The sequence below is a fragment of the Nocardiopsis sp. NPDC055879 genome, assembly GCF_053615935.1.
The window spans coordinates 1-48291 of the sequence record NZ_JBSHCT010000035.1 but is presented as its reverse complement, the minus strand read 5'-3'; the positions used below and the strand labels follow the sequence as shown (position 1 = coordinate 48291).

40 protein-coding genes are annotated in these 48291 nt (G+C 69.9%); 4 read left to right on the top strand and 36 right to left on the bottom strand.

Annotated elements, in window-relative coordinates:
- Nucleotides 1–388: 388 nt before the first annotated feature.
- Entirely contained in the window at nt 389–1687 is a 1299-nt protein-coding gene (tyrS, locus tag ACWGKS_RS27755; protein WP_358508109.1) for a tyrosine--tRNA ligase, read from the bottom strand.
- Between the two features lie 231 nt (nt 1688–1918).
- Between tyrS and ACWGKS_RS27750 the strand changes: the two genes are divergently transcribed.
- From ACWGKS_RS27750 to ACWGKS_RS27740, 3 genes are all read left to right on the top strand, one after another.
- Nucleotides 1919–2734, top strand: coding sequence for an alpha/beta fold hydrolase (locus tag ACWGKS_RS27750; protein ID WP_358508111.1), 816 nt, complete (start codon nt 1919–1921; stop codon nt 2732–2734).
- Nucleotides 2727–3308, top strand: a complete 582-nt coding sequence (locus ACWGKS_RS27745; protein WP_358508113.1) for a TetR/AcrR family transcriptional regulator — start codon at nt 2727–2729, stop codon at nt 3306–3308. The genes ACWGKS_RS27750 and ACWGKS_RS27745 overlap by 8 nt, the downstream gene beginning before the upstream one ends.
- 178 nt (nt 3309–3486) lie before the next feature.
- A complete protein-coding gene (locus ACWGKS_RS27740; RefSeq protein WP_452524636.1) occupies nt 3487–4197 on the top strand; it encodes an HNH endonuclease family protein in 711 nt (236 codons plus the stop codon).
- A 4-nt stretch (nt 4198–4201) separates the two neighbouring features.
- Here the strand turns inward: ACWGKS_RS27740 and ACWGKS_RS27735 are convergent, their stop codons facing one another.
- The 33 genes from ACWGKS_RS27735 to ACWGKS_RS27575 all read right to left on the bottom strand — a co-directional run bounded on the left by ACWGKS_RS27735 (nt 4202) and on the right by ACWGKS_RS27575 (nt 41827).
- Complete coding sequence (locus tag ACWGKS_RS27735) at nt 4202–4711, bottom strand: hypothetical protein (protein ID WP_358508117.1); 510 nt, start codon at nt 4709–4711, stop codon at nt 4202–4204.
- Between the two features lie 116 nt (nt 4712–4827).
- Nucleotides 4828–6060: an L-2-hydroxyglutarate oxidase gene (gene lhgO, locus ACWGKS_RS27730; RefSeq protein WP_452524634.1), complete on the bottom strand. Its 1233-nt coding sequence runs from the start codon at nt 6058–6060 to the stop codon at nt 4828–4830.
- Between the two features lie 27 nt (nt 6061–6087).
- On the bottom strand, nt 6088–6537 hold the full coding sequence (locus ACWGKS_RS27725) for a DUF742 domain-containing protein (protein WP_452455691.1): 450 nt from the start codon (nt 6535–6537) through the stop codon (nt 6088–6090).
- Complete coding sequence (locus ACWGKS_RS27720) at nt 6527–8638, bottom strand: sensor histidine kinase (RefSeq protein WP_452524632.1); 2112 nt, start codon at nt 8636–8638, stop codon at nt 6527–6529. The genes ACWGKS_RS27725 and ACWGKS_RS27720 overlap by 11 nt, the downstream gene beginning before the upstream one ends.
- A 275-nt stretch (nt 8639–8913) precedes the next feature.
- Nucleotides 8914–9831, bottom strand: coding sequence for a sirohydrochlorin chelatase (locus tag ACWGKS_RS27715; RefSeq protein ID WP_452524630.1), 918 nt, complete (start codon nt 9829–9831; stop codon nt 8914–8916).
- A 149-nt stretch (nt 9832–9980) separates the two neighbouring features.
- Nucleotides 9981–10583 carry a GTP-binding protein gene (locus ACWGKS_RS27710; protein WP_358508127.1) on the bottom strand — a complete coding sequence of 201 codons (603 nt, stop codon included), beginning with the start codon at nt 10581–10583 and terminating at the stop codon, nt 9981–9983.
- Nucleotides 10564–11037 carry a DUF742 domain-containing protein gene (locus tag ACWGKS_RS27705; RefSeq protein ID WP_358508129.1) on the bottom strand — a complete coding sequence of 158 codons (474 nt, stop codon included), beginning with the start codon at nt 11035–11037 and terminating at the stop codon, nt 10564–10566. The genes ACWGKS_RS27710 and ACWGKS_RS27705 overlap by 20 nt, the downstream gene beginning before the upstream one ends.
- A complete protein-coding gene (locus tag ACWGKS_RS27700) occupies nt 11034–11468 on the bottom strand; it encodes a roadblock/LC7 domain-containing protein (RefSeq protein WP_304073430.1) in 435 nt (144 codons plus the stop codon). Before ACWGKS_RS27700 ends, ACWGKS_RS27705 begins: the two co-directional genes overlap by 4 nt.
- 1 nt (nt 11469) lies before the next feature.
- On the bottom strand, nt 11470–13938 hold the full coding sequence (locus ACWGKS_RS27695; protein WP_358508131.1) for a sensor histidine kinase: 2469 nt from the start codon (nt 13936–13938) through the stop codon (nt 11470–11472).
- Between the two features lie 265 nt (nt 13939–14203).
- Nucleotides 14204–15622, bottom strand: coding sequence for an argininosuccinate lyase (gene argH, locus ACWGKS_RS27690; RefSeq protein WP_358508133.1), 1419 nt, complete (start codon nt 15620–15622; stop codon nt 14204–14206).
- A 51-nt stretch (nt 15623–15673) separates the two neighbouring features.
- A complete protein-coding gene (locus tag ACWGKS_RS27685; RefSeq protein ID WP_358508135.1) occupies nt 15674–16210 on the bottom strand; it encodes an arginine repressor in 537 nt (178 codons plus the stop codon).
- Nucleotides 16207–17151 (bottom strand): ornithine carbamoyltransferase, encoded by a 945-nt coding sequence (argF, locus tag ACWGKS_RS27680; protein WP_358508137.1) that lies wholly within the window; start codon nt 17149–17151, stop codon nt 16207–16209. The genes ACWGKS_RS27685 and argF overlap by 4 nt, the downstream gene beginning before the upstream one ends.
- Nucleotides 17148–18356 (bottom strand): acetylornithine transaminase, encoded by a 1209-nt coding sequence (locus tag ACWGKS_RS27675; RefSeq protein WP_358508139.1) that lies wholly within the window; start codon nt 18354–18356, stop codon nt 17148–17150. Before ACWGKS_RS27675 ends, argF begins: the two co-directional genes overlap by 4 nt.
- A complete protein-coding gene (gene argB, locus ACWGKS_RS27670) occupies nt 18353–19339 on the bottom strand; it encodes an acetylglutamate kinase (RefSeq protein WP_358508141.1) in 987 nt (328 codons plus the stop codon). The genes ACWGKS_RS27675 and argB overlap by 4 nt, the downstream gene beginning before the upstream one ends.
- The gene (locus tag ACWGKS_RS27665) at nt 19336–20118 is read right to left on the bottom strand and encodes a bifunctional ornithine acetyltransferase/N-acetylglutamate synthase (RefSeq protein ID WP_358508143.1); all 783 of its coding nucleotides are present in this window, start codon (nt 20116–20118) and stop codon (nt 19336–19338) included. The genes argB and ACWGKS_RS27665 overlap by 4 nt, the downstream gene beginning before the upstream one ends.
- 16 nt (nt 20119–20134) lie before the next feature.
- Nucleotides 20135–21163, bottom strand: coding sequence for an N-acetyl-gamma-glutamyl-phosphate reductase (argC, locus tag ACWGKS_RS27660; protein WP_358508145.1), 1029 nt, complete (start codon nt 21161–21163; stop codon nt 20135–20137).
- Between the two features lie 137 nt (nt 21164–21300).
- A complete protein-coding gene (locus ACWGKS_RS27655; protein ID WP_358508147.1) occupies nt 21301–22749 on the bottom strand; it encodes an NAD(P)/FAD-dependent oxidoreductase in 1449 nt (482 codons plus the stop codon).
- A 161-nt stretch (nt 22750–22910) separates the two neighbouring features.
- Nucleotides 22911–23402 (bottom strand): MarR family winged helix-turn-helix transcriptional regulator, encoded by a 492-nt coding sequence (locus ACWGKS_RS27650; RefSeq protein WP_358508149.1) that lies wholly within the window; start codon nt 23400–23402, stop codon nt 22911–22913.
- Nucleotides 23403–23592: 190 nt separating this feature from the next.
- On the bottom strand, nt 23593–24819 hold the full coding sequence (locus ACWGKS_RS27645; RefSeq protein WP_358508249.1) for an aminotransferase family protein: 1227 nt from the start codon (nt 24817–24819) through the stop codon (nt 23593–23595).
- Nucleotides 24820–25299: 480 nt separating this feature from the next.
- A complete protein-coding gene (pheT, locus tag ACWGKS_RS27640) occupies nt 25300–27789 on the bottom strand; it encodes a phenylalanine--tRNA ligase subunit beta (RefSeq protein WP_358508151.1) in 2490 nt (829 codons plus the stop codon).
- Nucleotides 27789–28907: a phenylalanine--tRNA ligase subunit alpha gene (pheS, locus tag ACWGKS_RS27635; RefSeq protein WP_358508153.1), complete on the bottom strand. Its 1119-nt coding sequence runs from the start codon at nt 28905–28907 to the stop codon at nt 27789–27791. The genes pheT and pheS overlap by 1 nt, the downstream gene beginning before the upstream one ends.
- Nucleotides 28908–29141: 234 nt before the next feature.
- Complete coding sequence (locus tag ACWGKS_RS27630) at nt 29142–30278, bottom strand: PAS domain-containing sensor histidine kinase (protein WP_358508155.1); 1137 nt, start codon at nt 30276–30278, stop codon at nt 29142–29144.
- A 518-nt stretch (nt 30279–30796) separates the two neighbouring features.
- Nucleotides 30797–31618 (bottom strand): TrmH family RNA methyltransferase, encoded by an 822-nt coding sequence (locus ACWGKS_RS27625; RefSeq protein WP_358508157.1) that lies wholly within the window; start codon nt 31616–31618, stop codon nt 30797–30799.
- A gap of 25 nt (nt 31619–31643) precedes the next feature.
- A complete protein-coding gene (gene rplT / locus ACWGKS_RS27620; protein WP_358508159.1) occupies nt 31644–32015 on the bottom strand; it encodes a 50S ribosomal protein L20 in 372 nt (123 codons plus the stop codon).
- 169 nt (nt 32016–32184) lie between these two features.
- Nucleotides 32185–32379, bottom strand: coding sequence for a 50S ribosomal protein L35 (gene rpmI / locus ACWGKS_RS27615; protein WP_067607638.1), 195 nt, complete (start codon nt 32377–32379; stop codon nt 32185–32187).
- 166 nt (nt 32380–32545) lie between these two features.
- A complete protein-coding gene (gene infC, locus ACWGKS_RS27610; protein ID WP_067607641.1) occupies nt 32546–33094 on the bottom strand; it encodes a translation initiation factor IF-3 in 549 nt (182 codons plus the stop codon).
- Between the two features lie 407 nt (nt 33095–33501).
- Nucleotides 33502–34329 (bottom strand): shikimate dehydrogenase, encoded by an 828-nt coding sequence (locus tag ACWGKS_RS27605; RefSeq protein WP_358508161.1) that lies wholly within the window; start codon nt 34327–34329, stop codon nt 33502–33504.
- Nucleotides 34329–36530, bottom strand: a complete 2202-nt coding sequence (gene mltG / locus ACWGKS_RS27600) for an endolytic transglycosylase MltG (protein ID WP_358508163.1) — start codon at nt 36528–36530, stop codon at nt 34329–34331. Before mltG ends, ACWGKS_RS27605 begins: the two co-directional genes overlap by 1 nt.
- Complete coding sequence (gene ruvX / locus ACWGKS_RS27595) at nt 36527–37015, bottom strand: Holliday junction resolvase RuvX (RefSeq protein ID WP_358508165.1); 489 nt, start codon at nt 37013–37015, stop codon at nt 36527–36529. The genes mltG and ruvX overlap by 4 nt, the downstream gene beginning before the upstream one ends.
- Before the next feature lie 495 nt (nt 37016–37510).
- Nucleotides 37511–40177 carry an alanine--tRNA ligase gene (gene alaS, locus ACWGKS_RS27590; RefSeq protein ID WP_358508167.1) on the bottom strand — a complete coding sequence of 889 codons (2667 nt, stop codon included), beginning with the start codon at nt 40175–40177 and terminating at the stop codon, nt 37511–37513.
- A gap of 315 nt (nt 40178–40492) precedes the next feature.
- Nucleotides 40493–41035: a hypothetical protein gene (locus tag ACWGKS_RS27585; RefSeq protein WP_452524620.1), complete on the bottom strand. Its 543-nt coding sequence runs from the start codon at nt 41033–41035 to the stop codon at nt 40493–40495.
- A gap of 127 nt (nt 41036–41162) precedes the next feature.
- Nucleotides 41163–41438, bottom strand: a complete 276-nt coding sequence (locus tag ACWGKS_RS27580) for a hypothetical protein (protein ID WP_358508171.1) — start codon at nt 41436–41438, stop codon at nt 41163–41165.
- Nucleotides 41435–41827, bottom strand: coding sequence for a DUF948 domain-containing protein (locus ACWGKS_RS27575; RefSeq protein ID WP_304072502.1), 393 nt, complete (start codon nt 41825–41827; stop codon nt 41435–41437). The genes ACWGKS_RS27580 and ACWGKS_RS27575 overlap by 4 nt, the downstream gene beginning before the upstream one ends.
- Before the next feature lie 393 nt (nt 41828–42220).
- Between ACWGKS_RS27575 and ACWGKS_RS27570 the strand changes: the two genes are divergently transcribed.
- Complete coding sequence (locus tag ACWGKS_RS27570; RefSeq protein WP_358508173.1) at nt 42221–43789, top strand: serine/threonine-protein kinase; 1569 nt, start codon at nt 42221–42223, stop codon at nt 43787–43789.
- Here ACWGKS_RS27570 and ACWGKS_RS27565 read toward each other — a convergent pair.
- Both ACWGKS_RS27565 and ACWGKS_RS27560 read right to left on the bottom strand, forming a co-directional pair.
- Nucleotides 43786–45174: a replication-associated recombination protein A gene (locus tag ACWGKS_RS27565; protein WP_358508175.1), complete on the bottom strand. Its 1389-nt coding sequence runs from the start codon at nt 45172–45174 to the stop codon at nt 43786–43788. The two genes, ACWGKS_RS27570 and ACWGKS_RS27565, sit on opposite strands and share 4 nt — an antisense overlap.
- A gap of 42 nt (nt 45175–45216) precedes the next feature.
- On the bottom strand, nt 45217–47208 hold the full coding sequence (locus ACWGKS_RS27560; RefSeq protein ID WP_358508177.1) for a SpoIIE family protein phosphatase: 1992 nt from the start codon (nt 47206–47208) through the stop codon (nt 45217–45219).
- Between the last annotated feature and the right edge of the window lie 1083 nt (nt 47209–48291).

The following is a 48291-nucleotide window of genomic DNA, read 5'->3' as shown; positions in this document are numbered from 1 at the left end:
TCGAGTTTACATGCTCCGAGCACCGCTCGAACCAGGCTGCTTTGAAGAGGATGTCTGTGATCGCGGTCCGGTGCCGAGCGCGAACCAGAAGGTTCGTGCGCTCTCCGTCCCGCAGCGACTCTTTCGAGTGTAGGGGTGTCGGGGGCAGACGTCAACTCAGGACCCGGATCCGGTGCCGTTACGGCGATCCGGGCCTCGATCGCCCCGGTTCGGGCGGCTTCTCAAGGCCCCTGACGTGCGCGGTCCTCACACCAGGCCCACGCGTCACATCGGCTGTTGTCAGACATGGGCTTCTTGCCCTCTTCGCTCCGCGACCAAACCCGGGCTTTCCCCGAACGCGCGAGGGGCCGATCTCCACGAGATCGGCCCCTCTACAAGCTGCTCGACGTCAGCCGCGAAGCACGACACCGCCGACGTTGCGCTTGCCCTTGCGCAGGACGACGAAGCGGTCCTGGAGCACATCCTCGGTGGACAGCTTGGCCTCGACGTCGGTGACCTTCACGTTGTTCACGTACGCGCCACCCTCCTGGATCGCGCGGCGGGCCGCGGACTTGCTCGGGGTCAGCCCGCTCTGCGCGAACAGGTCGGTGACGAGCAGGTCGGTGACCGGGCCCTCCACCTCGGCCTTGGGCACCTCGGACAGAGCGGACTCCAGGGTGCGCGCGTCCAGCTCGCGCAGGTCCGCGCGACCGAAGAGAGCCAGGCTGGCCTCCTTGACTTTGCGGGTCTCCTCCTCACCATGGACCAGCGTGGTGAGCTGCTCGGCGAGGGCGCGCTGGGCGGCGCGGGCCTGGGGACGCTCCTCCGTCTGGCGCTCCAGGTCGGCGATCTCCTCCTGGGACAGGAAGGTGAACACCTTGAGGTAGCGGGCGACGTCGCGGTCGTCGGCGTTGAACCAGAACTGGTAGAAGGCGTACGGCGAGGTGAGTTCGGGGTCGAGCCAGATGGTGCCGGACTCGGTCTTGCCGAACTTGGTGCCGTCGGCCTTGGTCAGCAGGTTCGTGGTGAGGCCGTGCGCGGACCCGTGCGGTTCGTTGCCCTCGATCCGGCGGACCAGGTCCAGGCCGGCGGTGATGTTGCCCCACTGGTCGGAACCACCGGTCTGCAGGACGCAGCCGTAGCGGCGGTAGAGCTGCACGTAGTCGTAGGACTGGAGCAACACGTAGCTGAACTCGGTGTAGCTCATGCCCTCACCGTCGAGGCGGCTCTTGACCGTCTCTCGGGCCAGCATCTGGTTGATGCTGAAGTGCTTGCCGACGTCGCGGAGCAACTCGATGGCGTTGATCTCGCCGAGCCAGTCGCCGTTGTTGGCCAGGATCGCGTCGGTGGGACCGGCCTGCTCCCCTTCCGGGGTGAAGCGCAGGAAGGCCGACAGTTGACCGGCGAGGTTGCCGACCCACTCCTGGACCGTCTCCACGGAGTTCATCTGTCGCTCGGCATTGGGCTTGGGGTCCCCGATGAGGCCGGTGCCGCCGCCGACGAGGGCGATGGGACGGTGGCCGGCCTGCTGGAAGCGGGCCAGGGTGAGCGCCTGGGTGAGGTGGCCGACGTGCAGGCTCCCCGCGGTCGGGTCGAAACCGCAATAGAGGGTGATCGGACCATCGGCCAGCGCCTTGCGGAGTGCGTCAAGGTCGGTCGTCTGCGCGATGAGCCCGCGCCACTGGAGTTCGTCGATGATGTCGATCACTGTGTAGCTCTCTGTCGGATAGGCGGGCCCACGGCCCGATCTGCCTAGCAGTCTAGGTCGGCTCACCGGGTGCCTCACCCGGTTTTCCGTCATGGGTCACGCTAGCGGGCCGCGCCCCGACCGCCCCATCGTGCCCCGCCCGAAACCCGATCGAGGCACCCCTTGACCATCGAAGCTAATGCCATTAGCTTTTAGGGTAATAGCAATAGCCAAAGCGAGGGAGAATCGACCATGCATCTTCTGGAGCGCCCCGAGGGGCGCATCGCCTACGACCTGTACGACGGGGACGGGGACCACGACGGGGCCCTCGTGGTCTGTGTCCCCGGCATGTTCGACCACCGGGCGTCCTTCCGCTTCGTGGGCCGAGCCCTGGCCGCCGCCGAGTACCGGGTCGCCGTCATGGACCTGCGCGGCCACGGGGACAGCGACACCACCTTCACCGCCCACGACAGCCGCGCCGCCTCGACCGACGCGATCGCCCTGGCCGAGGAACTGGGCGGGGAACGGGTGATCATGGTCGGCAACTCCATGGGCGCCGCCGCGGTGACCATCGCCGCCATCGACCGGCCGGACCTGGTCGCCGGCATCGCCCTGCTCGGCCCGTTCCTGCGACAACCGGCTCTCGACCCGGCGACCCGCGCCATGATGCGGCTCCTGCTCACCCGACCGTGGGCACCCCGCGCGCTCACCCTCTGGTACGACCGGCTGCACGTCGGACGCACCCCCGAGGACCACGCCGAACAGAAGGAGCGGGTCCTGCAAATGCTGCGACCCAAGGAGCGGTTCCGGGCGATCGCGGCGACCATCAACGCGCGCAACGAGACGATCGACACGACGGAGGGGATGGCGGCCGAGGCGGTCGTCATCATGGGCGAGTCGGACCCCGACTGGAAGGACCCGCGAGCCGAGGCTCGATGGGTGTCCTCGGTGGTGGGCGGCCGGTCGGTGATGGTGCCCGACTGCGGTCACTACGCCCAGGCACAGCGACCCGACGTGGTCACCCCGGTCCTTGTCGACCTGATCGAGAAGGTGGCCGCCGATGCCTAGGGCCGGTCTGACCCCGGAGGTGGTCGTCACCGAGGCCTCCCGGTTGTGCGACCAACAGGGGTACGGGGCTCTCTCCCTGGCGGCGGTGGCCAAGCGCCTGGGCGTGGCCACGCCCAGCCTCTACAAACACGTGCCGGGGTTGGACGAACTGCGCCGCCGGGTGGCGTTGGCCGCCGTGTCCGACCTGTCCGAACGGCTGCGCGCGGCCGCGGTCGGTCTCTCGCGTGGCGCGGCCGTACGCGCGCTCTTCGCGGCGTTCCGGACCTACGCGCACGAGCATCCCGGGCGTTACACCGCGTTGCAGCGGGAGGCCCCGCCGCCGGAGGAGGCCGAGACCTACGCGGCGTTCGCCCGCCCGGTCGAGGTCATCGCCTCGGTCCTGCGGGGGTTCGACATCCCCGAGGACCGCCTGGTGCACGTCATCCGGGCGCTGCGCAGTGCTCTGCACGGGTTCATCGACCTGGAGACGCACGGCGGGTTCCAGATGCCGGAGAACCTCGACGAGAGTTACACGTTGCTGGTGGACGGTTTCGTTCGGATCCTCGAACAGTGGCCCGAGGCGGAGGGGACCTGATGCTCGCCGAACATCCAGTTGCCGCCGGTGTGGCACTCCTCCTGGTGGGTTCGTTGGCCTTCGACCTCCTCGGTTGAGTCCGCCTTCGAGTTCTCCGGGGCGCCTCGATGGTCCAAGCTTGGAGTGGTCGTGACCTTCTCCCCGCCGGTCGGGGTGCACAGATGTTGGAGTCTCCCGCATGTCGAAGCAGTCCTCCCCCAAGGGTCGAAAGCCGAAGTCCAAACTGGCGGCCGTCGTCAGCACTCTGGTCGGCGTGGTCGTGGTCGCCGTCATCGTGTTGCAGCAGCTGGGGGTGATCGACCTCGAAACCGGAGGGTCCCCCAGCGAGCCGCAGGGCGCACCCGGCGACGTCTCGGCCTCCGATGTCGACCAGGCCCGCGAGCGTATCGAGGAGATCCGTGTCGAGGAGGAGAACGACCCGGGCGGCTACGACCGGTCGCTGTTCCCGCACTGGAGCGAAGAGGACGGCTGCTCGACTCGCGAGACCGTGCTGAAGCGCGACGGCGAGGGCGTGGAGATCGACGAGGACTGCCGCTCGACCTCCGGCAGTTGGTACAGCGCCTATGACGGCGAGACGTTCGACGACGCGCAGGATCTCGACATCGACCACATGGTCGCCTTGAAGGAGGGGTGGCGGTCGGGCGCCCACGAGTGGTCGACCGAGGACCGCGGACGGTTCGCCAACGATCTGGACACCACCCAGTTGTGGGCCGTGAGCGCCTCGACCAACCGTTCCAAGGGCGACGCCGACCCGTCGGACTGGCTGCCCCCGCTGGAGTCCTCGCACTGCGACTACGTGGTCTCGTGGATCGAGGTCAAGCACGAGTGGGACTTGAGCATGGACCCGGACGAGGAGACCGCGGTGCGCGAGGTGTTGGAGGGTTGCTAGGACGTCAGGCGGGGTTCTCCTCGACCACTCCCCTGGCGGTGGCGAGGAGTTCATCCCGGCCCAGCAGCCCCGAGGTGTCGCGGACCTCCACCGCGACACCTTCGCCCGGGGTCCAGAAGGCCTCCCGCTCACCGTGCAGGGCGGGGGCACCGTCGTCCCTGCTCAGGTCGGTGAGCTCCCAGGTTTCGGGGTCGCGTTCGTGGTAGCGGGTGAGGAAGGACCGGACGGCGTCCAGGTCGACGAACTCGTCGCCGCGCATCACCAGGACCTGGAGCACCACCTGGAATCCGCCGCCCTCCTTGGCCTGTTCCCAGGCCCGTGAGGTGAAGGCGACGTCCTCCCATTCGTAGGTGAAGTCGGCGGCCGAGGCCTGCGCCCCGACCTGTTCGGGCAGGTGCGTGACGGCGAATCCGTCCAAGGGTCCTCCTCGGGTTCCTGCGGCCGGCGTGGCCGCGGTGAGCACGAGCGCGAGTACGACGGCCAGGGCCGCCGGGGCCCACCTGGTCAGGGACATTGCGCCTCCACCGGTGGCCACGGGACCGTCCCGCGCCACCCTTTCCATGGTCGGCGCGGCGGCGGCCCGGTACCAGGGTGTCCTCGAACCTGTGGATAACTCCGGTCCGACACACCTTAGGTCCGGGTGGGACGGTGCCCGTCCAGGTGCGAGTCGTAGAGGAACTCGGCGATCGCGAGCGAGGAGGTCGCCGCCGGTGAGGGCGCGTTGCGCACGCACACCACCCGCCCCTGCGTGTCCACGTGGAAGTCGTCCAGCAGGGAGCCGTCCCGTCCGAGTGCCTGGGCCCGCACCCCCGCGGGGGCGGGACGCAGGTCGGCGGTGGTGATCTCGGGCAGCAGTCGACGCGCCTGGGCCGCGAACACCGCCCGGGACGCCGAGACGACCGTCTCCCGTGCGCCCACCGTCCAGTGTCGGCGGGCCAGGCGCCAAAAACCGGGCCAGGTCAGGGTATGGCCGAGTTCGCGTGGGCGCAGGTCCCGGGCGCGGTATCCCTCCAGGGCGGTGGCCAGGATCGCGTTGGGGCCGGCCATGACCTCACCGTGGACGTGGCGGGTCAGGTGGACCCCGAGGAAGGGGTAGCGGGGGTCGGGCACCGGGTACAGCAGGCCACGGACCAGGTCACGGCGCTCGGGGACGATCTCGTGGTAGTGCCCGCGGAAGGGGACCACGCGCGGGTCGGGGTCGGCGCCGGCCATGCGCGCGAGTCGATCGCTCTGTAGGCCACCGCAGAGCACGACCTGATCGAAGCGGTGTATGACCCGCTCGCCCTTGGGGTCTCCGGTGAGGACCTCGGCGCCGTCGGAGTCCTGACGCAGGTCCAGGACGGGGGTGTTGAGCAGGACCCGGCCCCCGCCTCGGCGCACGTCGTCGGCGAGCTGTTCGGCCACGGCGACGAAGTCCGTGATGGCGGTGGTGGGCGAGTGGAGTCCGGCCAGGCCCACGGCGTGGGGTTCGACGTCGCGGATACCGTCGGGACCCAGGCGGGTGACGCCGGGAACGCCGTTCTCGCGCGCCGTGCGTTCGATGTCGTCGAGGCGGTCCTCATCCGCCGCGTCGACGGCGACCAGGAGCTTGCCCGCCTCGCGGTAGGGCAGGTCGTGCTCGGCGCAGTACTCGCGGAGCATGCCGACGCCGCGACGGCAGAGGGTGGCCTTCAGGGAGCCGGGCCGGTAGTAGAGACCGGCGTGCACGACACCGCTGTTGTGTCCGGTCTGGTGCGCGGCGACCCGGTCCTCCTTCTCCAGGACGGTGACACGGGTGCCGGGGCGGTGGAGGGTGATGTGGCGGGCCAGAGCCAGGCCGACGATCCCCGCTCCGATGACGCCGATGTGTTCGGTGCTGCGCATGGGCGCACGCTAGCAACACCCGGGGTCCTAGAGGGAACGCAGCCCGACGAGAACGGCGTGCAGGATGTCCTGACGTTCCAGCGGTCGCGAGGGACCGCAGCGTTGGAGAGCCCCTTCGTCGATCATCGCGGCGACCATGCCGCGGACCTGACCGACCGGCAGGCGGATCTCGGCCGCGATCTCGGCGACGGTGCGGGCGTGCAGGGCGTGGGCGAGGATGGCCTCACGTTCGGGTCTGAGCCATTCCGCCGGGCCCGGGGTTCTGGCGGCCACGACCAGGGAGAGCAGGTCGAGGTCGACCGGCCCGCGTCCATGCCCGGGCACGATGTCCGGTTCCGCCGCGCCCGCGTCAATGGCGTAGGGGCGCAGGAACCGTTCGTTCTCCGCGGCCTCTTCGATGGCCCGGCCCTTGGAGGCGCCGGTTCGGTCACGGGTGTCTCGTTGCGGACGGCGGGCGTGCCGGCCCTCAGCGTTCACGGTGTCCTCCTGGTGGCGTCTGGGTCGGGAGCGGCGCGATCCCTTGGGGGCCCGACGGACCGAGGTGGGTTTGTGGGCCCGAAGCTCCCACGGTCCACTGCGGCCCGGAGTGGCCGACCCCGTTCTGGACGGGGTGGCCGTTGACGGCGCCGGAGACGGTGAGCGGGTTGTCGACCGGTTCGAGCAGGCCGTCGGGGATCAGGGCGGTGGCTCGGGTGCCCCCGTAGGGTGAGGGGTGGAGCCAGACCCTGACGCCGTGACGTTCGGCGAGGCGGGCCACCACGAACAGACCCAGACGCGGGTCGTCGGGCAGCGCCATCACGTCGAACTCCGGGGGTTGGGTGAGGGTCCGCTCGGCGGCGGCGTACCCCTGTTCGGACATGCCCAGGCCCCGGTCCTCGATCTCCACCAGCAAGCCTTCGGCCGTCGGGGCGCAGCCGACGTCCACCGGTGTGCCCGCCGGGGAGAACTGGGCGGCGTTCTCGACGAGTTCGGCGAGCAGGTGGACGACGTCGGCGACGGCCTGTCCGTGCATCAGCACCCGGGGTGCGGAGGTGAGTCGGACCCGTTCGAAGTCCTCGGTCTCGGCGATGGCCGCGCGCAGCACGTCCACCAGGGGGCGGGGCTGACGCCAGCGTCGGGCGGATTGGCCGCCGCCGAGGATGATGAGGTTGTCGGCGTAGCGGCGCGCCCGCGTGGCCAGGTGGTCCAGGCGGAAGAGTCGGCGCAGGGCCTGGGGGTCCTGTTCGTTGTACTCGATCTCGTCGAGCAGGCGCAGTTGGCGCTGGACGAGGGTCTGGTTGCGAAAGGCGATGCCGAGGAAGGCGCGGTTGGCGCCGCGACGGATCTCCGCTTGGCGGACGGCGGCCTCCACCGCGGTGATCTGGGCGCTGTCGAAGGCCTCGGCGACCTGACCGACCTCGTCGTCGCCCTGTTCGTCCAGGGGCGGCAGTTCGTCGATGACGTCGACCTTGTGGCCCTGCTGGGCGCGCTCGACGATGTCGGGCAGGTCCGCGTCCCGTTCCATGATCTGCTCGCGCAGCGCGGAGAGACGTTCGCTGAGGCGGCGGGAGGAGCGGCCGACCAGCGCGATGGCGATCACGCCACCGAGGAGGAGGATGGCGGCTCCGGCCGAATGTATCCAGATCTCCAGGACGGCGGCGTTCCACGCCAGGTCGACGGTGCGCGCGGTCTGGGCGCGGGTCGACTCGCCCAAGGCCTCGACGGAGACGGGAGAGGAGGCGTCCCACTCGGCGGCGCCCACCTCCACCGCGGAGTTCCACTCGCTCAACGGTCCCCCGTCGACCCCGTCGACGCCTTCGGCGACCGGGGGGCGGGTGACCACGCGCCGGCTGAGCCTTTCGGTCTCGGTCCAGGCGGCGTCTTCGGTGATGGTCTCGTGGTCGGTGCCGTCCAGGGTGGCCCGGTAGGAGGCGGTGAGATAGGTGAAGTGGGCCGTCTCCTCGTAGCTCATCCGACCTGCCGCGATGACCCCGGCCAGGAGCGCGTCGGCGGTCGCGTAGTCCTCGTGGGCGTTGAGGAGTTCGCGAGTGAGGACGGCGTCGCCGAGGTTCTCCCCCGCCCCGGTGGAGTGGACCAGTGCGACGGAGGTGGCCTGGACGGATTCGATGAGGCCGCCGTATCCGGCCAGGACCTTCGGGCGATCTGCGGACCGGTCGTCGATCGACGCGCGCAACGCGGTGAGGTCCTCGGTGGCCCCGGCGACCTCGGCGGCGCCGCGACGTACCTCCTTGTCCCGGTCCTCGAAGCCCGCGGCCAGGTCGATCGCGCTCGCCAGGGCCTCGTCGGTGCGTTCGCGCTGCCCTTCGAGCTCCTCCTGGACGGTGGAGGTCCTTCCCGCGTCCTGGGCGCCAAGGTGCACGACCGACAGACGACGTTCGGCGCGCAGCTCCTCGGCCGCCTCGGACAGGGTCAGGGTGCCCTGGCGCGTCTGGCCGATGTCGCCCACGAGTTGTGCGGCCTGGACCGTGCCGACGGCGGCGATGATCAACCAGAGCGCGAGGAAACACAGACTCGGAATCAGGACGATGCGGGTGAGTTGCCCGCGGATCGTCCTGGTGGACGCGTGGTTTCTGCGCATGGCCCCCTCCAGCCCGTGCGGGTGCCGAGGCTTCCCTGGAGTGGTGCCACGGCGGCTTTGGGTCCTGCCGAGGCTATCGAAAAATCATTGCCTTAAGTTGTCGAATAATCACAAACAGTTATCCGCGCAGGCGCGAAAACCGGGCCGAAACGTGTTAGGTGGACCGGAACCCCCGGATGAACATCCAGGTCACAGCGGATGAGAACAGAACAGGACCGCCCGGGTCCCCGGACGGTCCTGTTCTGAAACCCTCAAGCCATGGGCGTGTCGCGCCCTCAGTCGTCGGGACGGTGCCGCGAACCCACCGGTGCGGGCAGCTCCTCGGCGGTCGGCGGCTGCTCCACGCCCAGGGAGTTGAGCACCTCCGCGTAACGCAGGGCGGCGATCTTGCCGAGCAGGCTGTCGGAGCCCATCGGCGCGCTCGGTCTGGCGCCGAAGCGCTCCGCGAGATCCGCCAGGCGCTCGGCCGGGAACTCCGGTCCCAGGGCGCTGGGCGCGATGACCGGGCGGCGGCTGCCGCCCTGGCGCATCTGGCCCATGACCTGTTCGAGCGAGGCCTCGTCCTCCAGGTCGGCGGGCAGGACGGTCAGGCCCAGGCGGGCGGCGAGCAGGACCGCGGTCACACCGGCGGCGCCCACCGCGCCCTCACCACCGACGGCACCGACGACGACGCCGTCGGCCATCGTGGTGTTGCGGGCGGTGACGCTGATGAGTCGCATTCGGTCGGCGCGGACGAACCCGGCCTCGGCCAGGCGAAGGTGGAGGACCTCGGCGAGCATCGGGTGCGGGCCGAGCCCCTCGGTCACCCGGACGTTGGCGTCGACCTCGGAGACGGCGGCCTCGATCGCGTGGTTGGTGGCCGCGTGCGGGGCGGTGACCAGCGGGACCACCACACCGTCCAGCGGACGGTCATCGCCGTCGTCCAGCTCGGCGAGGGCCTCGGTCAGGGTCTGATCATCGCCCTCGATGTGTCCGTAGCGGATGGTGACCTCGGGGCGGTAGGCCCGAACGAGGTCGGCCATCCGGGCGCCGATCGACTCGCCGTCGGCCCCCCGGGCCTGTTCGGCCGTGCCCGGCACCGCCATGATCAGAGCCGGGGTTCCGAACCAGTTGTCGAAGGACAACGGGTTGCGGTGACGTCCAGAGCGCCGCTTGGGCAGTTCACGTGGGGGAAGTCGGTCAGAGTTTCGCATACCAGGATTCAGACGAGAGGGCGGATGGGTGCGCATGAACAAATCAGGGGTCGCTGCGGCGACATTGTAGCGTTCAACACCACATTCAGGGGTGTATGTCCTGAACGTATACCGGTTCGGCCCCCTCTCGTCGCCCGGGGGCGCCCCGGTCAGCCGCTCAATGCGGGCCTGCGGCCATCGATGACGTGGGTCACCAAGCGGACGAGGACATCCTTCGCCGATCCTCGTTCGCGCGCGTCCGCCATCAGTACAGGTACATGCGCCGGGATGTCCAGGGCCTCCCGCACCTCCTCGGTCTCGTAGGCGGTGGCGCCGTCGAAGCGGTTGACCGCCACCACGAAGGGGACCTGACGACGTTCGAAGAAGTCGACGGCGTGGAAGCAGGTGTCGAGTCTGCGGGTGTCGGCCAGGACCACCGCGCCCAACGCGCCCTCGGCGAGTTCGTCCCACATGAACCAGAAGCGGTCCTGGCCGGGGGTGCCGAAGAGGTAGAGAACGATGTCCTGGTTGATGGTGATACGGCCGAAGTCGAGGGCGACCGTGGTGGTGGACTTGGCCTCCACCCCCGACAGGTCGTCGACGCCGTAACCCGCCTCGGTCATCACCTCCTCGGTGCTGAGCGGGGTGATCTCGCTGACCGCCCCCACCAGGGTGGTCTTTCCGGCGCCGAACCCTCCGGCGACGATGATCTTGACTGCCTGCGGGATCGCCTCTTGGGCGCCCGGCCGGTTCTCAGAGTCTGCGGATGCCATCGAGTACCGCCTGAAGCACTTTCTTCTCGGGGAGCTGGGTCATGGGCGTGGCCGCCCGAGTCCGGACCTCGCCCTGGGCGATCAGGTCGCCCAGCAGGATCCTGACGACGGTCAGGGGGATGTCCAGGCGCGCGGAGATCTCCGCGACCGAGATGGGGCGACGGCAGAGATCGAGGATCTCCTGTCGTTCGGGGTCCTGGGGGCGTCCTTCGTGATCGCCCGTCACCATCACGATGGTGATCATGTCCAGCCGTCCGCCCGCGGTGGGCGGGCGGGTGCGGCCCTTGGTGATGGTGTAGGGACGCACCAACGGACCGGTGGGCGCGTCGCCGGTGCGCACACCCGGGGCGGGTCCTTCGGAGGTCGGATGGCCTCTCCCCCAGTGCCGGGTGCGGTCCCGTCCGTGGAACGGCTCCCGCCCCCGCGCCCCTCGCCGATCGTACGCGGCGCTCATGATCCGACACCTCCCGTGGGAGTGAGCTGTCCGGGGCGGCGGGGCGCGGCGGTGAGGAACTGGCCCACCCGCTTGACCCGCAGGTTCATCTCGTAGGCGACCAGTCCGACGTCGGCGTCCTCGGAGGCCAACACCGCCAGGCAGGCGCCCTCGCCCGCGGCGGTCACGAACAGGTAGGAGTGCTCCATCTCCACCACGGTCTGTCGGACGTCACCGCCGCCGAAGTGCCGTCCGGTGCCCCGTGCCAGGCTCTGGAAGGCCGAGGCCAGGGCCGACAGGTGTTCGGCGTCCTCGGCTCCGAGGCCTCGGGATCGGCCGAGCAGCAGCCCGTCGGCCGATAGCACGATCGCGTGACCGGCGCCGACGACGCGGTCGACCAGATCGTCGAGAAGCCAGTCCAGGTTGTCCGCGGCCTTGCTCTTGCCCACCATCTCAGTCGTTCTCTCCCCTGTGGTCGTCGGCAGCTGCACCGACCTGGTCTTCACTTCCGTGTCCGAGCCCGTCGGCACCGATCTCCTCGGCCCGACCGCGCCGGGTTCCGGCGCTGAAGGCGTTCATCATGCGGCGTGCTTGGTCCGGGCTGCGTTGTGCCACCGATGCGGACTCGGTGGGGGCGCCGTCCCGGAGGCGGGGCGCCAGGCTGGCCTGTTTACGGCGTCGGGGCAGTCCCTCCCGACCGGGGCCCGCGCCGACCCGCGCGGGTTCGATCTCCGACACCCGGTCGTCGGTGCCGCGTCCTCGCCCGCGGCGGGGCAGCGGCGCGGGCGCGGTGATGGTCCCCGGATCGGTGTCGGCCCGGGGTTCGTTCGTGCCCTGTGGATCGGGCACCGGGCGCAGGATCGGGCGTCCGGGCCTGGTCCCCGCCTCGGCGGCGAGCAGGTCGGTGGCGTCGGCCTCCGCCTCGGGGCCCTCTGATCCGTTCGTGCCGGACCGGCCCAGGGTGGTGATCCCGACCAGGTCGTGCGAGGGGCCGGAGGCCACCAGGTCGCCGGGGACCAGCACGACGGCCCTGGTCCCGCCGTAGGGCGAGGGGCGCAACTGCACCCCGATGTCGTGCTTGCGCGCCAGACGGGCCACCACGAACAGTCCCAGGCGTCCGTCGGTCCCGGGGGTCATCATGTCGAACTCGTGGCCGTCGGTGAGGGTCCGCTGGGCCTCGCGCTGCACTTCCTCCGTCATGCCCAGGCCACGGTCCTCGATCTCGATCGCCACGCCCTTGGGGACGGTGCCGGTGTCGATGGTGACGTCGGTGTGCGGCGGAGAGTAGGCGGTGGCGTTCTCCACCAGTTCGGCGAGCAGGTGGATGACGTCGGCGACGACGGATCCCACCAGGGACAGGTCGGGTACGGAGGTGAGTTCGACGCGGGCGTACTCGTCGGTCTCGGAGATGGCGCCGCGCAGGATGTCGACCAGGGGCACGGGGTGGCGCCAGCGTCGACCCGGTCGTCCCCCGCCCAGGATGATGAGGTTCTCGGCGTGCCGGCGGCCGCGGGTGGCCAGGTGGTCGAGTTGGAAGAGGCTTTCGAGCAGGTCGGGGTCCTCCTCCTCGCGTTCGACCCGGTCCAGGAGCTGGAGTTGGCGTTGGACCAGCGACTGGTTGCGATGGGCGATGCCGAGGAAGACCCGGTTGGCCCCGGCTCGGATGTCGGCCTGTTTGACGGCCGCGGCCACGGCCGTGCGTTGGGCGGTGTTGAACGCGTCGGCGACCTGGCCGACCTCGTCGTTGCCGTGGTCGAGCTGTTTCATCTCGGTGTCCAGGTCCACCGACTCCCCCGCCTCCAGGCGGCGCACGATCCTGGGCAGGTCGGTGCGGGCCATGGCCAGGGACTGGGCCCGCAGGGTGGCCAGACGGTGGGTGAGCCGACCGGCCGAGCGGGACGCCACACCGTAGGCGACGGTGCCGGCGAACAGCGAGATGATGCCGCCGCCCACGGCCAGGGTGAACATCCAGGAACTGGAGGACTCGGTGGCCGCGACCACGGCGACCGTGCGGTCCGCGACCGTGGCGGACAAGGCCTCTTCGGTCCGGTCGGCCACGTCACGCCAGTCGTCCAGCCCGCCGGGGACGGAACGGTCACTCGTCTGTTCGCCGGTGAGGGGGTCGACGCCGACCGTGGCCTCGTGGTGGGCCAAGGCGTCGGTGATCTCCCTCGCCCGTGCCCAGTGCTCGGAGTCCAGGAGCCCGGCGATGTCGGCGGAGGCCTCGCCCTCGGAGGTGGCCAGGGATTCCAGGCGTCCGGAGACCTCCCCGTTCAGGGAGGCGAGGTCGGCACGGCGGCGCGGATCCAGTTCGCCTTCGGCCAGCGCGCCGCTGACGACGGCGTCGGCGTGGGCGAAGCCCTCCTGGGCCCAGAGCAGGTCACCGGTGGTGGCGGCTTCGAGCGCGGCGGGACCGTCGTCGAACCCTCCAACGGTGTGCTCGTAGAGGCGCACTCCCAGTCGCGCGGCCTCCGTGTAGACCCGCATGGTCTCCGTGGCCTCACCCGGTTCGACGAGGTCGGCGGCGCGCCTGGCCTCGACCGCGGAAAGGGCCTCTCGGAAGGCGCTCGCGCGCGGGTCGGGGTCGTCGGGATCGACCGCGAGGGTGTCCCAGACCTCGCGGACCCCTTCCAGGGCGGTGTCGGTCTCCCCCGCCGCCGCGGCCCACTCGCCACGGCGCTCCGCGTCGGGGGCGGCCAGGTACTCGGCGCTCACGCGTCGCTCGTGCTGGAGCGCGGTGAGCACGGAGGTGAGTTCGGCCGCGGCCCGACCGTCGGTGACCGAGGAGCGCAGGGAGACCGCCTGTGCGAGGGTCGCCGAGCTGAGCACGACGAACAGCACGAGGAAGGTGATGCCGGGAATCAACACGATGCGATTGAGCTGTGTTCTGATCCCGGACCTCGGGCCTGCGGACTGTCCCACTGCGCTCCTCCCCCGGCCATGGCCGCGGGCACCGAACGACGCCTGACGACGTGGCCGCCCCCACGCGAGCGATGACGGCGCGTGCAGAGGGGAACACGTGTGGTGCCCGCAGTGTCAGGACGCTATCGCACAGCCCTCGGTGCTGTACGGGGAATTCCACATCGGTCGTGGAAACCGCGTCACCTCGGGTGATGCGGACGCGCTACCGCTGAGCGCCTCCGCTAGCGCTTCGGTGTGTTCGGGCACCGTGGTCACCGAACGGCGTCTACGCGGTGAAGCCCTTGCGGTGTTCCTCGACGGCGGAGCGCAGCCGCTCCAACTGTTCGGCGACCCGGACCGGGGCGGTACCGCCCTTGCCCGAACGGGAGGCGAGGGAGCCGGGGACGGTGAGGACCTCGCGGACGGCCGGGGTGAGGTGCCCGGAGATCGCGGCGAAGTCGGCGTCGGTCAGGTCGGGCAGGTCGATGCCGCGTTCCTCGCACACGCGCACGCAACCACCGGCGATCTCGTGGGCGTCCCGGAAGGGCACCCCTTCGCGGACCAGCCATTCGGCGATGTCGGTGGCCAGGGAGAAGCCTTGGGGGGCGAGCTCGGCCATCCGGTCGGTGTGGAAGGTCAGGGTGGCGACCATCCCGGTCATGGCGGGCAGCAGCAGGTGGAGGCTGTCCACGGCGTCGAAGACGGGTTCCTTGTCCTCCTGCAGGTCCCGGTTGTAGGCCAACGGCAGACCCTTGAGGGTGGTGAGCAGGCCGGTGAGGTCGCCGACCAGGCGACCGGCCTTGCCTCGGGCCAGTTCGGCCACGTCGGGGTTCTTCTTCTGCGGCATGATCGACGAACCGGTGGAGAAGGCGTCGTCGAGCGTGACGAAGGAGAACTCCTTGGTCGCCCAGAGGATGATCTCCTCGGACAACCGGGACAGGTCCACGCCGATCATCGCGGTGACGAACGCGAACTCGGCGACGACGTCGCGCGAGGCGGTGCCGTCGATGGAGTTCTCCACCGAGTCGGGGAACCCGAGTTCGGTGGCGACCTCCTCCGGGTCCAGCCCGAGGGAGGAACCGGCCAGGGCACCGGACCCGTAGGCGGAGACGGCGGCGCGGCGGTCCCAGTCCCGGATCCGTTCGACGTCGCGGATCAGCGGCCAGGCGTGGGCCATCAGTTGGTGGCCGAGCAGGATCGGTTGGGCGTGCTGCAGGTGTGTGCGGCCGGGCATGGCGGCGTCGGGGTGGGCCCCGGCCTGGTCCGCGAGGGCGCGCACCAGGTCGAGCAGCCCGTCGGTGATGGTGCGGGCCTCCTCGCGCAGGTACATGCGGACCAGGGTGGCGATCTGGTCGTTGCGGGAGCGTCCCGCGCGCAGCCGACCGCCGAGTTCGGCGCCGACCCGCTCGATGAAGCCGCGTTCGAGCGCGGTGTGCACGTCCTCGTCCGCCAGGACGGGGGTGAACTCGCCCGAGGCCACGTCGACCTCCAGCCGGTCGAGTCCCTCGATCATGCGGTCGAGTTCGTCGGCGTCGAGCAGCCCGGCACGGTGCAGGGCGCGGGCGTGGGCGCGCGAGCCCGCGATGTCGTGGCGGGCCAGCCGCCAGTCGAAGTGGGTGCTCAGCGACAGGCGGGCCAGGGCCTGGTCCGGTCCGCCCTCGAAGCGGCCGCCCCACAGGCGCAGGGCCTCGGGCTGGTCGGCCATGGTGTTCTCCTTGAGTGTTTCGGTCGGTGTGGACGGTGCGGGTGCGTGCCGTCAGGGTCTGCGGTCGGCCAGTCGGAGGAGTGCGGCGGCCAGGTCCTCCCCGCCCTGGGGGTCGCGGGAGATCACCAGGATGGTGTCGTCGCCGGCGATGGTGCCCAGGATCGCGTGGAAGTCGGTGTGGTCGATGGCCGACGCCAGGAACTGCGCGGCCCCGGGCGGGGTGCGCACTATGACCATGTTGGCGGAGGCCTCGGCGGAGACGAGGAGGTCCTCGGCGAGTCGGTTCAGGCGTGCGCCGGAGACCTGTTCGAGGTCGAGGCTGTCGGGGCGGGTGCGTTGCAGGCGCTCGCCGCCCTCCCCGGGCAGGACGTAGGCCAGGTTGCCGTCGGCGGTGCGGAGTTTGACCGCGCCGAGCTCGTCCAGGTCCCGGGAGAGGGTGGCCTGGGTGACCTGTACGCCGCCCTCGGAGAGGCGTTTGGCCAGTTCGCCCTGGGAGCGGACGTCCTCGCGGGTGAGGACGTCCGTGATTCTCGCGTGTCTGGCGGCCTTGGTCATGGGTGCGGTGGCGCCGCCGTCGTTGTTCGTCATCCCTGGGTCGGCAGCTTGTCGTTCTCGTCCAGGAGGAAGGCCAGGAGGGCCTTCTGGGCGTGGCGGCGGTTCTCCGCCTCGTCCCAGACCACGCTCCGGGGGCCGTCGATGACCCCGGCGGTGATCTCCTTGCCGCGGTAGGCGGGCAGGCAGTGCAGGACGATCGACTCGGGGTGGGTGACCTCCATGAGCGCCTCGTCGACGATGTAGGGGCGGAAGGGCGCCTCGCGGGACTCCTTCTCACCTTCCTGGCCCATGGAGACCCAGGTGTCGGTGGCGACCACGTCCGCGTTCTCGGCGGCCTCACGGGCGTCGGTGGTGACGGTGATCGAACCCCCGGTGGTGGCGGCGAGCTCCTGGGCGCGGGTGAGGACGACCGGGTCGGGGTGGAATCCGTCCGGCGCTCCGATCCGTACGTGCATGCCGGCGGTGGCGCAGCCCAGCAGGTAGGAGTGGGACATGTTGTTGGCGCCGTCACCCAGGTAGGCGAGGGTGAGGCCGGCCAGGGCGCCCTTGTGCTCCCGGATGGTCTGCAGGTCGGCGAGGATCTGGCAGGGGTGGAACTCGTCGGTGAGGGAGTTGACCACCGGCACGTTGATGTGGCGGGCCAGGTTCTCCAGGTCGGCCTGGGCGAAGGTGCGCCAGACCACGGCGGCGACCTGGCGTTCCAGGACCCTGGCGGTGTCCTCCAGGGGTTCGCCGCGGCCCATCTGGGTGCTGCCGGAGTCCAGGACGAGCGGGCTGCCGCCCAGGTCGGCCACGCCCACCGAGAAGGACAGGCGGGTCCGGGTGGAGGGCTTGTCGAAGATGAGGGCGACGGTGCGCGGGCCGGACAGGGGCCGGTGGCCGAAACGGTCCCTCTTCATCTCGTCGGCCAGGTCCAGGACTCGCGCCTGTTCCTGAGGGTCGAGGTCGTCGTCGCGCAGGAAGTGACGGGTCATGACTGCGGCTCCTTCGTCGCGGCGGCCTCGGCGGCGTCCAGGATGGTCGGCAGGGCCTCGATGAACACCCCGATCTCCTCGGGGGTGATGACCAGGGGCGGGGCGATGCGGATGGTGTCGGGGGTCACCGCGTTGATCAGGAACCCGCGGACCGCGGCCTGTTCCTGGACGTGGGCGGCGTGCGGGCCGGTGAGTTCGAGGGCGCGCCACAATCCGCTGCCGCGTTGGCCGGCCAGCAGGGGGTGGTCGATGCCTTCGATGTGTTCGGCGAGCACCCCGCCCATCACCTGAACGTGCTCCAGCAGGTTCTCTTCCTCGATGGTGTCGATGACCGCGAGCGCCGCGGCGCAGGCCACCGGGTTACCGCCGAAGGTGGAGCCGTGGTCGCCCTTGTGGAAGGCGTCGGCGAAGCGGCCGAAACCGATGGTGGCGCCGATGGGCAGGCCGCCGCCCAGGCCCTTGGCGAGGGTGAGCACGTCGGGGCGCACGTCCTCGGCCTGGTGGGCGAACCACGCGCCGGTGCGGCCGATGCCGCTCTGGATCTCGTCGAGGACGAAGGCGGCTCCGGTGCGATCGCACAGGGCGCGTACGCCGGTGAGGTAGCCCTCCGGCGCGGGGACGACCCCGGCCTCTCCCTGGGTGGGTTCGAGGAACACGGCGACGCAGTGCTCGTCCACGGCCTCGGTGAGCGCGTCCAGGTCACCGTGCGGGACAAAGCGCACGTCCATGCCGAAGGGACCGAAGGGTTCACGGATGGCGTCCTTGCCGGTGAGGGCGAGCGCGCCGGAGCTACGGCCGTGGAAGCCCTTGTCGGTGGCGACGAAGTAGTGCCGAGCGGGGCCGGCCGCACGCTTGACCAGCTTCAGGGCGGCCTCGTTGGCCTCGGTGCCGGAGTTGGCGAGGAAGACCTTGGCGTCCCCGCCGACCAGGCCGATGAGGCGTTCGGCGAGTTGGACCTCACGTTCGTGCACGAACAGGTTGCTGGTGTGGGCCAGGGTGGCCGCCTGACGGGCGACCGCCTGGACCAGGGCGGGGTGGCCGTGTCCCAGGGCGGACACGGCGATGCCCGCGATGAGGTCGAGGTATTGGCGGCCGTCGGCGTCGTAGACCTCGCAGCCGCGCCCGAGGGTGAGGGCGATCGGGGGGACCCCGTAGTTGGGCATGAGCGAGGCTTCGAAGCGCTCCCTCAGTTCGCTGCTGGTCACTTTGTCTCTCCCGGGTTCGTAGCGTCGGTGTGGGTCGGGCGCCAGGGGCGCGGGTAGTGGCCGTGGCCGCCGAGCAGCTCGGCTTCGAGTACTTCGTCGGCGACCATGGTGCCCACGCCCCGGTCGGTGAAGACCTCCAGGAGCAGGGAGTGCGGGACCCGGCCGTCGATGATGTGGGCTTGGGGGACGCCGCCCTCGACCGCGTTCAGGCACGCCTCCATCTTGGGGAGCATGCCGGAGGACAGGGAGGGCAGCACGGCACGCAGCTCGTCCACGTTCAGTCGGCTGATGAGGTCGGTGTTGGCCGGATAGTCGGCGAACAGACCCTCGACGTCGGTGAGCATGATGAGTTTGCTGGCGCCGAGCGCGACCGCGAGGGCGGAGGCGGCGGTGTCGGCGTTGATGTTGTAGACACCGCCGTCGTCGGCGCGGGCGACGCTGGAGACGACGGGGATGCGCCCGTCCGCGATGAGCGCGGAGATCGCGCCGGGGTCGACCTCGCGGACCTCGCCGACGCGGCCGATGTCGACCCTCTCTCCGTCGACCTCCACGTTCTTGCGTTCGGCGTACAGGAGGTTGGCGTCCTCACCGGACATGCCCACGGCGAAGGGGCCGTGCTGGTTGATCAGGCCGACGATCTCACGGTTGACCTGGCCGGTGAGCACCATGCGGACGATGTCCATGGCCTCGTCGGTGGTGACGCGCAGACCGGCGGTGAAGGTGGACTCCACTCCGGAGCGTTCGAGCATGGCGCTGATCTGGGGGCCGCCGCCATGGACGACGACGGGACGCAGTCCGGCGTAGTGCAGGAAGACGATGGATTCGGCGAAGCGGACCCGCAACTCCTCGCTGATCATGGCGTTGCCGCCGTACTTGACCACGACGGTGCGTCCGTGGAAGCGCGAGAGCCAGGGCAGCGCCTCGATGAGGTTGGCCGCCTTGTCCAGGGCCCGGGCCTGGTCCTGTGCGGAGCGGGAGTTCATGCGGTGACCTGCCTGTCTTCGGTTGTGGGGGGATCGGCGTCGAGCTGGGCGGCGAGTTCGGTGCATACCCGGGCCAGGAGGTCCCGGACGACGTTCTCGTCGGTGGGGCCCTCGGCGGCTCCGCCGGCCATGAACAGCACCATGTCGTTGGTGCCGGTCAGCGGCGCGAAGGCCTCGGCTGCGGCCTCCTCGACCATGGCCTGACACTGGTGGTGTTCCAGGGCGGCGTCGGTGGTGAGCACGCACAGGACCGATCCCAGGGAGGGGTCGGGGCCCTTGGCCATGCCACCGACGGTGATCCCCCCTCCGCGTCGGAAGGCGATCTTGGCGACGGTGTCGTTGGTGCGGATGGCGTCGGCGGCGGCCAGGCCCCCGCCTCGTCCGGCCTCGGCGACGGCCTTGGTCAGGCCTTTCCCAAGGGTGTCCAGGGGTGGTCTGGTCCCGACGGGGCCGGCCGCGCCCAACACGATCTCGGCGGCGGAGTCGGAGAGCAGTTCGGCGGCGCGTTCGGCTTGGGAGTGGGCGTCCTGGAAGCCGAGCGGTCCGGTGCCGGCGTTGGCGCAGCCGGAGTCGAGGACCACGGCGCGCACGCGTCCGCCCGCGACGACCTGGCGGGACCACAGGGTCGGCGCGGCCGGGTCCGGGTGGTCTGCGAAGACCGCTCCGGCGGCCGGGGAGGGCCCGTCGTTGACCACGATGGCGACGTCACGGCGGTTACCGGAGGTGGTGCCGGCGTGGACGCCCGCGGCGCGGAATCCCTGGGGCGCGGTGACACTCATCGGGTGTCTCCTTTCCTCAGGGGGCGACCGCGGCGAGCGGCAGTCCGGTGGTCTCGGGGAGGCCGAGGGCGAGGTTGGTGCTCTGGATCGCGCCACCGGCGGTGCCCTTGGTGAGGTTGTCCAGGGCCGCGACGGCGACCAGGCGGCCGGCCTCCGCGTCCGTGGTGACCTGTACGAGGGTGGTGTTGGCGGCCAGGGTCATGGCGGTGTTGGGCCAAGTGCCCTCGGGCAGCAGGTGGACGAAGGGTTCGTCGGCGTAGGCGGTCTCGTAGGCCGCACGGACCTGGTCGGCGGTGGCGCCGGGCTTGAGGGGCGCGGTGCAGGTGGCGAGGATGCCGCGGGGCAACGGGGCCAGGACCGGGGTGAAGGACAGGCGGACCGGCTCTCCGGTGACGGAGGTGAGGTTCTGGATGATCTCGGGGTTGTGCCGGTGGGCGCCGCCGACCCCGTAGGGGCTGAGCGCGCCCATGATCTCGCTGCCGACCAGGTTGGGCTTGGGCGCCTTTCCCGCGCCGGAGGTGCCGGTGACGGCGACCACGGTCAGGTCGGGTTCGACGAGCTGTTCGGCCAGACCGGGGAAGAGTCCGAGGGTGGCGACGGTGACGTGGCAGCCCGGGACGGCGACCCGGCGGGCGTCGGTGAGCTGTTCGCGCCGACCGGGGAGTTCGGGCAGACCGTAGGGCCAGGTTCCGGCGTGGGGGGTGCCGTAGAAGCGTTCCCAGGCGGCGGCGTCGTCGAGGCGGAAGTCGGCGCCGCAGTCGACCACGAGGACGTCGTCGCCGAGTTCTCGGGCGATGTCGGCGGATTGGCCGTGTGGCAGGGCGAGGTAGACGACGTCGTGACCGCGCAGTTCCTCGATCGTCGTAGGGGCCAGGATCCGGTCCGCGAGCGGAAACAGGTGGGGCTGGTGCTGGATGAGGGGGGTGCCCGCGTTGCCGCCGGCGGTGACGGTTCCGATCTCGATCTCGGGGTGCCCCAGGAGCAGACGCAGCAGCTCACCTCCGGCGTAGCCGCTGGCCCCGGCGATCGCCGCTGTGTATCCCATGGTGAGACCCCCTCTTCGAAATGGATTGGACCATCATGCATGCCCTTGCAAGTTTATGCAACCAAGTTCGAAGGTGGCCACCATCGCTCACGTGACATGGGCGACACGGTCACTCCGCGTCGCCCAGGGCTCGATGTTCAGCGGCCGGGCATGCGGGTGGCGATACCGGCCAGGCGTGAGGTGTTGCCCTTGCCGCTGGAACGGAACTCGCGGCGGTCGGCGGTGCGGTACAGGCCGTTCACGACCTGGGTGCCGACCCAGCGCAGCGGCTCGGGCTCCCAACCGCCGGCCTCGTGGCCGACCCAGGGCAGCCGGGTCAGGTCGGTGCGGCGGCCCAGCACGAGGTCGCGCAGGGTTCGCCCGGCCAGGTTGCTGATCGAGACGCCGCTGTGGGCGTAGCCGCCGGCCCAGGCCAGGCCGGACTCCGCGTCCAGCTGCACGGTGGGCGACCAGTCCTTGGGCACCCCCAGCACCCCGGACCAGGCGTGCTCGATCGGAACGTCGGAGACCTCGGGGAACATGCGGGTCAGGGCGCGCCAGAGTTCGACGATGGCCTGCGGTTGGGTGGCGCCCTCGTCCACCGGGGAGGCTCCGGGCCGCTTGGACTCGCCTCGACCGCCGACGGCGATGCGCCCGTCGGGGGTGCGCTGAGCGTAGACGTAGAAGTGCGCCGCGTCGCCCAGGACCTCGCCGCCCTCCCAACCGATCCCCTTCCACAATGTGTCCGGGATGGGTTCGGTGACGATCATCGACGAGTGCATGGGGCGCCACTTGCGGCTCTGACCGCGCAGGGTTCCGGTGAAGCCCTCGGTGGCGCGGACGACGTGGTCGGCGCGCACGGTGCCGTGGTCGGTGACCACGGCGGGGCGTTCGGATCCCTGGCGAGGGCGGATCTCCTCGACCGTGGTGCCCTCGAACAGGTCCACGCCCAGGTCCTCCACCACGCGGGCCAGCCCGGTGACCAGCTTGGCCGGGTGCAGGCGGGCGGCGTGCGGTGTGTAGCCGGCGGCGACGGCGTCGCGCACGGCGATGCGGGGGGTCTGGTCGGGGTCCACCATGTGGAAGTCGTCGGGCCAGTAGCCCCAGTCCTGGAGGTACTCGATGTGACCCTGGAGGCGGGTGCGCTGGGCCTCGTTGCCGGCGACCAGGTACATACCGCCTTTGACCTGGTCGGCGTCGATGCCCTCGGCCTCCAGGACCGAGAGCACCTCGTCGACGGTGGTCATCAGGCCGCGTTGGAGGGCGACCATGGACGACTTGCCATGTGACTGTGCGTAGCTCTCCCGTGAACCGGCGAACTCGGCCGAAAGCCACCCTCCGTTACGGCCCGACGCACCGAAGCCGGCGAACTCGCGTTCAACCACGCAAACGCGCAGGTCGGGCTGGTCCTTCTTCAGGTAGTAGGCGGTCCACAGACCGGTATAACCGGCTCCGACCACGCAAACGTCGTAGTCGGTGTCGCCCGAGAGGGGGTCACGACGTTGGGGCAATCCGATGTCACGGAACCAGTGGGAGACGCCGCCGTTGGCGAAGCGTGTGGACCGGGGAATCGGCCTCAGCTGGGCAGCAGTGGTGAAAAGCCTCATGATTCCCCCCGGAACATCCGTGTCACCGACCCACCCCGCTCTGGGCCCCGACCTCTGGACAACCTACATGGGCAACGACCATGCGTGGGATGATTTCTGCACATTCGAGAGGGTTCCGAGCCAATTGAACGGGGATTCGACTACGTAGGGTTCCGAGACCCTCAGCTCGAACTGTCACGGAGCGTACGCGCGATGGCGGCGAGTTGTCGAACGCCCTCGCTCCCCAGTGGGGCGAGCACGTGTTCGTGCAGTCGTTGGACGTGCTTGTCGCGCGCGGCGCTGATGAAGGCCAACCCGCTCTCGCTCAGGGTCGCGTAGACGACCCGTCGGTCCTCGGCACAATTGTTCCGTACCAGGTAACCCTCCTTCTCCAGCCGGTCGGCGAGCTTGGTGAAGCCGCCGGTGCTGAGGCTGACCTCGCGGGCCAGGCGACTCATCGGCAACCGGTGTTCGGGGGTGCGCTGGAGCCGGATGAGCACTTCGAACCAGGGACCGGCCATGTCCTTGCCGTCGGGGGTTATTCCCTTCAGGAGCTTGGGCTCGATGGAGTGCATCGCCTCGGAGACCAGCCCCCAGGCGGTGATCAGGTCGTCGTCGTCGGGACGGTTCTCGGCGTGCGTATTCTCGACACCGTCGATCGGTTGCGCGGTCATATGTCCCCCTGTTCGTAGCCCAGGGCGCACGAACCAGGCCACACCCCAGAGAAGTATCTTCCGAGTAAATATTACTCGAATATAGCAGTCAGGGACAGTAGTTTCCTAGAAAAATAAATATCCCGTCGGCGCGCTCGCGCCGACGGGTGGGTGCCGGACCTGTGGACGGGAGCCCACCCGGGCTCCCGTCTCAGTGTCGGGCCATCACGGCGTCCAGTGACGCCGCCAAGGTGTTGGCCATGTGGTCGATCTGTTCCCAGGTGATCACCAGTGGTGGCGAGACCAGCAGGGCCCTTGGGATCGGGCGTACGATCACCCCTCGGGTACGGGCCTCCGCGAAGACCTCCGCCGTGGTGATCCCCCGTTCGGTGAGCGCCTCCTCGGTGAGTTCCACCGCGCCCATCACCCCGACACCGGAGCGGACCTCGGCCACCAGCGGGTGGTCGGCCAGTCCGCGCAGCGCCGAGTCCAGGTGCGTCTCCACCTCGCGAGAGACCGTGAACAGGTCCTCCCGCTCCAGGATGTCCAGGTTGGCCAGGGCCGCCGCGCAGGCGGACGGGTGGCCGGCGTAGGTGGTGCCGTGCAGGAAGGGGTTGCCCTCCTGGTTCCAGAACGGGTCGGCCACCCTGCCGTTGACCATGACCCCGCCCAGCGGCAGGTAACCGCTGGATACACCCTTGGCGAAGACGATCATGTCCGGGCTCACGCCGAAGCGCTCGATCCCGAACCAGTTGCCCATGCGCGCGAACCCACAGATGACGCTGTCCACCACGAACAACACACCGTACTTGCGACAGATCCGCGCGACCTCGGTGAAGTATCCGTCCGTCGGCAGGAACACTCCGCCGGCCCCGATGACGGGTTCGGCGAAGAAGGCGGCGACCCGGTCGGCCCCCACCCGAAGGATCTCCGCCTCCAGCGCGGCCGCGGAGTCGTGCGGGATCACGGAGGTGTCCTCGATGAGGCGACCGTGCCCGCTGCGGAACCGCTCCATCCCGATGATGCTGGTACCGAAGCCGTTGAGGCCGTGGTAACCGCCGGTGCGGCTGATCAGGTGTTGCCGGTCGGGTTGTCCCAGCGCCGCCCAGTAGCTGCGTGCGAGCTTGGCGGCGGTGTCGATCGACTCCCCTCCCCCACAGGTGAGGATGGTGCGCGGGTCCTCGATCGGGGCGTGCGCGGCCAGGCGTTCGCTCAGCTCAAGTGCGGGTTCGTTGGCGAAGTCCCCGTAGACGGTGTAGGCGTCCAGCGTGTTCATCTGGCGGTGGACCGCGTCCGCGATCTCGGTGCGACCGTGCCCGACGTTGCAGTACCAGAGGCTGGCCGTGCCATCGAGGTAGCGGTCTCCGGACCGGTCCCACAGCCACACGCCCTCGGCGCGGGCCACCACGAACTCCGGGCCCTTGGCCACGGTGTTCATATCGCAGAAGGTATGCCAGAGACGGCTGGGCTCCCGGTGTTCCTTGGGAGTGAGCGCGGACGAGACAACCGTTTCGGTCATATGGCGACCTCCGAGCCGTGACGTGCGCGAAAACGCGCAGTGGAAAACGGATCCGACCCCTTACCCGGGCGCCCAGGTTGTGTCAGGTGATTGCAGGCTAAGTTGTCGACCCGCTTCTCAGCAAGAGCCAAAACGAAGGCTCATGCCCCGAAACACAAACTTCATGCCGGCTACCCCCGGCCATGATCCCCAAAACCCTTGCTGTGCAGGAAAAACAGGCCGAAAAAATCTTGGAATCCGGGGTCACTCATCGGACGTTTCGCAAACCTACCGGGGGTTTCGAGCGACGCCGAGAACCCCCGTCGAAGGTCGTGTCACCGTCCTGACGCAAAGGGCGGGGCGGGGTCTCCCTTCCGAGAGAACCCGCCCCGCCCACGCGTGAACGGCGTGTCGCCGAGGTCAGCCGCGCAGGACCGCCCCGGTGCGTTCGGTCGCCAGGGCCACGGCCGCGTCGCGGGCCGCTCCGGCCTCCTCCGCGGTCAGGGTCCGGTCACCGGCGCGGAAGCGCAGCGCGAAGGCCACGGACTTACGCCCCTCCTCCACCTGCTCACCGGTGTAGACGTCGAACAGACGCACGCTCTCAAGGAGTTCACCGGCACCCTCCGCCAGGGCGGAGCCGATGTCGCCGACCGGGACGGACTCGTCCACGACCATGGCCACGTCCTGGGTCGCCACCGGGTAGGTGCGGACCTCGGGCGCGAAGACCTTGGCGCGGGCGCTCTCGACCCGGTCGAGGTCGAGCTCCATGGCGGCGGTGCGCTCGGGCAGGGAGAACGCCTTGACCGTACGCGGGTGCAGCTCACCGGCGTGTCCGACGAGCACCCGCTCGCCGCCCACCCTCACGTACAAGGCCGCGCAACGCCCCGGGTGCCAGGGCGCCCGGGTGTCGGCCTCGATCTCCAACCCCACACCCGCCACGCGAGCGACGTCACGGGCGGCCTGGATCGCGTCGGCCCAGGAGGCCTGTCGCCCCGGACCCCACCAGCCGGTGCGCTCCGCGGCCCCGGTGAGCACCACGCCCACCCGGCGCGGCTGCTCTGGAAGGGCCGCGTCGATGCGGGCCAGTTCCTCGTCGCTCGGACGACGGTCCACCGGGGGCAGCGGGGCGCGTCCGGCCCCGGGCCTTGGCCGGTAGACCAGGCCCATCTCGAACAGGGCGACGTCGGTCAGGCCGCGACCCACGTTGCGCGCCAAGGCCTTGAACAGCCCCGGCAGCAGCGTGGTGCGCAGCAGCGGTTCCTCGTCGTTGAGCGGGTTGGCCAGGCGCACGTTGTCACGACGGGGGTCGTCGGCGGCCAACTGGAGCCCGTCGAGGTCGCGCTCGCCGACGAACGGGTAGGCCAGCACCTCGTTGTATCCGACGGCGGCCAGGGTACGGCCCACCGCCCGACGCAGCCGCTGGCTCTCGGTGAGTCCACGACCGGAGCCCTTGAAACCGATCGAGGGGATGTTCTCGTACCCCTCGAAGCGGATGACCTCTTCGGCGATGTCGTTGGGGTCGGTCAGGTCCGGCCGCCAGGACGGCGGGGTCACCGTGAGCACGTCGCCGTCGGCCTCGAAGGAACACCCGATGGCGCGCAGCCACTTCTCGGTGGTGCCCTCGGGGTAGTCGATCCCGGCCACGGATCCGGCGTGCCCGGTGCTCACCGTGATGGTGGTGGGCTCGGACGCGTGGTGGACGTGGGTGTAGGCCGACTCCACCGTGGCGCCGCCCAGTTCGGCCAGCAACCGGACCGCGCGGGTGGCGGCGGCGAGCTGCACCTGGGAGTCGATGCCACGCTCGAAGCGACGTGAGGCCTCCGAGGAGAGCTGGTGTCGACGCGAGGCACGGGCGATGTGGCGCGGTTCGAAGTGCGCGGACTCCACCAGCACCGAGCTGGAGGTCGAGCCGATCTCGGTGTCCACCCCGCCCATGACGCCGGCCACCGCCTGGGCGGCGGACTCGTCGGCGATGACGATGTCGTCGACGTCCAGGGAACGCTGGACGTGGTCCAGGGTCTCCAGCTTCTCGCCCGCCTCCGCGGCGCGCACGGTGACGGTGCCGTCGAGCCGGTCACGGTCCCAGGCGTGCAGCGGCTGACCGAGTTCGAGCATCACGTAGTTGGTGACGTCCACGGCCAGGGAGACGGGGCGCATCCCGCTCTGGTGCAGGCGGCGCTTCATCCACAGCGGGGTGGGCGCCTCGGGATCGAAGCCGGTGGCACCGCGCAGCACGAGGCGGTCGGCCAGGGCCGGGTCGGCGATGGCACCGGGGTGGCCCTCGCCGGTGGGCTCGTCGACGCTCATCTCGGCGGGGTCGTGGAAGTCGACCCCGTACAGGGCCGCCACGTCACGGGCCACGCCGCGCATCGACAGGGCGTAGCCGCGGTCCGGGGTGACGGCGATGTCGAGGACGTCCTCGCGCAGGCCGAGGACGGCGATGGCGTCGTCGCCCACCGCACCGAATCCCTCGGGCAGCACGACGATGCCGGTGTGGTCCTCCCACAGGCCGAGTTCGGTGGCCGAGCAGATCATGCCGGCGGACATCTTGCCGTAGGTCTTGCGGGCACCGATCTTGAACCCGCCGGGCAGTTCGGAGCCGGGCAGGGAGACGACGACCAGGTCGCCCTCGGAGAAGTTGCGGGCACCGCAGACGATCTCCTGGGGCTCACCGGTGCCGTTGGCCTCGCCGACGTCCACCTTGCAGTGGCGGATGGGCTTCTTGAAGCCGGTGAGCTCCTCGATCTCCAGCACGCGACCGAAGACGATGGGGCCGGTCAGGTCGGTGCCGAGCTCGTCGACGGTCTCGACCTCCAGACCCGCGAGGGTCAGGCGGGAGGCCAGCTCGCGGGCGGTGACGTCGGCGGGAAGCTCGACGTACTCGCGCAGCCAGGTCAGGGGAACACGCATCAGATCTCACTCCCGAACGCCGAGGTGAAACGCATGTCACCCTCGACCATGTCGCGCATATCGCGCACACCGTGCGCGAACATCAGTGTTCGTTCCACTCCCAGGCCGAAGGCCCATCCGCTGTAGACCTCGGGATCCACCCCGGCGGCGGTCAGCACGCGCGGGTTGACCACGCCGCAGCCGCCGATCTCGATCCAGCCCTCGCTGGAGCAGGTGCGGCACGGTGCGTCGGGGTCTCCCACCGACGCGCCCCGGCACACGAAGCACTCCATGTCGACCTCGGCGGAGGGCTCGGTGAAGGGGAAGTAGGAGGCACGGAAGCGGGTCCGCAACGCCTCACCGAAGAAGGACTCGACGAAGGTGTCGATGGCGCCGCGCAGGTGCGCCATCGTGATGCCCTTGTCGACCACCAGGCCTTCGAGTTGGTGGAAGACCGGGGTGTGGGTGGCGTCGAGCTCGTCGGTGCGGAAGGTCTTGCCCGGCGCGACGACGTAGACCGGAAGCTCACGGGTGAGCAGGGAGCGCACCTGCACCGGGGAGGTGTGGGTGCGCAGGACCATGCCGGACTCCCCGCCGTCGGGACCCTCCACGAAGAAGGTGTCCTGCATGGTGCGCGCGGGGTGGTCGGGCTGGAAGTTGAGGGCGTCGAAGTTGAACCACTCGGCCTCGATCTCGGGGCCCTCGGCGATCTCGAAGCCCATGCCGACGAACACGTCGGCCATGCGTTCGGCGACCGTGGTCAGCGGGTGCCGGGCGCCGCGGGGGGCACGGTCCCAGGGCAGGGTGACGTCGACGCGTTCCTCCACGAGGACGCGTTCGTCGCGCTCGGCCTCCAGGACGGCCTGACGGGCCTTGACGGCCTGTCCGACGTCGCGGCGGGCGCCGCCCACGCGTTTGCCGGCCTCGGCCTTGGCGGCCGGCGGCAGGGCACCGATCTCACGGTTGGCCAGGGCCAGTGGGGAACGGTCGCCGGCGTGGGCGAGCCGGACCTCCTTGAGTTCGGCGAGGTCGGCGGCGGCCTCGATGGCGGCCAGCGCCTCCTCGCGCATGCGGGCGACCTCGTCGGGGTGCAGGGGGGTCACCTCGACCGGGTCGAAGGAATTGTTCGGTGCAGACATGTGGTTGCCTCGCCGTCACCGCGTCCGCGCGAGGCGGAGGCGGGCGGTGGTCACGGGTCCGCGCGGGGGCGGACCAAGCCGACAGGAAGAAGCACGGGGTTACCGCGGGCCGGGTGCGAAGTCGACCCAGGTGTCACAGCAAGCCCAGGGTTGACGGGCCGCGCCGGACGGAATCCACGAAGGGATGACGGGACGGGACCGCGTGCGCCCACCGGGGCCGAAGAGTCTGAGGGATCAGACGAACTCGGGTGTCCCGGCGGGCATGGTAAATCGGAACTCTGCGCCACCGTTGGGGGCGCGGCCGACGGTGATCGTGCCGCCGTGGGCCTCGACGAGACCCTTGACGATGAACAGTCCGAGTCCTGTGCCACCACGGCGCTTGCTGCGCCAGAACTGGCGGAAGACGCGCGGAATGGTCTCGGGCGCTATGCCCTGGCCTTCGTCGCGCACCGACACCGCTGCTCCTCCTTCACACGGCTCGATCACGATACTGACAGTACCAGCGCCGTGCCGCACCCCGTTTTCCACGAGGTTGGCGAGGATCTGTTCGAGTTTGTCGGGGTCCAGCCACATCTGGGGCAGGTCCCCGTGCGTTTCGACCCGGAAACGCTCCTCCGACTCACCGGAGGCGACCCGTCCGGAGACCACTCGACGGACGGCCTCGGGCAGGTCGACGACCTGCCGGCGCACCTCCAGGCGTCCCGACTCGATACGGGAGACGTCAAGGAGGTCGTGGATGAGGCGGGTGACGCGGTCGGCGTCGGCGTTCACGGTCTCCAGCATGAACAGCTTCTGTTTGTCGGTGAGCCGTTCCCACTTGGTCAGGAGCGTGGAGGTGAAGCCCTTGACGCTGGTGAGGGGCGACCTGAGTTCGTGGGCGACCTCGGAGACCAGGTCGGCACGGGAGCGCTCGGCCCGCGCGGAGGCGTCCCTGAGGCTGACCACGAGACGGACGAGGTCACCTCCGGGGCGGGCCCGCACGTAGCGGGCCGCGACGAGGACCTCGCGTTCGTCGGGCAGGCAAAGGACCCGTTCGATCTGGCGGGTGCGGTCGCGGTCCCCACCGTAGGGGTCGCTGGCCTCCCACCAGTCGTGTCCGTCCAGGCCTCGTAGGGGCACGGCGGTGCGGAAGTCGCGGCCGAGCGCGGAGGTGATGGGAACGCCGACGAGTTGGGCGGCCTGGGTGTTGAACAGGACGACACGACCCCGGGCGTCGGCGACGACGATGCCGTCGGGCAGGTCGTCCGCGTGCAACGGGATGCCGCCGGTGGCGACGATGTCGAGGTCGGAGGTGACGGGTTCGTCCGTCGGCTGCGCCGCCGCGCCGTCGGAGTCCTCCGCCGGTCGATCCACCTGCCGGCCGCTGCCCACGCCTGCCCCAGCTCCCCTCCGAAGGTCCGCGGCTCAGGCGTCCTGGGCCGCGGATCTGTGTTCGGTGGTGTCCGTCCTCAGCGGACTCTCCCTGGACACCACCGCAGGTCTACCCTGCTCTCCCACCTGGTACGCCTCACTCGTCCAGGCGTACCCGGATGGGAGTCCGAGCGTACGGGCACCGATGCCCGTCCACCGGTCGCGGACGGGCACCTCCCTCGGACGCGGTCCTCGTCCGAACGCTCACACCGTGTGGCCGAGCCTGCCGTGTGGGCCGGGCGGGCGCACCCTTCTACCCGTGACACGGGTCGTGTGAGGGTGGCCACGCGGAATCCGCATGGCCACCGTGGTGCCGGTCCGACCCTATCGACACTCAAGGCTCGTGCACGTGCATTCGGCGAGGTTGCCACGACCTGTTACCGAGTGTGTACACCGAGGGAACTCCGAGCGCCCCAGGAGGACTCTTTGAACACGGGGAGTAGTCACCCGTGGAGTCGTTCGCCCGTGGCCGGGATGCTTCAGGAGCGCCGCTGTTGGCGCGCGGTCGTGTACAGACACACCGCTGCCGCCGTGGCCAGATTCAGGCTTTCGGCCCCGCCGTAGATCGGAACGCTGACCGCGCCGTCGGTCAGACGGACGGTCTCCTCCGGCAGTCCCCAGGCCTCGTTGCCGAAGACCCAGCCGACCGGACCATCGAGGTCACCGTCGTCGGCGACCTGGTGCAGGTCCTTGTCGCCCCCGCCGTCGGCGGCCCACACCTTGGCGCCCGCCTCGTTCAGGAAGTCGATCGCCCGGGCGACCGGCACGCCCACGACCACGGGCAGGTGGAACAGGCTTCCGGCGGAGGCGCGCACGCACTTGCCGTTGTAGGGATCCACGGACGCGTCCGTGAAGACGACGACGTCCGCCCCCGCGGCGTCGGCGGTGCGCAGTACCGTTCCGGCGTTGCCGGGGTCGCGCACGTGGGAGAGGATGACGGCCAGCCGCACGTCGGTGACCTGCTCCAAGGGGACGTCGACGAACTCGCAGACCGCGATGACCCCTTGCGGGGTGATGGTCTGCGCCAGTTCGGACATCACGTCCAGACTGACCTGATGGGTGGGGACGCCGGCCGTGTGGGCGGCGTCCATCAGGTCGATGTGACGTTGCATGGCCTCCGCCGTGGCGTAGACCTCCAGCACGCCGTGCCCGTCGCCGCTCGCCGCGGCGAGCGCCTCCCGCACAGCCTGAGGGCCCTCCGCGAGGAAGCGCCTCTCACGCTGGCGGAAGGTGCGTTTGGCGAGCCGCCGAACCCCCTTGATCCTGGGTGACCGGACGCTCGTGAACTCGTGGCTCGCCATAGCTACCCGTCTCGTCTCGCCGTGACTAGGCCGCGACGGAGGCCGGCAGGGCCTGCTTGGCCTTCTCCACCAGGACGGCGAAGGCGGCGGCGTCGTTGACGGCCAGGTCGGCCAGGATGCGACGGTCGACCTCGATCTCGGCCAGCTTCAGACCCTGGATGAGACGGTTGTAGGTCAGGCCGTGAGCGCGGGAGGCCGCGTTGATGCGCTGAATCCACAGACGACGGAACTGCCCCTTGCGGTCCTTGCGGTCCCGGTAGGAGTAGGTCATCGAGTGGAGCATCTGCTCCTTGGCCTTGCGGTAAAGGCGCGAGCGCTGCCCGCGGTAACCACTGGCCCGGTCGAGAACGACCTTGCGCTTCTTCTTGGCGTTGAGAGCCCGCTTCACGCGTGCCACAGTGACTCCCTCATAGGTTCTTTCGACGCGCACGGCGCGCCGACCGGTCCGGCCAGGACTGGCCCGGCGGCCGTGTTCGCTTCAGGTGGTCGCCCTTCGAGCGCTCAGAGCGAACCGACCGGGTCGGACGCGGGGCACTTTCGAGAAGGGCTGAGGTTACTGCCGTTGCCTAGCGGCCCAGGAGCTTCTTGATGCTCTTGGTGTCGGCCGGGGAGAGCTCGGCCTCGTTGCTCAGCTTGCGCTTGCGCTTGGAGGTCTTGTGCTCAAGGATGTGGTTCTTGTTGGCACGGCGGCGCATGATCTTGCCGGAACCGGTGACCTTGAAACGGTCCTTGGCTCCACTGTGGGACTTGTTCTTCGGCATGTCGCCGTCGTCTCCTACTCCGTCGGCGCGGCATCCGCCCTGGGGACGAATGTCGCGATTGTTCCGCGCTAGGCGGGTCTCGCACGCCTGTGCATCGTGGGCTGTTCGCGCACAGCCCACCCCACCGTCCGGCCGTCTCGAAGGCGGCCGGACGGTGGGGGACTACCTAGGCCTGGTCGCTGCTCTCACGGCGGGGCTTGTCCCCGGCCGCCGCACGGGCCTCGGCCTTGTGGTCGGAACGCCGCTTGTGCGGACCGATCACCATGACCATGTTGCGGCCGTCCTGCTTGGGCTGGGACTCGACCATGCCGAGATCCTGGACGTCCTCGGCCAGACGCGCCAACAGCCTGCGCCCGAGTTCGGGGCGGGACTGCTCGCGACCACGGAACATGATCGTCACCTTGACCTTGTCCCCACCCTTGAGGAACCGGACGACGTGACCCTTCTTGGTCTCATAGTCGTGCGGGTCGATCTTCGGGCGGAGCTTGATCTCCTTGATGATCGTGTTCGACTGGTTCTTGCGCGACTCACGGGCCTTGACCGCGGACTCGTACTTGAACTTGCCGTAGTCCATCAGCTTGGCGACCGGCGGGCGCGCGGTCGGCGCGACCTCGACGAGGTCGAGGTCGGACTCCTGGGCCAGACGCAGGGCGTCCGGCACGGAGACGATTCCGACCTGCTCGCCGTTGGGCCCGACAAGTCGGACCTCGGGCACCCGGATACGGTCATTGATGCGGGGCTCGGCGCTGATGAGACCCCTCCCTAGCTTTCTCGGATTACCTGGGACCGGTCGGCCACCACCTGGTGGTCGACCTGTTCGACCGGGTCGCCCGCGCTTTCAGGCCACCCGCCCGCTCCGGGGTCCGTGCAAAGCAAAAACCCCGCCAGCGTGTGCAAGCGGGGCGATCCGATCGGACGAAGAAGACGAAGGCGCGACGCACCGAGGCCGAAACGACAGCCCAGGGGTGGGAGTCGAGCACTCGCCATCCGACCGAAGACCCACACGAGCGAGGCTCGGCAGGTGGGAGGATCATCTCCGCTTGCGGTTCCATCGTGCCTGAGCACGATGGAACGAAGTCGATTTAACTCGATTGTATCAGCACTCCGAGACGCTCGGACCGCCTAGGGAAGCACGGCCCGACGCTTCAGTTCGGTCTCGCCGGCGGCACGCATGGCGGCGACCGGAACGTCCGTGGCCCCCGTCATCAGGCGGACCTGGGCCACGGCCTGATGCAGCAGCATCGGGAACCCGCCGACCACACGTCCGCCCCGACCGGCCACGGCCTCGGCCGCCTTGGTGGGCCAGGGCGCGTAGACGACGTCGAACAGGTCGGCACGGCTCTCGGACAAGGCCCCGGCGTGGGCGTCGGTCGCACCGGAGGGCAGGGTGGACATCACCAGGTCGGCGTCCAGGTGACGTTCCACCTCGGCCAGCGGGGCCACCTCGATCGGAACACCGAGTCGTTCGGCCGCCGCCACCACCTCTCCGGTACGGGCGGTGCTGCGGGCCAGCACCGTGACGGCGCCGATCTCCCCCAGCTCACGCAGGGCCGCCAGGGCGGAGGCCGCGGTGGCCCCCGCCCCCAGGACGACCGTGTCGCGCGGGGCGATGACGCCCGCCTCGCCCAGCGCGACCGCGATGCCCTCGACGTCGGTGTTGTGCGCCGACCACCCGTTGCCGTCCCGAAGCATCGTGTTGGCCCCGCCCACCTGGATGGACAGGTCACTGACCCGTGCGGCCAGTTCCATGGCCCGACGCTTGAGCGGCATGGTCAGGGACAGACCGGCCCAGTCGTCGTCCAGCCCGGAGAGGAAGGGGGCGAGCCCCTTCTCGTCGCACTCGAACCGACCGTAGGACCACTCGACCAGGCCCATCTCCGCGTAGGCGGCGGTGTGCAGGATCGGGGACAGGGAGTGTGCGACCGGCGACCCCAGGACCGCGGCGCGCATCAGCTCCCGCCACCGCCCCAGGTATCCTCGAAGCGTTCCTTGAGGATCTCGAACTCCTCGTGGGTCTCGGCGAACTCGGTGACACCGTTCTCGGGGTCGGTGGCCACGAAGTACAGCCACTCCCCCTCCTCCGGTTCCAGCGCCGCCCTGAGGGCGTCCTCACCCGGGGCCACGAACGGGCCCGGGACCAACCCAATCTTGTGGTAGGTGTCGAACCCGCTGTCGTCGGCCTCACAGGCGGCCAGCTGTTCGTTGTTCAGCGCGATGCCGTACTCGCCGATCGCGTAGAAGCAGGTGCTGTCCATTTGCAACGGCATGTCGATGTCGAGGCGGTTGTGGACCACTCGGGAGATCTTGGGCATGTCCTCGGCGCTACCGCTCTCCGCCTGGACGATGGAGGCGATCGCCATCACCTCGTTGGCGTCGTAGTCGATCGCCTCGGCCTCTCCCTCCAGGTCGATCTCCTCGGCCACCTGGCGGTGCTGGGTGACCATGGTGCGCAGCATGGACGCGGCGTCGGTCTCGGGCTCGAACCGGTAGGTGGACGGGAACAGGTAACCCTCGGGCCCCTCGACGGCGTAGTCCGGCAGACCGAGGTCATCGGTCTGGGCGTAGGCCTCCTCCAGCTCCTCCCGGCTCACACCCGTGCTCTCGGCCAGCTCGTCCAGTATCTGGTCGGCGCGCAGCCCCTCACGGATGGTGACCCGACCGCCGACGCGGTTGTCGGGGTCGAACAGGGCGGCCACGGCGGCCTCCCCGCTCATGCCCTCGGCCAGGGAGTAGGTGCCGGGGGTGAGTTCCCCACCGGACTCGCCGAGCGCGTTGGTGAAGGCTCGGCTACTGGCCACGACGCCCTGATCCACCAGGGCGTCGGCGACGGATCCGCCGCTCTGACCGTTCTCGACGGTGATGACGACCTCGCCGGAACCGGTCCCATCGAAGTCATCCGGGAACACGTAGGTCCGCATGACCACGAAACCGCCACCGGCGATGACCAGCATCAGGACGAGGGCGAGCAGGATCGTGGGGCCCTTGCGCCTGCGGCGCGACGCGCGGCCACCGCCCTTGCCCGATCCGTGCCGCTTGGCCTGAGCCTTCTTCGCGGCCTTGAGGCGCTTGCGGTTGGCCCGACTGTTGCCGTAGGAGGCGGCGATGTCCTCAAGGCTGTCCTCCTCGTAGTCGTCCTCCTCCGCTTCCGCCTCGGGCTCCGGCTCGATCGGCTCCGGTTCGGGCTCGGGTTCGTTTCGGCGACCTCGGCGTCGGCCACGACGGGGCCGGGGTTCCTCTTCCTCGTCGGGCAGCGGGAGGGCACCGGTGGGGGTGCGGGGCTCCTCCTGGTCGCGGGGATCTTCGGGAAGGTCGGGGAGGGGGAAGGCGCCGCTACCCGGCTCCGCCGCGCGCCTACGGCGACCGCGGCGGGGGCCCGGTTCGACGAAGGCACCGCTGTCCGGTCCGCTCTCGAAGGGGCCGGTGTCATCGCGGGCTCCGCCGGGGGCCGCGAGGGACCCGGTTTCGGTGGGTTCCTCCTCGGCTGCGCGACGGGCGCGGCGCCGACCACGACGTCCGGTCGGCTCCTCGGGAACGGCCTCGAACGAGCCGGTCTCGCGGGGGGCCTCGTCGTCCTTGGCCCGACGGCGGCGCGCGCGACGGCCCTTGGGCTGCTCATCGGGTTCGTCGGCGAAGAAGGCGGGGGTGGGTTCGTCCTCGTCGTCGCCCCACAGGGGCGAGCGGGCCTCGGGGGTCTCCTCCTGGCGCGCGCGACGGGCCCTTCGGGGCGGCTGCTCCGCCGGGGGTTCCTCGGGGCGGGGGCGTCCGGGCGTCTCGGGGGTTCCGCCCAGTCCGGCCAGGGCGGCGAGTGCCTCCTGGGTGGGGTCGGCTCCGGGCCTTTGGTGGCTTCCCGTGCCGGCGCTCCCGGGTTGGGACCGTTGTCCGCCGCGGGCCGCTCGGCCGCCGCGCAGTGCGTCGGCGGCGCCGAAACGGCGCGGGGGTTGTTCACCGGGGGCCGGGGGCCCGGTGTGCCGGAACTCACCGGTGCGCGGCGCCTCGTTCCAGGCGTTCTGTTCGGGTTCGGGGCGTGCCCGGCGCCCGCGCGACGGAGGTTGCGCGGGCAGGGGGTCGCTCAGCGGGTCGTAGTCGTAGCCGCCTTGACGGTCGGCACGGCCACGGTAGGGACTATCGGGGTAGTCATCCCTGTCGGTCATGAATCTCCCTGGCTGGCACGGACGATCTCGCCCGGGGGATGGCCTGTCGACCGTTCCTGGTCCAAAGCGCTCTGCAAGAGGACCGTGGCCGCCGCCTGGTCGATCACGGAACGGCGGGCACGGCCGCCCTTGGCGCCCTTCTTGCCGAAGGAGGCACCGGCGAGCAGTTGGCCCTGGGCGGTCACCGTGGTGAGTCGTTCGTCCACGAGCCTGACGGGGACGGGGTCGAGGAGCCGGACCAAGGAGTTCGCGAACTCGCGAGCGGACCGGGCCGCCGGTCCCTCCTTGCCGGATAGTGATGCAGGGTAACCCACGATGACCTCACGGGCCTCCTTCTCCAGCACGAGAAGGGCGATGCGCTGGGTGTCCCCCTTTCCGCGGGGGATCGTTTCGACGGGGCTGGCGAGCATTCCGCTCGGGTCGCTGGCCGCGACGCCGATACGGGCGTCACCGGGGTCGACCGCCAGTCGAACTCCATGCCTCACGAGGACGCCTCTTCCGGTACGGGGGCGTTGTGCGGAGGGGCTGTGCGGTCGACGGCACAGCACCGCTGTTGGGAGATCCTCAACACGGTGGTCCTGTTCATCAGCGGGATCGCGGGAAAGCCGCGCAGACAGCCATGGGGTTCGGCTGTGGCGCGCCACAGTATGCCCGATTCGATGACGGTGCGCAGCCTCGGCCTCGGCAACCGTCGGCTCGGTGTTCTCCGACCGGGTGGAGGGCCTCGTGTCGGGCTGCGGCGGGTGTCCAGGGCGAACACGTACCGTCCGAGTGTAGATCACCCGGACTCCACATCGAGTCGGACCGGCAGGTCCGGTCGGGTTCGGTACGGTCACGGATTCGGCACATGAGAACAACCACATGATCACGGAGAGTCACACTACGGGTGGTTCGGGTGTCCTCCACGGAGCGTGCGCGTTCGGAGTGGCGAACGCCCCGCGCGGTCTCCTCCCGGATCCACGCGGGGCGTCTCCGATGTCTCAGGCGCCGGCCACGCGCGCCTCGACGGCGCGCAGGGCCTCATCCACCTTGCCCGCGTCGCTGCCACCCCCCTGGGCGATGTCGGGCTTGCCACCGCCACCGCCGCCGAGGGCGCGGGCCGCGACGCCCACCAGGTCACCGGCCTTGATCCCGGCCTTCTGGGCGGCCTTGTTCGTGGCGATCACCACGACCGGGCGGTCCTTGGGCACCGCGGTCATCGCGACGACGACGGGCTCGTCCTCACCAAGGCGGCCACGCACGTCCAACACCAGCTTGCGCAGGTCATCGCCGCTCGCGCCCTCGGGCGCCTCGGTGGCCACGACCAGCGCCGAACCGTGCCGGCGCGCGCCCTTGGCGATCTCGCCGGCGGCCTGCAGTACCTGGGCCGCGCGCAGCTTCTCGATCTCCTTCTCCGCGACGCGCAGCCGGGAGACCATGGAGTCGATCCGCTCGGGCAGCTCCTCCCGCGGGGCCTTGAGCTGTTCGGAGAGCCGACCGACCAGTGCCGACTCCTTGGACAGGCGCTTGAAGGCGTCCACACCCACGGCCGCCTCGACACGTCGCACGCCCGAACCGATGGAGGACTCCCCCAACAGCTTGACGATGCCGAGCTTGGCGGTGGAGCCCACGTGGGTGCCACCGCACAGCTCGACGGAGTAGTCGCTCATCTCCACGACGCGGACCCGGTCGCCGTACTTCTCGCCGAACATGGCCAGGGCGCCCATCTTCAGCGCCTCGTCCAGGCTCTTCTCCTCGGTCTGGACCGAGATGTCCCCGGCCAGAACGGTGTTGACCTCCTCCTCGACCTCGGCCAGACGGCCGCCGCCCAGCGCGCTGTCCGCGGTGAAGTCGAAGCGCAGCCGACCCGGGCTGTTCTCCGAACCCGCCTGGCCCGCGGTGGGACCGAGCGCGTTGCGCAGCGCCGAGTGGATGAGGTGGGTGGCCGAGTGGGAGCGCTCGATGGCGTGCCTGCGGCCGGTGTCGATGGACGCGTGCACGGTGTCGTCCAGGACGACCTCGCCCGAGCGCACGGTGCCGCGGTGCACGAACAGGCCGGGCAGGGGCTTTTGCACGTCCTCGATGTCGACGACGCCGCGTCCGTCCACGGTCAGGGTGCCCTTGTCGGCGAGCTGACCACCGCTCTCGGCGTAGAACGGGGTGCGGTCCAGGACGATCTCGACCTGGTCGCCCGCCTTCGCGGCCGGCGCGCCCTCACCGTCCACGACGATGCCCTTGACGTGGGACTCGCTGTCGGAGTCTCCGTAACCCAGGAAGTCGGTGTCACCCGCCTCCTCGTGGATCCGCCCGTAGAGGGAGATGTCGGCGTTGCCGAGCTTCTTGGCCTTGGCGTCGGCCTTGGCGGTGTCCTTCTGGCGCTGCATGAGCTCGCGGAAGGCGCCCTCGTCCACGCTCAGACCCTGCTCGGAGGCCATCTCCAGGGTGAGGTCGATGGGGAAGCCGTAGGTGTCGTGGAGCTGGAACGCGTCGGAGCCGGAGAGGACGGTTCCGCCGGCGGTGCGGGTGCGCTCGGCGGCCCGGCCGAACAGCGTGGTGCCCGCGCGCAGGGTTTCCGCGAAGTTCTTCTCCTCGTTGTCGATCACGCTGTGGACCACGTCGGCCTTGTCGAGCAGGTCCGGGTAGATGTCCTTCATCGCGTCGATGCCGACCGCGGTCAGCTCGTGCAGGAAGAAGGAATCGGTGCCCGAGAGCAGACGCAGGTTGCGGATCGAGCGGCGCAGGATACGGCGCAGCACGTAGCCGGCCTTCTCGTTGCCGGGCTTTACGCCATCGCTCACGAGCATGACGGCGCTGCGCACGTGGTCGGCGACCACACGCAGCATCACGTCGGTGTCACCGTCGGCGCCGTAGGTGGTTCCGGTGAGCTCCGCGGCGCGGTTCAACACCCGACCCATGATGTCGGTCTCGTAGATGTTGTCGACGCCCTGCAGGACCGCCGCCAGACGCTCCAGGCCCATGCCGGTGTCGATGTTCTTCTTGGGCAGATCGCCGAGGATCGGGTAGTCCTTGCCGCTGCCCTCACCTCGCTCGTACTGCATGAAGACGAGGTTCCAGATCTCGATGTAGCGGTTGTCGTCCACCGCCGGACCGCCCTCGACGCCGTACTCGGGGCCGCGGTCGTAGAAGATCTCGGAGCAGGGGCCACAGGGACCGGGCACGCCCATGTCCCAGTAGTTCTCGTCCATGCCCAGGCGCTGGATGCGCTCGGGGCGCACCCCCACCTTGTCCCGCCAGATCTCCGCGGCCTCGTCGTCGTCGAGGTAGACGGTGACCCACAGCTTCTCCGGGTCGATGCCGAAACCGCCCCGGTCGACGGGGGTGGTGAGGAGCTCCCACGCCAGCGGGATCGCCTTCTCCTTGAAGTAGTCACCGAAGGAGAAGTTGCCCAGCATCTGGAAGAAGGTGGCGTGCCGGGAGGTCTTGCCGACCTCTTCGATGTCGATGGTGCGGATGCACTTTTGGACGCTGGTCGCGGTGTCCCACGGGGCCGTGCGTTGACCCAGGAAGTAGGGCTTGAAGGGGACCATGCCTGCGGGCACCAGCAGCAGAGTGGGGTCCTCGGCGATCAGGCTTGCCGAGGGCACCACGGTGTGTCCGTTCTTCTCGAAGAAACCGAGGAAGCGGCGCGCGATCTCTGCCGTCTCCATTGTGATGCCCTCCTGTTTTCGGCTCCGCCGCTGCGGACGGCGGCGGGGTTGTCCCTGGGTGGGACCGTGGTCACGCATGGTCGATAGGGGCCCATCGTAGAGGGGAACCCCGCGCCGGCGCGCATGGTTTGTCACCGCCGTCGAAGGTCCCGTCGTCCGGGACGACATCGACGGTCCGGTCGTTCCACCAGGCTATCGCCGTCGAACACCGCCGCCGGACCGTGGAACGCCCTTGGGGCCCGCCGAAGCGGGCCCCAAGGGATGGTCATCGGCACCGGGCTCCGCGGGGTCGACCCCGAACGAGCTCCCACCGGCTCAGTAGGCGCCCGGGTGGCCGGGGGCGGCCGGCTTGCTCTCGTAGAAGGCGCGCGTGTTGGGCACGACCATCAGAACGATCATGCCGATGGTGAAGAACAGCGGGATGATCGAGGCGAAGCCGCCGGTGATCACGGCCAGGACCAGAAGCAGCGCGGACAGGCCCTGGAAGACCACGATCGACCACATCACGCCGGCGCTGCGGCGGCCCATGATGGAGGCCAGGACGATGGACACCACCCCGTAGAGGAACGGGATCGCGCCCATGACACCGAAGAACACCCCCGCCTCACCGCCGGAGAGCGGCAACCCGGCGTCGCGCATCCCGTCGAGGAAGTCCCGGCTGAACTGTCCCTCGCCGGAGGCCATCGCCGCGGCGAGCCAGAAGAGCGCGCCGAAGAGCAGCCCGCACACACCACCGATGAACATCAGGACCCGCACGGTGATGGCGGTCCCGGGCATCCCCGCGGGGGCCGGCGGGCCGGGCTGGTAGGCGTACGCTCCGGCGGCGTAGGGGTCATCAGGTTGTTGCGGCGGATACATGTGGGCCTCCGTCTGCTCTGCGACTACTCCCAGAACCCTATAGAGGCACCCTTACCCAGTGTGAGACCGACCAGATGACAATTCCGGGCATCTCGCAATAATTTCCGCGAATCCCGATGACCATCAGTCACCGTTCGACGGCGTCGGTCTCCTCGTTCCCGCGCACCGAACGCCGGCCCGCCTTCGGGGAGTAGCGCCGCAACAGCTCGGCCTCCTCCTCCCTGACGGCCTCGGCCAGGTCGTCGTTGAGTTCGCGCAGGGCGCCCTTGTACTCGCCGACACGGTTCTCCACCCGATCGGCGATGCCGCCGGGGGTCAGCGCGTTGCGGGCCCGGTTGACGCGGTGGACCACGTAGCCGCCCACCACCGCCCCCGCGGCGACGTAGAACAGTCGGCCGATCACCGGCTCTCCTTCCGGCGGCGTCCCCGCATCACGGCCAGGGCCTTGCGGCGCCCCAGGACCTGGCGGATGGCGTAGGAGAACGACGCGACCTTCACCAACGGCCCGGTGAACACCGAACGGGTCAGCGCGGTCATCGTGGAGACGTCCTCCGAGGAGGCCTGCACGTTGGCGGTGATCTCCTCCACACGCTCCAGCGAGGTGTGGGTGCGCTCCATGGTGGAGGCCACGTCGTCCAGTAGCGGCGGGGTACGTTCGCCCAGCTCGGAGACGACCTTGGTGGTCTCGTTGATGAGCTTGATCAGTTTGACGAGCGCCACGCACATGAACGTGGCCAGCACCGCCCAGACCACCGCGGCGACGAGTGCGGCGACCTCTCCTCCGGTCAGCATTGAGGCTCCGTAGGCAGATAGCAGGGTTGCTTCGAGGGTGTGCGAACGCGCCTTGGGGGCGAGTACGGGGCACACGGGGGTGAGGGGAGCCGACGATCGCGCCGGGTCGGATCTCCCGGTCCGGGAACGTCGCGGGGCCCGGTAGGGGCCGGGGACGAGCCGGTTTCGGCCGACCCTATCGTGTCCACCCGACGTCCGCTCGGGCTCGTCACGGTGTGCCGGGAACCCGTGAAGACGAGAGAGGCCCCGGCCCCCTTCCCTCCTGTCCGTTGGAGGCCGCGGGGATCGACGGGGTCACGGTCTTCCGCGAGAATCACTCCAGAGCGGGATCTTCACTACGATGTCCGGACACCACGCCGCCCGCCTGCCAACGGAAGCACCGACAGGACACTGATGAGCCCTCGTTCTCCCCGAGAGATCTCCGTACTGGTACCACCGGACCTCGCACCCCTGTATCCGGACGACCCGTCGCGGATCGGCCCCTACCTCGTCCTGGGCCGGTTGGGGCAGGGGGCCACCGGCACCGTCTACGCCGCGGTGGACACCTCCTCCAGCGCGGACGACCCCCTGGTCGCGGTGAAGTTGCTCAAGGCCCCCGAACTCGACACCCCCGACGCCTATACGGAGTTGGCCCGACGATTGCGGAATCTGTCGGCGGCCGATCCCGAGCGGGTCGTGGTGCCGTTGGCCTTCGACGCCGACGCCAACCCGCCGTGGGTGGCCATGCCCTATCTGGCGGGGGAACGGCTCTCGCACTTCGTGACCAAGCGGGGCGGCCTGGGTTTCGGCAAGCTCATCGCGTTGGCCACCGGGCTGGCCGAGGGGCTGACGTCCCTGCACGCCCGTGGGGTGTCCCACGGTTCGCTCAGGCCCAGGGAGATCCTCCTGGAGTCGCACGGTCCGCACATCATGGAGTGCGCCATCGCCGCCGACTCCGAGCGGCTGCTCGGTTCGGGGGCCACCTGGCTCGGCCCCGAACGCTACCGGGGCGGTCCCCCGACCCCCGCCGCGGACGTGTTCGCCTGGGGTGCGGTGGTGGCCTTCGCCGGGACCGGGCGGCTGCCCTTCGGCACCGGTGAACCGGAGGAGATCGCCCAGCGGGTGGCCTCGGGCTCCTTCGACCTGAACGGCCTGTACAAGGGGCTGGTGCCCGTCGTGGGTCGTTCCCTGGACCCGAACCCGGACCGCCGCCCCAGCCTGCGCGAGGTGATCGGCGCGGTCATCGCGGTGTGGCAGACCGATACCGCGGAGGACGCGCCACCGACCCCGGGTGACCGCGAGGAGATCAACCGGATCCTGGAACGGGAGTGGCACGGGGTGGAACCACCGCCCCGGGTCCCCGAGGTGATCCGGTTGGAGGGCCGGATGTCCAACAAGCGTCCGACCCGCACCCTGTTCGTGGTCGGCTCCGCCGTCCTGGCCGCGGCGCTGATCGGTGGCGGGATCTGGGGTATCGGCCGACTGATCGGTGACAGCGCCGAGGCGGGTCCGGTGGCCGACGACGCGGAGGAGGACCCCTCCGAGGACGCGAGCGCGGCAGAGGAGGAAGAGGACCCGCTGACCCTGGTGGTGCGCTTCGACCCCGCCGAGCAGGAGGAGCCCGAACCCGGCGAGGAGGAGCGCTCCTGGGTGTACACACCGGTCACGCGCGAGGGCGAGATCCCGCGCAACCAGGGCATCCCCAGCCACGAGGCCTGGTCAGAGGAGTGGGACGAGGACGGCGAGCCCGGTGAGGCGATCATCAGTCCCGACGCCGAGGTCCTGTGTGCCAGGTTCTGTGCGGCGCCCGAGCACGTGTTCCTCGATGAGGAGGGGCGCGGCACCTGGGAACTGACCGGCGCCGACTTCGAGGGCTACCTTTCCTGGGGGCCGGCGCTGATCGTGGAGATCACCTTCGCCGAGGAACAGGAGGGCGACGGCCCCCGCGAGGTCGTACAGGTGACCGAGCTGTTCTCGGATTAGGTCCTGCCACCCCGCAGGACGTCCTTGATCTTGTTCAGGACCTCGGTCAGGCGACGTTCGGTTCCGTGCTGGGTGGGCCGGTAGTACTCGCGGTCGGTGAGCCCGTCCGGAGCGTGCTGTTGCGGGGCCACCCCGCCCGGGTAGTCGTGCGCGTAGCGGTACCCCTTGCCGTGGCCCAGGTCGGCGGCGCCCTTGTAGTGGGCGTCGCGCAGGTGGGCGGGGACCGGCCCGGCCCTTCCGGCTCGAACGTCCGCCATCGCCTCGTCGATGGCGGCGATGACCGCGTTGGACTTGGGCGCCAGACTGATGTGGATGACCGCCTGGGCCAGGTTGATCCGGGCCTCGGGCATCCCGATGAGCTCGACCGCCTGGGCCGCCGCGATGGCGGTCTGCAGGGCGCTGGGGTCGGCCATGCCGACGTCCTCGCTGGCGTGCACGATCAGCCGACGCGCGATGAAGCGGGGGTCCTCCCCCGCCTCGACCATGCGGGCCAGGTAGTGCAGGGCGGCGTCCGCGTCGGATCCGCGCATGCTCTTGATGAACGCGCTGATGACGTCGTAGTGCTGGTCTCCGGAACGGTCGTAGCGGACCGCGTGCCGGTCGACGGCGCGTTCGACGTGGTCGGCGGTGATCTCCACCCGATCCTTGTCGGAGGGGACCACCGCGCCGGAGGCGTCCGTCGAGGGTTGGTGGCGGGCGACGGGTGGGCCCGAGACCAGGGCCGCCGCCTCCAGGTAGGTCAGGGACCGCCTACCGTCTCCCCCCGCCAGGCGGATGAGGTGGTCGGCGCCCTCCTCGGTGAGGGTGTAGCGCCCGTCCAGCCCGCGTTCCTCGGTCAGGGCCCGGTCCACCAGCTTCCTGACGTCACTGTCGTCGAGCGACTCCAGGGACAGCAGCAGGGAACGTGACAACAAGGGGCTGACCACGGAGAAGAACGGGTTCTCGGTGGTGGCGCCGATGAAACTGACCCAACGGTTCTCCACCGCCGGCAGCAGCGCGTCCTGCTGGGTCTTGTTGAACCGGTGGACCTCGTCCACGAACAGCAGGGTGCGGGTGCCGTTCATCCCCATGCGGCGCTTGGCCTCGGCGACGACCGCGCGCACGTCCTTGACCCCGGCGTTGACGGCGGACAGCTCCACGAACCGACGCTTGGTGACCCGGCTGACCACGGTGGCCAGGGTGGTCTTTCCGGTGCCGGGTGGCCCCCACAGGAAGACGGACATGGGAGCGTCGTCCTCGACCAGGCGGCGCAGCGGACTGCCCTCGCCCAAGAGGTGGCCTTGGCCCACGACCTCGTCGAGGGTGCGCGGCCGCATGCGCACGGCCAACGGCTCCTGGCCCTTGGCCGCATCGTCCCCGGCGGCGTCGAACAGTGTTTCGGACATCGATTCAGAGTAGGCCAGATCGGAGACGGTCCGGGCGCTCCCCTACTCGGAAGGGGCCGCCGCGCGCGGGGGCATCCGGGTGATGAGCAGGGCGATGTCGTCGCCGCGCCCGGCGGGTGCCATCTCGGCCAGGACCTGGGCGGCCGTCTTGGGGCTCTCCTCGTGTTCGGCGAGGGCCTCCCCCACCAGGGCCAACCCCTCACTCATCGGCATCTCCGAGCTCTCCACGAGCCCGTCCGAACACAGCAGCAGGGTGGTGCCGGGCGCGAGCACACGGGTGGTGACGGTGTACTCGGTGTCGGGCATGACACCCATGGGCGGGCCGGTCTCGGGCGACCACAGCTCGTAGGCGCCCTTGGAGGCGAGCACCGCGGGCGGCTGCCCGGCCCAGGCCGCCTGCATGACCCCGCTCTCCCGGTCCACGACCAGGTACCCACAGGTGGCGAAGACGATCTCACCGGTCTCGGTGAGCAGCCGGTTGGTCTCGCCCAGGACGACCCCGGGGTCGGACTGGTTGGTGGCGTAGGCGCGGAAGGCCACACGGATTTGCCCCATGGCGGCGGCCGCCTCCACACCGTGACCCTGCACGTCGCCGACCAGGAGCCCCACCTTGTTGTCGGGCAGTTCGATGACGTCGTAGAAGTCGCCGCAGATCCGCCACTCGGCCCGCGAGGGCAGGTACTTGGTGGCGATGTCCATGTCGGGGAAGCTGGCGACCTGGCGGGGCAGCATGCGGCGCTGGACGGCGTCGGCCAACTCCAGTTCGGCCTGCTGGGCCTTTATCCGCTGCAGTGCCTGCCCGGCGAGGCCGGCGAAGGTGAGCATGAGCGCGCGTTCGTCGCGGCTGGCGTGGTGGGGACGGTCCCAGATCATCTGCCACACGCCCAGGGCGATCTTGCCGTCGCCGAAGATCGGCACGGTGGCCCAGGCCTGGCCTCGGACGTTGTGCATCATCTCGGCGGCGGACGGGAAGCGGCTGACGATCTCGGCGCGACTCTCGAAGAAACGGGGTTGCCGGTCCTGGATGACCGCGCCCATCGGGTAGTCGGTGTCGTCGGCGCGGCGCCCGTCGATGTGGGAGACGCCGCCGCGTTCCAGCACGCTGGGCGAGGCGCGCAGCAGGCCTTCGTCGACGTAGAAGGCCACCGCGTTGAACCCGCCGAAGATCGGCAGGAACTCCTCGCTGAGCAGGTCCATGACCTTGTCCACGGTGGTGGCCGAGACCAACTTGGAGGAGAGCTCCGTGACCAGGCGGCCGTGTTCGGCCTCGGTGCGACGGCGGTCGGCCAGTCGACGGACCAGCTGGACGTGCTCGGTGACGTCGTCGACGATCCCGACGAGGCGATCGGGGGCGCCGGGGACGAAGCGGGCGCGCACGTGGAGCGAACGCTCATCGCCGAGGCGGTCGAAGACCCGGAAGCGCTGCTCGTAGTCGCGTCCGTTGAAGGACGCGGAGATGGCGTCGCGGACCCGGGCGGTGTCGTCCGGGTGGATGCGCTCCAGGATGTTCTCCAGCTCGCAGTCGTTGCCGGCCAAGAGCGCTCCCAAAGGGGTGGGACCGAAGAGCTCGCGGATGCGTCCGCTGCTCAGGTCCAGGCTCCACAGGACCGAGTCGGAGTTGTCGGTGCGCAGGTCCCCGACGACCCTCAGGTCGGTTTCCTCGGTGGAGAGGGTGTGGACCAGGAGCACGGTGGCGTCGTGGTCGGCCTCGGGCCGGACCGGGCGGACCTCGACCTCCGCCAGGCGGGAGACCTTCTCCGTGATGGCCAGGCGCAGGCGGATGCGGCGGACGTCGCCGTCGACCGCGCGGCGCTGCAGGTCGGAGCCGCGTTCGCTCTCCTCACCCTCCAGGAGGTCGAACCAGGCCGTACCGGAGAGTTCGGCGACGGTGCGGCCGAACAGCTCGGTGAACGCGAGGTTGGCGTGCCGGATCGCACCGTCCGCCGCGGTGAGGGCCATGGGCTCCGGCGCATGGCGGAACGCTCCCGCGAGCGCTGCCTCGGAGCCATCGCCTGAAGCACGTTTTCCGTTCACGTATGACTCATCCTCATGTCGTCTCGGACGCCACACCCGCGATCAGACGCGGTCACCCCTGGAACGTTCCGATTCGGCTCATTGTAGTGTCCGAAAGCGGTCCCGGCCCGGGCAGGGACCGGAACGGGCACGATGGCTCCCGTTCGCTTTCGGGCGCGTCACCTCGCTCGACGTACCGACGCACTCCCCGCCGACACGGATGATCCACGGTCGGCCCCACCCGGGGTCGTCTCTCCCGGACGACACCTAGGCGTGAATCGTTACGCTCGCGTGACTGTGTGGCGCGCAAATGCACTCCGCACCCTCCGCGCCTCCAAAGGAGGTCGGCCCCACCGGTGCACCGTCTTCACTCCAGGACGCGTGCCGTTCTCGGTATGGGAGGGTGATTCGCCCCCAACGGTAGGGGATGACGGCCCCGAACGCATCCAGGTACGGGCCACACCCGCATTCCGGACGTGCATTTTGGTCACTTAATCACCATTTTCAGGTATATGACCGAATATAGAAAGTTCAAAGAGGAGACTTTCCGGGCACCGATTCTCCAGCGGAGAACTCGCCGAACACCCCCGAGGACACACTTCATGGACCCTGTCACCGGCCGCCCCGCTCCGAGAACCCGCCCGTCCCACCTCATCCGGAACTGGACCTGTCCCCTCTGTACCCACAGCAACCCCGACGACGAGGACATCTGCTGTCAGCAGTGCGGCGCCGGCAAACGCTGACGCGCCTCGCCCCACCCGCCCCGTCCCCGCACACGAGGACGGGGCGGTGCGCCGGGGTCGATTCCCCGCACACCGCCCCGTGAAGAGCACCGGGCCGTTCTACTCGGCCTTGGCGGCCTTCTCCGCCTCCGGGTCCACGTCCACCCCGGCCTCAGCCCGCTCGGTGTAGGCGTAACCGTCAGCGCGTTGGAGCATGAGGTTTCCGCCCATCAGGTGGAGGATCCCACCACGTAAGGCTCCTCGATGCGCGTTTCCGCCCGAAAGATACGGGTTTCGCGGTTCTTCACGCTGGAGCCGTCCCACAACAGCAGCTCCTCGCGATGGCACACGATCTCCTCGCCCTCCTCACCAAGCTCGGCGT

Coding starts and splice junctions, on each gene's coding strand:
- ACWGKS_RS27750 (WP_358508111.1), top strand. CDS start 1,919: ATGCATCTTCTGGAGCGCCCCGAGGGGCGCATCGCCTACGACCTGTAC.
- ACWGKS_RS27745 (WP_358508113.1), top strand. CDS start 2,727: ATGCCTAGGGCCGGTCTGACCCCGGAGGTGGTCGTCACCGAGGCCTCC.
- ACWGKS_RS27740 (WP_452524636.1), top strand. CDS start 3,487: ATGTCGAAGCAGTCCTCCCCCAAGGGTCGAAAGCCGAAGTCCAAACTG.
- ACWGKS_RS27735 (WP_358508117.1), bottom strand. CDS start 4,711: ATGTCCCTGACCAGGTGGGCCCCGGCGGCCCTGGCCGTCGTACTCGCG.
- lhgO (WP_452524634.1), bottom strand. CDS start 6,060: ATGCGCAGCACCGAACACATCGGCGTCATCGGAGCGGGGATCGTCGGC.
- ACWGKS_RS27720 (WP_452524632.1), bottom strand. CDS start 8,638: ATGCGCAGAAACCACGCGTCCACCAGGACGATCCGCGGGCAACTCACC.
- ACWGKS_RS27715 (WP_452524630.1), bottom strand. CDS start 9,831: ATGCGAAACTCTGACCGACTTCCCCCACGTGAACTGCCCAAGCGGCGC.
- ACWGKS_RS27710 (WP_358508127.1), bottom strand. CDS start 10,583: ATGGCATCCGCAGACTCTGAGAACCGGCCGGGCGCCCAAGAGGCGATC.
- ACWGKS_RS27705 (WP_358508129.1), bottom strand. CDS start 11,037: ATGAGCGCCGCGTACGATCGGCGAGGGGCGCGGGGGCGGGAGCCGTTC.
- ACWGKS_RS27700 (WP_304073430.1), bottom strand. CDS start 11,468: ATGGTGGGCAAGAGCAAGGCCGCGGACAACCTGGACTGGCTTCTCGAC.
- argH (WP_358508133.1), bottom strand. CDS start 15,622: ATGGCCGACCAGCCCGAGGCCCTGCGCCTGTGGGGCGGCCGCTTCGAG.
- ACWGKS_RS27685 (WP_358508135.1), bottom strand. CDS start 16,210: ATGACGAACAACGACGGCGGCGCCACCGCACCCATGACCAAGGCCGCC.
- argF (WP_358508137.1), bottom strand. CDS start 17,151: ATGACCCGTCACTTCCTGCGCGACGACGACCTCGACCCTCAGGAACAG.
- argB (WP_358508141.1), bottom strand. CDS start 19,339: ATGAACTCCCGCTCCGCACAGGACCAGGCCCGGGCCCTGGACAAGGCG.
- ACWGKS_RS27665 (WP_358508143.1), bottom strand. CDS start 20,118: ATGAGTGTCACCGCGCCCCAGGGATTCCGCGCCGCGGGCGTCCACGCC.
- argC (WP_358508145.1), bottom strand. CDS start 21,163: ATGGGATACACAGCGGCGATCGCCGGGGCCAGCGGCTACGCCGGAGGT.
- ACWGKS_RS27655 (WP_358508147.1), bottom strand. CDS start 22,749: ATGAGGCTTTTCACCACTGCTGCCCAGCTGAGGCCGATTCCCCGGTCC.
- ACWGKS_RS27650 (WP_358508149.1), bottom strand. CDS start 23,402: ATGACCGCGCAACCGATCGACGGTGTCGAGAATACGCACGCCGAGAAC.
- ACWGKS_RS27645 (WP_358508249.1), bottom strand. CDS start 24,819: ATGAACACCGTGGCCAAGGGCCCGGAGTTCGTGGTGGCCCGCGCCGAG.
- pheT (WP_358508151.1), bottom strand. CDS start 27,789: ATGCGTGTTCCCCTGACCTGGCTGCGCGAGTACGTCGAGCTTCCCGCC.
- pheS (WP_358508153.1), bottom strand. CDS start 28,907: ATGTCTGCACCGAACAATTCCTTCGACCCGGTCGAGGTGACCCCCCTG.
- ACWGKS_RS27625 (WP_358508157.1), bottom strand. CDS start 31,618: ATGGCGAGCCACGAGTTCACGAGCGTCCGGTCACCCAGGATCAAGGGG.
- rpmI (WP_067607638.1), bottom strand. CDS start 32,379: ATGCCGAAGAACAAGTCCCACAGTGGAGCCAAGGACCGTTTCAAGGTC.
- ACWGKS_RS27605 (WP_358508161.1), bottom strand. CDS start 34,329: ATGCGCGCCGCGGTCCTGGGGTCGCCGGTCGCACACTCCCTGTCCCCG.
- mltG (WP_358508163.1), bottom strand. CDS start 36,530: ATGACCGACAGGGATGACTACCCCGATAGTCCCTACCGTGGCCGTGCC.
- alaS (WP_358508167.1), bottom strand. CDS start 40,177: ATGGAGACGGCAGAGATCGCGCGCCGCTTCCTCGGTTTCTTCGAGAAG.
- ACWGKS_RS27585 (WP_452524620.1), bottom strand. CDS start 41,035: ATGTATCCGCCGCAACAACCTGATGACCCCTACGCCGCCGGAGCGTAC.
- ACWGKS_RS27575 (WP_304072502.1), bottom strand. CDS start 41,827: ATGCTGACCGGAGGAGAGGTCGCCGCACTCGTCGCCGCGGTGGTCTGG.
- ACWGKS_RS27570 (WP_358508173.1), top strand. CDS start 42,221: ATGAGCCCTCGTTCTCCCCGAGAGATCTCCGTACTGGTACCACCGGAC.
- ACWGKS_RS27565 (WP_358508175.1), bottom strand. CDS start 45,174: ATGTCCGAAACACTGTTCGACGCCGCCGGGGACGATGCGGCCAAGGGC.